General features: G+C 70.9%; 43 protein-coding genes and 2 pseudogenes (2 of these 45 running past the window's edge). 31 read left to right on the plus strand and 14 right to left on the minus strand.

The genetic code is table 11. From position 1 onward, the window contains the following. The 3 genes from ACQEUU_RS14955 to ACQEUU_RS14965 all read left to right on the plus strand — a co-directional run. Nucleotides 1-2,127, plus strand: partial view of a ricin-type beta-trefoil lectin domain protein gene (locus ACQEUU_RS14955; protein ID WP_433065834.1) — the 3' portion only. The gene continues 225 nt to the left of window position 1, outside the view; 2,127 of the gene's 2,352 nt are visible here — the last part of the coding sequence; its start codon lies off the left edge, out of view; the stop codon is at nucleotides 2,125-2,127. Between the two features lie 84 nt (nucleotides 2,128-2,211). Then, complete coding sequence (locus tag ACQEUU_RS14960) at nucleotides 2,212-5,031, plus strand: PQQ-dependent sugar dehydrogenase (RefSeq protein WP_433065837.1); 2,820 nt, start codon at nucleotides 2,212-2,214, stop codon at nucleotides 5,029-5,031. A gap of 11 nt (nucleotides 5,032-5,042) precedes the next feature. Beyond that, entirely contained in the window at nucleotides 5,043-6,794 is a 1,752-nt protein-coding gene (locus ACQEUU_RS14965; RefSeq protein WP_433065839.1) for a ThuA domain-containing protein, read from the plus strand. Between the two features lie 66 nt (nucleotides 6,795-6,860). Here ACQEUU_RS14965 and ACQEUU_RS14970 read toward each other — a convergent pair whose 3' ends face one another. Genes ACQEUU_RS14970 through ACQEUU_RS15000 form a run of 7 tightly spaced genes read right to left on the minus strand, consistent with a single transcriptional unit; the run spans nucleotide 6,861 to nucleotide 13,448 of the window. Continuing rightward, nucleotides 6,861-8,201, minus strand: coding sequence for an alkaline phosphatase family protein (locus ACQEUU_RS14970; protein ID WP_433065842.1), 1,341 nt, complete (start codon nucleotides 8,199-8,201; stop codon nucleotides 6,861-6,863). Further along, on the minus strand, nucleotides 8,201-9,313 hold the full coding sequence (gene eboE / locus ACQEUU_RS14975) for a metabolite traffic protein EboE (protein WP_433065845.1): 1,113 nt from the start codon (nucleotides 9,311-9,313) through the stop codon (nucleotides 8,201-8,203). Before eboE ends, ACQEUU_RS14970 begins: the two co-directional genes overlap by 1 nt. A gap of 2 nt (nucleotides 9,314-9,315) precedes the next feature. Next, nucleotides 9,316-10,161 carry a TatD family hydrolase gene (locus tag ACQEUU_RS14980; RefSeq protein WP_433065848.1) on the minus strand — a complete coding sequence of 282 codons (846 nt, stop codon included), beginning with the start codon at nucleotides 10,159-10,161 and terminating at the stop codon, nucleotides 9,316-9,318. Then, complete coding sequence (locus ACQEUU_RS14985; RefSeq protein ID WP_433065850.1) at nucleotides 10,162-10,668, minus strand: EboA domain-containing protein; 507 nt, start codon at nucleotides 10,666-10,668, stop codon at nucleotides 10,162-10,164. After that, nucleotides 10,613-11,479 carry a sugar phosphate isomerase/epimerase family protein gene (locus ACQEUU_RS14990; protein ID WP_433065853.1) on the minus strand — a complete coding sequence of 289 codons (867 nt, stop codon included), beginning with the start codon at nucleotides 11,477-11,479 and terminating at the stop codon, nucleotides 10,613-10,615. Before ACQEUU_RS14990 ends, ACQEUU_RS14985 begins: the two co-directional genes overlap by 56 nt. Then, nucleotides 11,476-12,321: an SCO3242 family prenyltransferase gene (locus tag ACQEUU_RS14995; protein WP_433065856.1), complete on the minus strand. Its 846-nt coding sequence runs from the start codon at nucleotides 12,319-12,321 to the stop codon at nucleotides 11,476-11,478. Before ACQEUU_RS14995 ends, ACQEUU_RS14990 begins: the two co-directional genes overlap by 4 nt. Further along, entirely contained in the window at nucleotides 12,318-13,448 is a 1,131-nt protein-coding gene (locus ACQEUU_RS15000; RefSeq protein WP_433065859.1) for an inositol-3-phosphate synthase, read from the minus strand. The genes ACQEUU_RS14995 and ACQEUU_RS15000 overlap by 4 nt, the downstream gene beginning before the upstream one ends. 286 nt (nucleotides 13,449-13,734) lie before the next feature. Here ACQEUU_RS15000 and ACQEUU_RS15005 point away from each other — a divergent pair, with 286 nt between their 5' ends. The 7 genes from ACQEUU_RS15005 (at nucleotide 13,735) to ACQEUU_RS15035 (ending at nucleotide 25,817) form a co-directional block, all read left to right on the plus strand. Then, complete coding sequence (locus ACQEUU_RS15005; protein ID WP_433065862.1) at nucleotides 13,735-15,186, plus strand: sugar ABC transporter ATP-binding protein; 1,452 nt, start codon at nucleotides 13,735-13,737, stop codon at nucleotides 15,184-15,186. Beyond that, nucleotides 15,186-16,184 (plus strand): ABC transporter permease, encoded by a 999-nt coding sequence (locus tag ACQEUU_RS15010; RefSeq protein WP_433065864.1) that lies wholly within the window; start codon nucleotides 15,186-15,188, stop codon nucleotides 16,182-16,184. The genes ACQEUU_RS15005 and ACQEUU_RS15010 overlap by 1 nt, the downstream gene beginning before the upstream one ends. Beyond that, on the plus strand, nucleotides 16,181-17,131 hold the full coding sequence (locus tag ACQEUU_RS15015) for an ABC transporter permease (RefSeq protein ID WP_433065867.1): 951 nt from the start codon (nucleotides 16,181-16,183) through the stop codon (nucleotides 17,129-17,131). Before ACQEUU_RS15010 ends, ACQEUU_RS15015 begins: the two co-directional genes overlap by 4 nt. Further along, the gene (locus ACQEUU_RS15020; RefSeq protein WP_433065869.1) at nucleotides 17,118-18,314 is read left to right on the plus strand and encodes a substrate-binding domain-containing protein; all 1,197 of its coding nucleotides are present in this window, start codon (nucleotides 17,118-17,120) and stop codon (nucleotides 18,312-18,314) included. The genes ACQEUU_RS15015 and ACQEUU_RS15020 overlap by 14 nt, the downstream gene beginning before the upstream one ends. An 83-nt stretch (nucleotides 18,315-18,397) precedes the next feature. Next, nucleotides 18,398-19,231, plus strand: a complete 834-nt coding sequence (locus tag ACQEUU_RS15025) for a sugar phosphate isomerase/epimerase family protein (RefSeq protein WP_433065872.1) — start codon at nucleotides 18,398-18,400, stop codon at nucleotides 19,229-19,231. Nucleotides 19,232-19,461: 230 nt separating this feature from the next. After that, nucleotides 19,462-22,938 (plus strand): ThuA domain-containing protein, encoded by a 3,477-nt coding sequence (locus ACQEUU_RS15030; protein ID WP_433065874.1) that lies wholly within the window; start codon nucleotides 19,462-19,464, stop codon nucleotides 22,936-22,938. 32 nt (nucleotides 22,939-22,970) lie between these two features. Next, nucleotides 22,971-25,817: a glycosyl hydrolase family 95 catalytic domain-containing protein gene (locus ACQEUU_RS15035; protein WP_433065877.1), complete on the plus strand. Its 2,847-nt coding sequence runs from the start codon at nucleotides 22,971-22,973 to the stop codon at nucleotides 25,815-25,817. Between the two features lie 90 nt (nucleotides 25,818-25,907). Here ACQEUU_RS15035 and ACQEUU_RS15040 read toward each other — a convergent pair whose 3' ends face one another. From ACQEUU_RS15040 to ACQEUU_RS15055, 4 genes are all read right to left on the minus strand, one after another. Next, nucleotides 25,908-26,744 carry a metallophosphoesterase family protein gene (locus tag ACQEUU_RS15040; protein WP_433065880.1) on the minus strand — a complete coding sequence of 279 codons (837 nt, stop codon included), beginning with the start codon at nucleotides 26,742-26,744 and terminating at the stop codon, nucleotides 25,908-25,910. Nucleotides 26,745-26,812: 68 nt separating this feature from the next. Beyond that, on the minus strand, nucleotides 26,813-27,292 hold the full coding sequence (locus ACQEUU_RS15045) for a hypothetical protein (protein WP_433065883.1): 480 nt from the start codon (nucleotides 27,290-27,292) through the stop codon (nucleotides 26,813-26,815). Nucleotides 27,293-28,306: 1,014 nt separating this feature from the next. Further along, complete coding sequence (locus ACQEUU_RS15050; protein ID WP_433065886.1) at nucleotides 28,307-29,062, minus strand: DinB family protein; 756 nt, start codon at nucleotides 29,060-29,062, stop codon at nucleotides 28,307-28,309. 153 nt (nucleotides 29,063-29,215) lie between these two features. Next, on the minus strand, nucleotides 29,216-29,806 hold the full coding sequence (locus ACQEUU_RS15055; RefSeq protein ID WP_433065889.1) for a TetR/AcrR family transcriptional regulator: 591 nt from the start codon (nucleotides 29,804-29,806) through the stop codon (nucleotides 29,216-29,218). An 80-nt stretch (nucleotides 29,807-29,886) separates the two neighbouring features. On the opposite strand from ACQEUU_RS15055, the gene ACQEUU_RS15060 reads away from it, so the two are divergent. Together ACQEUU_RS15060 and ACQEUU_RS15065 are read left to right on the plus strand one after the other, a co-directional pair. Then, the gene (locus tag ACQEUU_RS15060) at nucleotides 29,887-30,717 is read left to right on the plus strand and encodes an alpha/beta hydrolase family protein (RefSeq protein ID WP_433065892.1); all 831 of its coding nucleotides are present in this window, start codon (nucleotides 29,887-29,889) and stop codon (nucleotides 30,715-30,717) included. Nucleotides 30,718-30,734: 17 nt separating this feature from the next. After that, entirely contained in the window at nucleotides 30,735-31,949 is a 1,215-nt protein-coding gene (locus ACQEUU_RS15065) for a YbfB/YjiJ family MFS transporter (protein WP_433065895.1), read from the plus strand. Here the strand turns inward: ACQEUU_RS15065 and ACQEUU_RS15070 are convergent. The 3 genes from ACQEUU_RS15070 to ACQEUU_RS15080 all read right to left on the minus strand — a co-directional run bounded on the left by ACQEUU_RS15070 (nucleotide 31,903) and on the right by ACQEUU_RS15080 (nucleotide 34,150). Then, nucleotides 31,903-32,724, minus strand: coding sequence for an alpha/beta fold hydrolase (locus tag ACQEUU_RS15070; protein WP_433065898.1), 822 nt, complete (start codon nucleotides 32,722-32,724; stop codon nucleotides 31,903-31,905). The genes ACQEUU_RS15065 and ACQEUU_RS15070 overlap by 47 nt on opposite strands. A gap of 19 nt (nucleotides 32,725-32,743) precedes the next feature. Then, nucleotides 32,744-33,313, minus strand: a complete 570-nt coding sequence (locus ACQEUU_RS15075) for a DJ-1/PfpI family protein (protein ID WP_433065901.1) — start codon at nucleotides 33,311-33,313, stop codon at nucleotides 32,744-32,746. 93 nt (nucleotides 33,314-33,406) lie between these two features. After that, a complete protein-coding gene (locus ACQEUU_RS15080) occupies nucleotides 33,407-34,150 on the minus strand; it encodes a GntR family transcriptional regulator (RefSeq protein ID WP_433065904.1) in 744 nt (247 codons plus the stop codon). Between the two features lie 407 nt (nucleotides 34,151-34,557). Here ACQEUU_RS15080 and ACQEUU_RS15085 point away from each other — a divergent pair, with 407 nt between their 5' ends. From ACQEUU_RS15085 to ACQEUU_RS15175, 19 genes and pseudogenes are all read left to right on the plus strand, one after another. After that, entirely contained in the window at nucleotides 34,558-35,901 is a 1,344-nt protein-coding gene (locus ACQEUU_RS15085; protein ID WP_433065907.1) for an extracellular solute-binding protein, read from the plus strand. A gap of 14 nt (nucleotides 35,902-35,915) precedes the next feature. Next, entirely contained in the window at nucleotides 35,916-36,848 is a 933-nt protein-coding gene (locus ACQEUU_RS15090) for a carbohydrate ABC transporter permease (protein ID WP_433065910.1), read from the plus strand. Further along, nucleotides 36,848-37,759, plus strand: coding sequence for a carbohydrate ABC transporter permease (locus ACQEUU_RS15095; RefSeq protein WP_433065913.1), 912 nt, complete (start codon nucleotides 36,848-36,850; stop codon nucleotides 37,757-37,759). The genes ACQEUU_RS15090 and ACQEUU_RS15095 overlap by 1 nt, the downstream gene beginning before the upstream one ends. Next, nucleotides 37,759-38,826 (plus strand): ABC transporter ATP-binding protein, encoded by a 1,068-nt coding sequence (locus ACQEUU_RS15100; RefSeq protein ID WP_433065916.1) that lies wholly within the window; start codon nucleotides 37,759-37,761, stop codon nucleotides 38,824-38,826. The genes ACQEUU_RS15095 and ACQEUU_RS15100 overlap by 1 nt, the downstream gene beginning before the upstream one ends. Beyond that, nucleotides 38,826-39,902, plus strand: a complete 1,077-nt coding sequence (locus ACQEUU_RS15105; protein WP_433065919.1) for an ABC transporter ATP-binding protein — start codon at nucleotides 38,826-38,828, stop codon at nucleotides 39,900-39,902. The genes ACQEUU_RS15100 and ACQEUU_RS15105 overlap by 1 nt, the downstream gene beginning before the upstream one ends. 41 nt (nucleotides 39,903-39,943) lie before the next feature. Then, nucleotides 39,944-41,404, plus strand: coding sequence for an NAD-dependent succinate-semialdehyde dehydrogenase (locus tag ACQEUU_RS15110; RefSeq protein WP_433065922.1), 1,461 nt, complete (start codon nucleotides 39,944-39,946; stop codon nucleotides 41,402-41,404). A 58-nt stretch (nucleotides 41,405-41,462) separates the two neighbouring features. Further along, nucleotides 41,463-42,698 carry an iron-containing alcohol dehydrogenase gene (locus ACQEUU_RS15115; RefSeq protein ID WP_433065924.1) on the plus strand — a complete coding sequence of 412 codons (1,236 nt, stop codon included), beginning with the start codon at nucleotides 41,463-41,465 and terminating at the stop codon, nucleotides 42,696-42,698. 518 nt (nucleotides 42,699-43,216) lie between these two features. Next, nucleotides 43,217-43,375, plus strand: a pseudogene (locus ACQEUU_RS15120) (hypothetical protein); the annotation flags it as partial. Between the two features lie 233 nt (nucleotides 43,376-43,608). Continuing rightward, complete coding sequence (locus tag ACQEUU_RS15125; RefSeq protein WP_433065927.1) at nucleotides 43,609-44,289, plus strand: ROK family protein; 681 nt, start codon at nucleotides 43,609-43,611, stop codon at nucleotides 44,287-44,289. Nucleotides 44,290-44,501: 212 nt separating this feature from the next. Next, the gene (locus ACQEUU_RS15130; RefSeq protein WP_433065930.1) at nucleotides 44,502-49,409 is read left to right on the plus strand and encodes a ThuA domain-containing protein; all 4,908 of its coding nucleotides are present in this window, start codon (nucleotides 44,502-44,504) and stop codon (nucleotides 49,407-49,409) included. Nucleotides 49,410-49,479: 70 nt separating this feature from the next. Continuing rightward, a complete protein-coding gene (locus tag ACQEUU_RS15135) occupies nucleotides 49,480-50,115 on the plus strand; it encodes a hypothetical protein (RefSeq protein ID WP_433065933.1) in 636 nt (211 codons plus the stop codon). Between the two features lie 110 nt (nucleotides 50,116-50,225). Continuing rightward, nucleotides 50,226-51,251 (plus strand): COG1470 family protein, encoded by a 1,026-nt coding sequence (locus ACQEUU_RS15140; RefSeq protein WP_433065935.1) that lies wholly within the window; start codon nucleotides 50,226-50,228, stop codon nucleotides 51,249-51,251. A gap of 25 nt (nucleotides 51,252-51,276) precedes the next feature. Next, nucleotides 51,277-51,954: a hypothetical protein gene (locus ACQEUU_RS15145; RefSeq protein ID WP_433065937.1), complete on the plus strand. Its 678-nt coding sequence runs from the start codon at nucleotides 51,277-51,279 to the stop codon at nucleotides 51,952-51,954. Next, nucleotides 51,951-52,532, plus strand: coding sequence for a hypothetical protein (locus ACQEUU_RS15150; protein ID WP_433065940.1), 582 nt, complete (start codon nucleotides 51,951-51,953; stop codon nucleotides 52,530-52,532). The genes ACQEUU_RS15145 and ACQEUU_RS15150 overlap by 4 nt, the downstream gene beginning before the upstream one ends. A gap of 234 nt (nucleotides 52,533-52,766) precedes the next feature. After that, nucleotides 52,767-52,997 (plus strand): annotated as a pseudogene (locus ACQEUU_RS15155) (SAM-dependent methyltransferase); the annotation flags it as partial. Nucleotides 52,998-53,150: 153 nt separating this feature from the next. After that, complete coding sequence (locus ACQEUU_RS15160; RefSeq protein ID WP_433065943.1) at nucleotides 53,151-54,014, plus strand: MurR/RpiR family transcriptional regulator; 864 nt, start codon at nucleotides 53,151-53,153, stop codon at nucleotides 54,012-54,014. Nucleotides 54,015-54,289: 275 nt separating this feature from the next. After that, nucleotides 54,290-55,303, plus strand: a complete 1,014-nt coding sequence (locus ACQEUU_RS15165) for a sugar ABC transporter substrate-binding protein (RefSeq protein WP_433065946.1) — start codon at nucleotides 54,290-54,292, stop codon at nucleotides 55,301-55,303. A gap of 9 nt (nucleotides 55,304-55,312) precedes the next feature. Then, complete coding sequence (locus tag ACQEUU_RS15170) at nucleotides 55,313-56,866, plus strand: sugar ABC transporter ATP-binding protein (RefSeq protein ID WP_433065949.1); 1,554 nt, start codon at nucleotides 55,313-55,315, stop codon at nucleotides 56,864-56,866. Next, nucleotides 56,863-57,671, plus strand: partial view of an ABC transporter permease gene (locus ACQEUU_RS15175; RefSeq protein ID WP_433065954.1) — the 5' portion only. It continues 271 nt past the right edge of the window; 809 of the gene's 1,080 nt are visible here — the first part of the coding sequence; its start codon is at nucleotides 56,863-56,865; its stop codon lies off the right edge, out of view. Before ACQEUU_RS15170 ends, ACQEUU_RS15175 begins: the two co-directional genes overlap by 4 nt.

Below are 57,671 nucleotides of genomic sequence, written 5' to 3' on the forward strand. Positions count from 1 at the left end.
GCCGGCGGGGTGTACCGGCTGTCCGCGCCGCTCCGGCTGACCGCTGCCGACTCCGGCAACAACGGCTACACCGTCAGGTGGCAGGCCGCGGCGGGGGCCGTCCCGGTCATCAGCGGAGCCAGGGCCGTCACCGGATGGACCCTGGCCGACCAGGGGCGCAACATCTGGCGCGCCGCCGTCGCGACCGGCGTCGACACCCGGCAGCTGTACGTCGACGGCGCGCTCGCCACCCGGGCGCGCACCGCCGTCAACCGGTCCGACTTCACCGCGAGCAGCACCGGGCTACGGTTCACCAGCGGCGCGCTGAGCTACCTCAACGACCTCGCCGACGCGGGCCGGGTGGAGATGGAGAGCGTCGGCTCCTTCACCGACAGGTACGCGCCGGTGCAGAGCATCAGCGGCAACCTCATCACCATGCGCCAGCCCGCCTGGAACAACAACAACTTCGGGTACGACACCTTCACCAGCCCGCACCGGGCCGGGCCGCTCCACCTGGTCAACGCCTACGAGTTCCTCGACTCGCCGGGGGAGTGGCACCTCAGCCCCGCGACCGGCGCCCTGTCCTACATCCCGCTCGCCGGGCAGAACATGAGCCAGGTCAGCGTGGAACTGCCGGTGCTCCAGTCGCTCGTGCAGGTGGGGGGAACGTACGACGCGCCCGCGCACCACCTCACCTTCAGCGGGATCACCTTCACCGGCACGAGCTGGCTCGGCCCCAGCGGCGACCAGGGCTACGTGGACCAGCAGACCGGCGCCTACATGGCGGGCACCTGGAACTGGCCCGCCTTCACCGCCTGCCACCAGGGCTGCCGGCAGTTCGAGGCGACCCGGCCGAACTGGTACCAGATGCCGGCCGCCGTGCAGGTCTCCGCGGCGAACACGGTCACCTTCACCGACTCGCGCTTCCTCAACCTGGGGCAGACGGCCATCGGCATCGGCAACGACGCCAACGCGCACGCCAGTGGCGTCGGCCTGGGCGCCGCCGGCGTCACCGTCACCCGGTCGGAGATCGCCCGCGGCTCGGCCGGCGGCATCGTGATCGGCGGCGTGCGCGCGGACGCGCACCACCCGGGCGACCAGCGGATGGTCAACCGGAACATCACCGTCAGCCACAACCGGATCCACGACCTCGGGCTCGACCACCGGGGAGTCGTCGCGGTCCTGTCCACCTACGTCACCGGCACCGACGTGTCCCGCAACGAGGTGTACAACATGCCGTACACCGGCCTGTCGATCGGGTACGGCTGGGGCGCCAACGAGCCCGGCGGCAGCACCCACTACGCCAACCGCGGCCTGTACGACTTCCAGCCGCGCTACACCACGCCCACCACCGCCTCCGGCAACCGGCTCGTCGGCAACTACGTGCACGACGTCATGCAGCAGATGACCGACGGCGGCTGCGTCTACACGCTGTCGTGGAACCCGGGCGCGGTGATCAGCGACAACCACTGCCTGCGCACCAACGGCTGGTTCGGCATCTACTTCGACGAGGGCTCGCGGTACTACACCGTCAGGAACAACGTGCTGGCGAACACCGGCACCTGGGCCACCGCCAACTACTGGTACGGCGAGAACATGGGCGACTTCACCGTCACCGGCAACTGGTCGACCAACGGCAGCACCAACGTCACCAACGGCGACCGCGGCAACGTGGTGAACAACAACGTGACCGTCGCCAACGGCGCCTGGCCGGCCGGGGCCCAGGCCGTGATCGCGTCCGCCGGGCCCGGCGGGCAGCCTTCAGGGGACACGGGCCCGTTCCGGGGCGTGGCGTCGAACCGCTGCCTGGACGTCAACGGCGCGTCCCAGGCCAACGGCGCGCAGGTGCTCATCTGGGACTGCAACGGCCAGGCCAACCAGCAGTGGACCGCGACCAGCGCCGGTGAGCTGCGGGTGTACGGCGGCAAGTGCCTGGACGTGAACGGGGCCGGGACCGCCGACGGCACCGCGGTGATCATCTGGGACTGCAACGGCCAGAACAACCAGAAGTGGCGGCACAACGCCGACGGCAGCATCACCGCCGTGGGCGCGAACAAGTGCCTGGACGTCAGCGCTACCGCCAACGGCACCAGGACGCAGATCTGGACCTGCCACGGCGGCGCCAACCAGAAATGGACTCGCACCTGACGGGGGCCGGCTCCCCAGCGGCCCCGAGGGCCGCGGGGTGCCGCCCCGCCCCGACCGGTCTTCCTGTCACAGGAGGGAACACCCATGTCCCGACGTCCGTGGCTCACCTTGCTGACCACGATGGCACTCGTCACCTCCGGGGTACTGGCGCTCGACGCCTCCCCGGCGGACGCTCTCGACATCCCGCCGTCCGACTACCAGCAGGTGCCGCTCGCGTCAGGCGGCGGCGAACTGGGTGAGGCGATGTCGCTGGCCGTGCTGCCGAACCGGTCGGTGGTGCACACGGCGCGCGACGGCACGGTGCGCGTTACCGACGCCGCCGGCGTCACCAAGGTGGCCGGCCGGCTCAACGTCTACACCCACGACGAGGAGGGGCTGCAGGGAGTGGCGGTCGACCCCGGCTTCGCGTCGAACCGGCACCTGTGGCTCTACTACTCCCCGCGCCTCAGCACCCCGACCGGAGACGCGCCGAGCACCGGCACGCAGAGCCAGTTCGACCAGTGGAAGGGCGAGCTGTACCTGTCCCGGTTCACCCTCAAGACGGACGACACCCTCGACCTGACCAGCGAGAAGGTGGTCCTCCGGGTCCAGAACGACCGCGGCCAGTGCTGTCACGTGGGCGGGGACATCGACTTCGACGCGGCCGGCAACCTGTACCTGACCACCGGCGACGACACCAACCCGTTCGAGTCGAGCGGCTACTCCCCGCTGGACGAGCGGACCAACCGCAACCCGCAGTTCGACGCCCAGCGCTCCTCCGCCAACACCAACGACCTGCGCGGGAAGGTCCTGCGCGTCAAACCGCAGCCCGACGGCACGTACACGATCCCGTCCGGCAACCTGTTCCCGCCGGGGACGGCGAGGACCCGGCCGGAGATCTACGCGATGGGCTTCCGCAACCCGTTCCGGATGAGCGTGGACAAGGCGACCGGCATCGTCTACCTCGGCGACTACGGGCCGGACGCCGGGGTGACCAGCTCCACCCGCGGCCCGAGCGGGCAGGTGGAGTTCGACCGCATCACCGGTCCGGGCAACTACGGCTGGCCGTACTGCACGGGCACGAACACCACCGCCGAGACGTACAACGAATGGAACTTCGCCACCAACAGCACCGGCCCCAAGTACGACTGCGCGAACGGCCCGACGAACAACTCCTTCCGCAACACGGGCCTGACCACCCTGCCTCCGGCCAAACCGGCGTGGATCCGGTACGCGGGGGACGCGGGAAGCCCGCCGGAGTTCGGCTCCGGGTCGGAGTCGCCGATGGGCGGCCCGGTCTACCGGTACGATCCCGGCCTGAACTCGGCGGTCAAGTTCCCCCAGGCGCTCGACGGGCGGTACTTCGCGGGCGAGTACGGCCGGCGCTGGATCAAGGCGATCGAGGTGAGGCAGGACGGCTCCTACGGCGAGATCTCGGCGTTCCCGTGGACGGGGACGCAGGTGATGGACCTGGCCTTCGGCCCTGACGGAGCCCTGTACGTCCTCGACTACGGCACCGGGAACAACAACCAGGCGCTGTACCGCATCGAGTACATCGGCGGCGCCAACCGCAACCCGATCGCCAGGGCGTCCGCCGACCGCACGTCGGGACCGGCCCCGCTGGCCGTGAACTTCTCCTCGGCGGGCAGCTCGGACCCGGAGGGCCGCGCCCTGACCTACGCGTGGGACTTCGGCGACGGCACCGCCTCCACTGCGGCGAACCCGGCCAAGACCTACACCGCGAACGGCACCTACCAGGTGACGCTCACGGTCCGGGACCCCGAGGGTCTCACCGGCACGGCGAGCGTGCTCGTGACCGTCGGCAACACCGCGCCGACGGTCACCCTGACCACCCCCGTCCACGGGCAGCCGTTCTCCTTCGGTGACACCGTGCCCTTCCAGGTCGCCGTCAGCGATCCGGAGGACGGCACGATCGACTGCGGCCGGGTCACCGTCGCCTACTTCCTCGGCCATGACAGCCACCGCCACCAGATCACCTCGGCGACCGGCTGCTCGGGCTCCCTCTCGGTGCCGGTCGACGGGGAGCACGACGCCGCGGCCAACATCTACGGCGTCTTCGAGGCCTCCTACACCGACGGGGGCGGTCTGACCTCCACCAGCACCCGCACGCTCCAGCCGCGCCACCGGCAGGCGGAGCACTTCGGCGCCCAGCAGGGCGTCCAGACGGCCGACCACGCCACCGCGGAGGGCGGCAGGACGGTCGGCTTCACCGACGACGGCGACTGGATCTCCTTCCAGCCGTACCACCTGGGCGCCGCGACCAGGATCACCGCCCGGGTGTCCTCAGCCGGCGCGGGCGGCAGGATCGAGGTGCGGGCGGGGTCGGCGACGGGCACGCTGCTGGGAACGGTGAACGTGGCGAGCACCGGCGGCTGGGACACCTTCGCCGACGTCTCGGCGAGCCTCAGCGGCGCGCCGGCCGGCACGACCACGTTGTACCTGGTCTTCCGCGGCCCGACCGGACAGGGCCACCTGTTCGACGTGGACGCCTTCACCCTCGACACCGGCACCCCGTCCCCGGGCGGCACGAGCGCGCTGCGCGGCGTGGCGTCGAACCGGTGCCTGGACGTCAACGGCGCGTCCCAGGCCAACGGGGCGCAGGTGCTCATCTGGGACTGCAACGGCCAGGCCAACCAGCAGTGGACCGTCACCAGCGCCGGGGAACTGCGGGTCTACGGCGGCAAGTGCCTGGACGTGAACGGGGGCGGGACCGCCGACGGCAGCGCGGTGATCATCTGGGACTGCAACGGCCAGAACAACCAGAAGTGGCGGCTCAACGCCGACGGCAGCATCACCGCCGTGGGCGCGAACAAGTGCCTGGAGGTCAACGGCACCGCCAACGGCACCAGGGCACGCATCTGGACCTGCACCGGAGGAACCAGCCAGCGCTGGACTCGCGTCTGAAAGGGACATCCATGTTGCGACATCTGATCCCCGCCGCCCTCGGGCGCACCGCGGGGAGCGGCAGGAAGACCTCGGCGCCGCGGCGCCTGCCGGCGGTGGCGGTGGCGGCGGTCACCGCGGCCGCGACGTTGATCCCCGCCATCCCCGCCCAGGCCGCCGCCTTCAAGGTCCTGGTGTTCTCCGAGACGGCCGGGTTCCGGCACGACTCGATCCCCACCGGCATCCAGGCGATCCGCGACCTGGGGGCGGCCAACGACTTCGCCGTCGACGCCACCGAGGACTCCAGCGCCTTCACCACGGGCAACCTGGCCCAGTACGGGGCGGTGGTGTTCCTCAACACGACCGGTGACGTGCTCGACGACAACCAGCAGGCCGCCTTCCAGGCGTACGTGGACGGCGGGGGCGGCGCCGTAGGAGTGCACTCGGCCGCGGACACCGAGTACAACTGGCCGTATTACGGGCAGCTGATGGGCGCCTGGTTCGCCAGCCACCCGGCGATCCAGCAGGCCACCGTACGGAACGAGGACCGGGCGCACGCCGCGACCGCCCACCTGGGGCCGACCTGGTCACGCACCGACGAGTGGTACAACTACCGCGCCAACCCCCGCCCGAACGTCCGGGTGCTGCAGAGCCTGGACGAGAGCAGCTACAGCGGCGGCAGCATGGGCGACCACCCGATCACCTGGTGCCGCCCGCAGGCCGCCGGCCGCGCGTTCTACACCGGCCTGGGGCACACCCGCGAGTCGTACGCCGACCCGAACTTCCGCGCGCTGCTGCTCGGCGGCATCCGGTACGCGGCCAAGGCCACCAACGCCGACTGCCGCCCGGAGACCGGGTACACGACGTTGTACAACGGCTCGACGACGGGCTGGTCGCAGGCGGGGCCGGGGTCGTTCGCCAACAGCGACGCCACGCTGAGCTCCCAGGGCGGCATGGGGATGCTGTGGTACAACGCCAAGGAGTTCGGCTCGTACTCCCTCAAGCTCGACTGGAGGGTGACCGGTGACTCCAACTCAGGCGTGATCGTCGGGTTCCCGGCCACCGGCGACCCCGCCACGGCGCTCGCCACCGGATACGAGGTGCAGATCGACGCGACCGACTCCCCGGACAGGACGACCGGCGCGATCTACGGGGTCAAGTCCGCCGACCTCGCCGCCCGCGACGCGGCGCTGAACCCGCCGGGGCAGTGGAACACCTACGAGCTGCTGGTGGAGGACGAGCGGCTGCAGGTGTTCCTGAACGGCAGCAGGATCAACGACTTCACCAACGCGGACCCGGCCCGCTCACTGCGGCAGGGCCATATCGGCATCCAGAACCACGGGTCAGGCGACGTGGTGTCCTTCCGCAACGTCCGCGTCAAGGAACTGACCGGCACGCCGGGCGGTACGGGCGCGCTCAGGGGGGCCGGGTCGAACCGGTGCCTGGACGTCAGCGGCGCCTCCCAGGCCAATGGCGCGCAGGTGCAGCTCTGGGACTGCCACGGGCAGGCCAACCAGCAGTGGACCGCGACCAGCGCCGGTGAGCTGCGGGTGTACGGCGGCAAGTGCCTGGACGTGAACGGGGGCGGCACCGCCGACGGCACCACGGTGATCATCTGGAACTGCAACGGCCAGAACAACCAGAAGTGGCGGCACAACGCCGACGGCACGATCACGGCCGTCGGCGCCGGCAAGTGCCTGGACGTCAACGGCACCGCCAACGGCACCAGGGCACGCATCTGGACCTGCACCGGAGGAACCAACCAGCGCTGGACCCGCGGCTAGACCGGTCATGCGACCGGCGCGGCGATCCAGGCCGCCGCGCCGGTCACCTCCGGCGCCGGGGCGCGCTCAGCGGCCGGTCCGGGCCAGGGCGGTCAGGAGCCCTTTCACCTCGGTCGCCTCGTAGGAGTCACGGTCGAAGGGACCGATGATCAGCGGCCCGTCGTCGGGGAGATCGGGCAGCCGGCCGTGACTGCCCCGCACCGGCGCCGGGTCGAGCGGCACCACCCGCATCGTGTACCGGAAGCCCAGCTTCTTCCTGGCGAGCGCCGCCGCCGCGCGCAGCTTGACGAACGGATCGCCCGGGTCCATGAACAGCTCGGCGGGGTCGTAGCCGGGTTTGCGGTGGATGTCGACGAGCCTGGCGAAGTCCGGGGCGCGGTCGTCGGAGAGCCAGTAGTAATAGGTGAACCAGGCGTCCGGCTCCGCCACCGCGACGAGCTCGCCCGCGCGTTCGTGGTCGAGCCCGTACTTCGCCTTCCCCGCCTGGTCGAGCACCTCGTCCACGCCGGGCAGCCCGGCGAGGACGGCGCGGGTGCGGCCGAGGTCGCCGGGGTCGCGCACGTACACGTGGGCCACCTGGTGGTCGGCCACGGCGAAGGCCCGGGACGCCCACGGGTCCAGATACTCCATCCCGGCCTGGACGTAGACCTCCAGGAGCCCCGCGGCGCGCAGCGCCCGGTTGACGTCCACCGGGCGCGACACCGGGGTGATCCCGTACTCGGAGAGGACGACGATCTCGGCGTCCTCGGCCAGGAGCGGGGCCAGCGCGGCGTCGACGGCGCGGGCGGCCGCGATCGCCTCTGGACCTGCGGGGCCGTACCGCTGGAGGTCGTAGTCGAGGTGGGGCACGTAGACCAGCAGCAGATCCGGCCGTTCGCGGGCCAGGATGCGGCGGGCGGCGGCGATGATCCACGCGGAGGAGGCGATCCCCGCGTTCGGCCCCCAGTAAGTGAACAGGGGGAACGGCCCGAGCGCGGCCTCCAGGTCGTCGTGGAGCGAGGGCGGGCGGGTATAGCAGTCGGGCGACTTGCGGCCGTCGGCGTGGTAGACGGGACGCGGGGTGACGAGCAGGTCGGCCGGCGCGCCCATCGCGTACCACCAGCAGACGTTGGCGGTGCGCAGGCCGGGCTCGGCGGTCCAGAGCTGGTCGCCCTGGATGAGCGCGTTGTGCTGGCGCCACAGCAGCACCTCGCCGAGATCCCGGAAGTACCACCCGTTTCCCACGATGCCGTGGTCGCGGGGCGGCGCACCGGTCAGCAGGGTGGCCTGCATCGAGCAGGTGACGGCGGGCAGCACGGGCCGCAGCGCGGCCGCCGAGCCGGCTTTCGCCAGGCTCGCCACGTTCGGCATGTGCGCGAGCAGCCGCGGGGTGAGCCCGACCACGTTGACCACGATCAGCGGTGCCATCACGTCTCCTTCAGCCCGAGGGCGGCCAGCTGCCCCCGCATCCAGTCGAGCTCGGCGGTGATGCCCCGCGCGATGTCGGCCGGCGCGCCGGGGAGCACGTGCCAGGTGTAGGTCTCCACCTCGACGTGCCTGGTCAGCGGGTGCTCCCCGCCGAGCGTCGTCTCCAGCAGATCCCGCAGGTACGGGGCGCTGGTGGTGAGCGGAGGGGGCGGCGCGTCGTGCAGCGGGACGTGGAAGTGCACGCGCCAGCTCTCGTCCGCGGGCAGGCCGCCGGCCAGCGCCTCGCCCAGGTCGTCGGCGTACCCGGTGGCGGAGCGCGTCTGGTGGAGGAACCGCGGCTCGGCGAACGCGGCCAGTGCCCGCTGCGCCCCCGGCGGCGCCACGAGGGCGCACGACGCCTGGATCTTCACGATCGGCAACCCGGTGGCGGCGGCCGCGCCGGGCTCCTCGAACCCCACGGCCATGTGGCAGGCGTCCAGGCACAGGCCGAGGTGGTCGTGGTCCACGTCGCCCAGCAGGGCGCGCGCCTGTGCCGTGGTCTCCACGACGCAGCCGGGCTCCGGCTCGAAGCCCAGCCGGATCACCTTGCCGGTACGGCCGGCCAGCGTGCGCAGCCCTTCGGCGGCCGCGTCGAGGTTGGCCGTCACCGCCGCCGCCTTCTCGCTGGTCCACCCGGTCCGCCAGGCGAGGGGAAGGGTCGAGATCGTGCCCTCGGCGACGTCGTCCGGCAGCAGCGAGGCGAGGATCCGGGCGAGCCCGAGCGTGTGGCGCAGCCGCTCCGCGTCGGCCCAGTCGGGGGTGTAGACCCGGTGCTTGACGACCTCGTCCTGGAAGCCGCGGTAGGGGAAGCCGTTGAGGGTGACGACCTCCAGCCCGAGCGCGTCCAGCCGCTCGCGCAGCGCCGCGAGCTCCTCCGGCCGGGCGGTGAGGCCGGCGGCGGCGTGCCGGGACAGCCACAGCCCCAGCCCGAGCCGGTCCACGCCGAGCAGGCGCCTGACCCGCGCCGCGACGCCGGACAGCTGGCCGTGGATGCCGGGCAGGTCCTCGGCGGCGTGCACGTTGGTGCAGTAGGCCAGATGCACCGTCGAGCCGTCCGGATGGCGCAGCCGCATGGTCAGCCCCGCTTGATCGTGTTGCCGGCGTAGTCGGATCCGGCCTCGGACCCAGAGCTGAGATCGAGCCGGCCGCTCTGACCGTAGAAGGCGGCGGGATTGCGCCACAGGACCTGGTCGACGTCGTCCTCGCCGAAGCCGGCCGCGAGCATGGCGTCGGCCACCTCGCGTGTCTTGAGCGGATCGCTCCGTCCCCAGTCGGCGGCCGAGTTCACCAGCATCCTGTCCGTGCCGTACTCCTTGAGCAGGGTCACCATCCGGCCCGGGTCCATCTTGGTGTCCGGGTAGATCGAGAACCCCATCCAGCAGCCCGAGTCCGCGACCATGCCGACGGTCAGCTCGTTGAGGTGGTCGACGAGCACCCGCCCGGCGGGCGTCCCGGCGGCCCGCACCACGTCGAGCGTCCGGCGGGTGCCCGCGGCCTTGTCCCGATGCGGGGTGTGCACCAGCACCGGGAGATCGTTCTCCTGGGCCAGGGCCAGCTGGACCTCGAACGCCCGTTCCTCCTCAGGCGTCATCGCGTCGTAGCCGACCTCGCCGACCGCGACGACGGAGTCCTTCAGCAGGTATCGCGGCAGCTCGGCCAGCACCGGGGCGCATCGGGGATCGTTCGCCTCCTTCGGGTTGAGCGCGAGCGCGCAGTGGTGGCGGATGCCGTGCTGCGCGGCTCGGTAGGGCTCCCAGCCGAGCAGCGCGTCGAAGTAGTCGAGGAAGCTGCCGACGTTGGTGCGGGGCTGCCCCAGCCAGAAGGCGGGTTCGACGACGGCCCGGACCCCCGCGTCGTACATGCGCCGGTAGTCGTCGGTGGTCCGGGAGGTCATGTGGACGTGGGGGTCGAAGATGCGCATTCAGATCCTCTCCAGGACGTCGGCCGGGACGGGCCGGCCCGCCGCCCGCAGCTCGGCCGCGTAGTCCGCCAGCATCCGGGCCAGCTCGGCGTCGAAGCGGCGGTCCAGCCCGGCGACCGCCGTCAGGGGGATCGACATGAAGACGCACTTGAGCACCCCCTGCCGGAAGGCGTGGTCGCTCAGCCACGCGGAGCCGTAAGGGCCGAGGGCCGCGGCGACCAGCCGCGCGTCGTTGGTGCGCAGCGCGTCCTCCACCAGCGCGACCGCCGTGCCGTCCAGGTCGAGCTCGTGCAGGCTGGTCAGGATCGCCAGCCGTTCGCCGCTGTCGCCGGCCTCGTACAGGCTCCGGATCACCGCGTGGTCGCCGCGCAGCGCGCGGAGCAGCGCGCGCCGCGTGCCGGGACCGCCCCGCCGTTCGGCCTGCGGGAAGAGGCGGTGGATCGCGTGCGGGTCAGCCTCGACCTGCCGGACGGCCGATGCCGGCCACTCCTGCGCCGGCTCGTTCATGTGCCCTCCTCAGGAACGCGATCGATCGGTGGGCGACCTGCGGGGCCGCGTGGCTGTGCCGGGCCAGTTCCACGGCCACCAGACCGGTGTAGCCGCGCAGGGCGGCGAGCACCGGCACGAAGTCGATCTCACCCTCGCCGAACTCCAGGTGCTCGTGAACTCCCCGGCGCATGTCCTCGATCTGCACGTGCACGGTGTACGGCAGCGCCCGCCGCAGGCAGGTGACCAGGTCGTCCCCCTCCACGCAGTGACAGTGCCCGACGTCGAGGGTGAGACCGAAGCGGGGATGGGCGTCGAGCATCGCCCGCAGCCGCTCATAACCGTCCAGGTCGGCGACCAGCATCCCGGGTTCGGGCTCGAACCCCAGCGTGACACCCACCCGGTCGGCCTCGTCGAGCAGCCGGGCGCACCGGCGGGCCAGCCGCGGGTACGCCTGCGCCTCCGGCAGTCCGCCGGGCCTGGCGCCGCTCCACAGGTGCACCACGGGCGCGCCCAGGTCCGCGGCGACGCGCATCGCCGTGATCAGGAAGTCCACCCGGGGTCCGGCGTCCTCGCTGACGAGGGTCGGATGGTGCTTGCGCACGGGATCGAGGGTGTAGCGACCGCCCGTCTCGACCACGACGTCCATGCCGAGCCGGTCGAGCAGCCCGGCGATCCTGGAGACCTCCCCGGCCAGGGCGGGGGAGTGGGGGTCGAGATGACCGTGGTCGAGCGTGACGGCCACCCCCGTGTACCCCAGATCGGCGAGGACCGCGAGCGCCTCGGGGAGCCGGTGACCGGCGAAGCCGTTGGTGCAGTAGGCCCACTTCACGACGTCGCCACCCGGGAGGAGAGCCACCGGCCCATGGGCAGCGAGCACAGCAGCGCGCCCGCCGTCCCGAACCGGCCGCCGCCCGCGACCGCCGCCGCCTGGAGCGGGATCAGGCCGAGGATGCTCAGCCGGACGGCCCGCCGCACGTTCTCGGGGTCGGGCAGGGTCCGTAACCCGGCCTGGACCGGGAGGGTGGAGGCGAGGTAACCGGCGATGAGGACGCCCGCCCCGGCCCGCGCGGCGGCTCCGCCCCGCGCGCAGGAGGCGGCCGCGAGCCCGGCCGCCACGGTGCTGGCCGCGACCGCGCGGCCGGCGGTCCCCGGCGCCGCCCCCGTCACCTCGGCGCGGCCCAGGACGCTGATGCCGTACGTGTGCGCGCCTATCGCCAGCGCGACCGGCAGGGCGGCCCTGGTCTGCTCGCCCGCCCCGAGCAGCACGTCGAGCACCCGGCAGGCCGCCATCGACGCCGGTCCTGCCGCCGTCCTCTTGAGACGCAGGTCGTAGGCCCACACCGCGCCGGCCAGCAGGCCCGCGACGGTGACAGCGCGACGGCCGCCGGCCAGGGCGGCGGCGGCCAGGCCCGCGCCGGTCAGGGTGGCCGCGAGCCCGAGCGCGGCGCCCGGGCGGACCCGGCCCGACGGGATCGGGCGCTCGGGACGCTCGACGGCGTCCGTTTCGCGGTCCGCCCAGTCGTTGAGCGCCATCCCCGCCCAGTACACGAGCACCGACGCCAGGGCCAGGCCCGCCGCCGGGCGCCGTCCCGCGGCGGCGGCCCCCGCCATGGTGTCCCCCGGCACCGACAGCGCGGCCGGCGCGCGGATCAGTTCCAGCAGCGCTCTCATGCCAGCTCCTCGGCGAAGGCGCGCAGCCGGGCGTACTGGGTGGCCAGGGCGTGCTCGCCCGTCCCCATCGGGCTTTTGAAGAAGTACCCGAGCTCGGGCAGGACGCCGTGCCGCCCCTTCTCGTGCGCGCGGCCGACCAGCCGGGCCAGATCCAGGACGAGCGGAGCGGCCAGCGCCGAGTCGCAGCCCTGCCAGGTGAACTGCAGCGTCATCCGGACGCCGAGGAAGCCTTCGAAGCTCACGTGGTCCCAGGAGGTCTTCCACTCCCCGAGATCCGGGACGTAGTCGATGTGCGTCTCGCCCTCCACGGGTTCTCCCAGGACCTTCGCGACGACCTGGTCCTTGGAGAGCCGCTTGCTGGACCTGGCGGCCGGATCGGCGAGCGTCGCCCCGTCGCCGCCGCCGAGCAGGTTGAGCCCGGACCAGGAGCGGACCCGCAGGGCCCGGTCGGCGAACATGGGCGCCAGAGCGCTCCTGACCAGGGTCTGGCCGGTCTTGCCGTCACGTCCCGCGTACGGCACGCCTCGCCGGGCGGCGAGCTCCGCCAGGGCGGGCAGGGTGGGCCCGGTGGAGGGGGTGAACTCCACATAGCCGCATCCCGCCTGGAACGCCGCGTAGGCGTACAGCGAACTCGGCGGCAGGACGTCGTCCCCCGCCGCGAGCCGCTCCTCGAGATCGGCCAGCCGCTCGAACTCCGGGCGTGGGTCCACCGGAGGCTCGGTCGACGACACGTTGACGACGACCACCCGGGCCAGCCCGTGCCGGGCGCGGAAGCCGGTGATGTCATCGATCAGGCGGGTCGCCGCCGGTCCGCCGCCGGGGACGTAGCCCGGCCGGATCTCGGCGTCGGCGGCCTCCAGGTCGGACGCGAGCAGCTCCGGGAGGTCCGCTGAGACGACCTCCGCTCTGCCCAGCTGCTCGGCACGCTTGCGCAAGGAGGTCTCTGCGATGTCATGGCCGCCGAAGACCAGGTCGGTCAGCGGAACCAGTCGTCCGGGAAAGCCGGGGGACTCGCTCACGCAGCCACGGGGGGACGCCGCTCCCGCCCTGACGGCCGCGGCGCCCACGATGGCGGTCGTCGCCACGGACCCTCGTGCCCCGATGAGCCACACACCGAGCTTGTCCATGAAAGCTCCATCGTGTCGGGACCACCCCGCATGCGAAGGCATCCGATAAGTGAGTCTTCGCGATGGTAAGAGCTAGTAATGTCGATGGTCAAGTATAAGTAGGCTCATCGCTGTCTTATGTTCACCCGCTTCCCGGCCGTCACTGCCGGTTCGTCCTGTGATCATCTGGACGCTTACGCCGTTTTACGGCCGGCTTTTGCTTGACCACCGATATAAGCCCGCTTAGCATCCGGCTCCATGAGAGATGAGCCTGAAACTTTCCGACGGCCTCTGAGCAGGGGACGGGGTGGCTGACCGGATGCTGAGCATGCGGGGCATCGGCAAGAGCTTCCTGGGCGTGCGGGTGCTGTCAGGGGTGGACCTGGCCGTGACGGCCGGCGAGGTCCACGCCGTCGTCGGGGAGAACGGCGCCGGCAAGTCCACCCTCATGAAAATCATCTGCGGGGTCCACCCGCCGGACGAGGGCACGATCGAGCTCGACGGCCGGCCCGTCCGTTTCGGCCATCCGCTGGAGGCGCGGCGCTCCGGCATCGCGATCATCTACCAGGAGTTCAACCTCCTGCCCGAGCGCACCGTCGCCGAGAACGTGTTCCTCGGGCGCGAGCCCGTCAGGCGCGGCCTGGTCGACCGGGCCGCCATGGAGAAGGCGACCGCGCGGCTCCTCGGCGAGCTGGGCGAGGACGCCTTCGGCCCGCGCGACGTCGTCAAACGCCTGCCGGTGGCCCAGCAGCAGATCGTCGAGATCGTCAAGGCGCTGTCGGTGAACGCCAGGCTCGTCGTCATGGACGAGCCCACGGCGGCGCTCGCCGGGCACGAGGTCGAGTCGCTCTACCGGCTGATCGGGCGGCTCAGGGAACGCGGCGTGGCCGTCCTGTACATCTCCCACCGATTACGCGAGGTGTTCGACCTCGCCGACCGGGTCACCGTGCTCAAGGACGGCTCGCGCGTCACCACGCTCCCGATCAGCGAGGTGACCCCTGGACAGCTGATCCGACTGATGGTGGGCCGCGATCTCGGCGCCTACTTCCCGCCCCGCTCGGCCGGAGCCGGCGAGGTACGCCTCAGCCTGCGCGCGGCCGGCAACCGCAAACTGCGCGACATCGACCTCGAACTGCGGGCCGGGGAGATCGTCGGCATCGCGGGCCTGCAGGGATCCGGCAGGTCGGAGCTCGCCAGAGCGATCTTCGGCGCGGAGCCCTTCACCACGGGCGAGATGACCCCGGCGCGCCCGCGCTCGGTCCGGGAAGGCGTGGCCCTGGGCATCGGCCTCGTGACCGAGGACCGCAAGGCCGAAGGGCTCGCCCTGCGCCAGTCCGTGCGCGACAACGTCCTGCTCGTCGCCCGCGCGGTGGGCGCCGGGAACCGCGCCGCCGTCCGCGGCCTGCTCGACCGGGTACGCCTCGCGCCCGTGCGCCGGGACCAGGAGGTCCGTTACCTGTCCGGCGGCAACCAGCAGAAGGTCGTGCTCGTCAAGTGGCTGACGATGGCGCCGCGGGTGCTGCTGTTCGACGAGCCGACCCGGGGGATCGACGTCGGGGCCAAGGCCGCCGTCCACGACCTGATGCGCGAACTGGCGGACGACGGCATGGCCATCATGATGATCTCCTCCGAGCTGCCCGAGCTCATCGGCATGAGCGATCGCGTCGTCGTCCTGCGCGACGGCCGCATCGCGGGCACGCTGCCCGCCGGCGCCTCCGAGGAGGCCGTCATGCGGCTGGCCGCGGGAGAGGCGGCCTGATGGACCTGCTCACGCGCGCCCGCGGCCCGGCGCGCGGCGGCCTGGCGGCGCACCTGCGCGAACCCACGCAGGTGCTGTTCCTCGCGCTGCTCGGCCTGGTCGCGGCCGGCTGGGTCCTCGTCGCGCTCGACGGCGGCCAGTTCCTCACCCTGGAGAGCGTCGTCGGGATCCAGCAGCGCTCCGCGGCCCTCGGCATCGTGGCCGTCGGGCAGACGCTGGCGATCCTGGCCGGGTCGCTCGACCTGTCGGTGGCGTACCTGATCAGTCTGGCCTCGCTGGTCGCGGCGGAGATCATGGCGGGCCAGGACGGGAACATCGGGCCGGCGGTCGCCGCGGTGCTGGCCGTCAGCGCTCTGGTGGGGCTGGTCAACGGGCTGGTCATCACCAGGCTCCAGGTCCACGCCTTCATCGCCACGCTCGGGGTCGCCCTGATCATCAGAGGCGCCCTCGACCACCTGTACGACGGGCCCGCGGGCCGGGTGCCCGAGTCGTTCCAGGTCCTCGGCTACTCCCGGATCGGGCCCATCCCGGTCTCCGCGTTGCTCTGGGCGGGCGTGGCCGTGCTGGCCTGGCTCCTGCTGAGCAGGACCCGGCTCGGATACCGCATCTACGCGGTCGGCGGCGACGAGGAGGTCGCCCGCCTGTCGGGGATCCGCACCGGACGGGTCGTCGTGCTCGCCCACGTGCTGTGCTCGGTCTGCGCCGGCGTCGCGGGCCTGCTGCTGGCCGCCAGGCTCGGCGCCGGGGCCCCCACGGTGGGCACCGACGGCGGCTACGACCTGGAGTCCATCGCCGCGGTCGTGCTCGGCGGGACCGCGCTGGCCGGCGGCAAGGGCGGCGTGGCGGGAACCGTGGGCGGAGTCCTGCTGCTGGCCGTCCTGGACTCCATCTTCAACCAGCTCGAGATCAACTCCTTCGTCAAGGACGTGGTCCGCGGCGTGGTCATCGTCGTCGCGGTCGCCGTCTACGCCCGGCGCACCCGGGGACGGCGCGCATGAGGAGGGCGCTTCCCATCCTCGCGGTCCTCGTGGCGCTGCTCACCGCGATCGCCCTGGTCAACCCCCACTTCCTGGAGCCCGCCGGATTCCTGGCGTTCCTCAAACGGGCCGCGCCGCTGGTGATCCTCGCCGCTGGACAGTACTTCGTCATCGTCTCCGGCGAGTTCGACCTGTCGGTCGGCTCGCTGGTGACGGCCGAGGTGGTGATCGCCGCGCGCCTCATCGACGGCGACGAGTCCGCCACCTGGCCGGTCCTCGCCCTGCTGGTCGTCACCGGGCTGCTCGTCGGGCTGGTCAACGGCGTCGTCACCACCAGGCTGCGGGTGCCGTCGTTCATCGTGACGCTCGGCATGCTGCTCGTCCTGTCCGGGGCGGTGTTCCTGTGGACCGGCGGCGCGCCGCGCGGCGCGCTGTCGGAGGGCTTCCGCGTCTTCGGCCGCGGCGGCCTCGGCCCGGTGCCGTGGTCGGTGCTGATCCTCCTGGTCCTGGGCGCGGCGGCGATCCTGCTCATGCGCGCCGACTTCGGCAGGACGCTGATGGCCGCCGGCGACAACGAGCGCGCCGCGGCGCTGTCCGGGGTCCGGGTGCACCGGGTCAAGGTCTTCGCTTTCATGCTCTCCGGCCTGGCGGCCGCCGTCGCGGCGATCCTGCTCGGCGGTTTCGCCGGCGTCTCGGCCCAGGTCGGTCAGGGCCTGGAGTTCTCGGCCATCACCGCCGTCGTCCTCGGCGGCGTGGCGCTCGGCGGGGGCCGCGGCTCCGTGCCGGCCGCCATGGCCGGGGCCGTCACGCTGGAGGCGCTGTTCACCCTGCTCAACCTGTACGGAATCTCGGGGGCGCTGGAGTTCACCGTGCAGGGCGTCATCATCATCGCCGCGGTATCGGCGGCAGCCGTCCGGCTTCCCCGGAAGTCCACCCCCCGAACAGGAGACGCACATGCCGCGTCCTAAGGCCGCGATCGCCGTACTGGCCGCGCTCGTCATCGCCGGCTGCACCACCGACAAGCCGGCGGCCACCACCCCGTCCGCGGCGCCCGCCACGAGCGGTCAGGATTCCGGTACGGGCGCGCAGTCCAGGTTCTTCGTCCAGGCGGACTTCGACGCCCAGCTGGCCATGCGCGCCAAGACACCGCAGGGCCCCGCGGACAGGCCCTGGGAGCAGGCCATCGACCCGGAGATGATCGACACGGCGCGGTACAAGAAGGACGGGCCGTACCACCTGTGCTTCTCCAACGCGGCGGTCGACAACCCCTGGCGCCAGGTCGGATGGAAGACGATGCAGGCCGAGGTGGGCCTGCACGAGGAGATCGGGAAGTTCACCGCGCTGGACGCCGAAGGCAAGGACGACAAGCAGATCTCCGACATCGCCGAGCTGCAGGCCAAGGGGTGCGACGCGCTGATCGTCTCGCCGAACACCACGGCGACGCTCACTCCCGCCGTGACGGCCGCCTGCGCGAAGGTGCCCGTCATCGTGTTCGACCGGGGCGTGGAGACGGACTGCCCGGTGACGTTCATCAAGCCGATCGGCGGCTACGCCTTCGGCGCCGACGCCGCCGAGTTCCTGACCGAGAAGGTGCCGGCGGGCGGGAAGGTGCTGGCGCTGCGCATCCTGCCCGGCGTCGACGTGCTGGAGACCCGCTGGTCGGCGGCGAAGGCGGTCTTCGACGAGAGCCGCCTCCAGGTGGTGGGGGTGGAGTTCACCGACGGCGACGCCGCCAGGACCAAGAGCATCGTCAGCGACTACATCCAGCGGCACGGCACGATCGACGGCGTCTGGATGGACGCGGGCGCCACGGCGGTGGCCGCGATCGAGGCGTTCGAGGACGCCGGGCTGCCGGTGCCGCCGATCAACGGCGAGGACCAGCAGGACTTCCTGCAGAAGTGGAAGGACGCCGGGCTCACGGCCGTCGCGCCCACGTACCCGACCTATCAGTGGCGTACCCCGATCATCGCCGCGCTGAGGATCCTGCGGGGCGAGGAGGTGCCGGAGCGGTGGAACCTGCCGCAGCCCAAGGTCACCGGCGAGAACCTTCAGGCCTACCTCAAGCCCGACATGCCGCCGCTGCACTACGCGCTGTGCGGGTGTGAGGACCTCCCCGGGTTCCCGGAGGACTGGGGCGGGAAGAAGGGCTGACCGGCTCCTTCCCGCGAACCGACTTCCCGCGAACCGACTTCCCGCGAGCCGACTTCCGCGAGCCGACGACGAAGAGGGACGCCATGTTCTCGATCGGAGTGAACACCTGGGTCTGGGTCTCCCCGCTGACCGACGACGAACTGGCGCGCCTCGCGCCCCGCGTCGCCGGGTGGGGCTTCGACGTCATCGAGCTGCCCGTCGAGCGGCCCGGCGACTGGGACCCGGACCGGGCCGCGGCGCTCCTGGCCGAGCACGGGCTGGCCGCGTCCGTGGTGCTGGTCATGCCGCCGGGCCGCGAGCTCGTGGCCGCCTCCCCGGACACCGTCCGTGAGACCCAGGACTATCTGCGGCACTGCGTCGACGTGGCGGTGACCGTCGGCTCCCCGGTGATCGGGGGGCCGGCGTACGCCTCCGTCGGCCGTACGTGGCGGCTGTCACCGGAGGAACGCCGGGAGGTCTACGCCGAACTGCGCGAGCAGCTGCGGCCCGTCCTGGACCACGCGGCCGAGCGCGGGGTGAGGCTCGCCGTCGAACCGCTCAACCGGTACGAGACCAGCCTCGTCAACACCGTCGAGCAGGCGCTCGACGCGCTGCCTGAGGACTGCCACCTGGCACTCGACGTCTACCACCTGAACATCGAGGAGAAGGACCCCGCCGAGGCGGTGCGGCTGGCGGGGGATCGCGTCGCGCACGTGCAGGTGTGCGGCACCGATCGCGGCACGCCGGGAGCCGACCGCTTCGACTGGCCGGGCTTCACCCGGGCCCTGCGCGACGTCGGCTATGCGGGGCCGCTCGTCATCGAGTCGTTCACCGCGCACAACCGGACCATCGCCACCGCGGCCTCCATCTGGCGACCCCTCGCCAGGACCCAGGACGGGCTGGCCGTGGACGGCCTCTCCTACCTGCGGACCCTGTGACACGTACCTGAAAGTTTCATACTTATCTGGCTGAATGGCGACCTTCGAAGAAGTCTGCGTCGCTCTGACCTCTGGCTTTTGGTCAATGCTTCCCGGATGAGCGGGTGGGGTCGGTTTTCAAGCGCTTGATAAGCATGCTTAATGAGGTCTGTGGCGAGGCGGGCACGCCTCACGCCCTCCCTCGCCATCCCCCGACTCCGACCCTTGCCGGCACCCCCAGGAGATCCTTCATGCGAAGATCACGCCTGTTCCCCGCCCTGGTCGCAGCCTTGGCAGGACTGTTGCTGCCCTTGTCGCCGCCGGTGGCCCACGCGTCCGCGGCGCAGTTCAGGGTGCTGCTGTTCACCGAGACGGCGAGCGGCGCCTACCGGCACGACTCCATCTCCGCGGGTGTCGCGATGTTCCAGCAGCTGGCGGCCGCCAACGACTTCCAGCTCGACCACAGCGAGAACTCCGCCGTCTTCACGACCGCGACGCTGAACGCCTACGACGCGGTGATCATGTTCCAGACCAGCGGCATGGTGTGGGACAACGACGCCCAGCGTCAGGCCTTCCAGGCGTACGTGCGCGGCGGCAAGGGCGTCGTCGCCGTTCACAACGCCACCGACATGAACGTCGAGGCGCAGTTCCCCTGGTGGGACCAGGTCGTCCTGGCGGGCGCCCACATGACCGCCCACTCGTCGGTCCTGCAGGGCACCGCCAAGGTGGCCGACAGGACCCACCCCTCCACGGCGGGGCTGCCGGACCGGTGGGTGCGGACGGAGGAGTGGTACAACTTCGACAAGAACCTGCGGGGCTCGGTGCACGTGCTGGTGACCGCGGACGAGACCACCTACGACGCGGGCCCGAGCCGGATGGGCGTCGATCACCCGATCTCCTGGTGTCACAACCCGGAGGGCGGCCGGGTGTGGGCCACCGCGATGGGCCACCAGGCGTCCTCCTACTCCGAGCCCCTGTTCCAGCAGCACCTGCTGGGCGGCGTGCGGTGGGCGGCGGGCGCGGCGGCGGGCGACTGCGGCGGCACGGTCGCGGCCCGGTTCCAGAAGGTGACCCTCGACGGCGCGCCGGACCAGCCGATGGAGCTGGACGTGGCCGCCGACGGCAGGGTCTTCTACATCTCGCGCTCCGGCAAGGTGAACCTGATCCCGGCCAACGGCGGGGGCACGCGCGTCATCGGCACCCTGCCGGTGTACGACGGCGGCGAGGACGGCGGCATCGGGCTGGCGCTCGATCCGGGCTTCGCCACCAACGGCTGGATCTACCTCAACTACTCGCCCTCCGGCGGCGGTGAGGTGAACCGGGTGTCGAGGTTCACCTTCAACGGGACCAGCCTCGACCTGTCGAGCGAGAAGAAGATCATCGAGGTTCCCGCGTACCGCAACGTCGACGAGCCCGGCCACACGGGCGGCTACCTCGCGTTCGGGCCCGGCGGGAACCTGTACATCGGCCCGGGCGACGACACCAACCCCCACGCGTCCAGCGGGTACGCCCCGATCGACGAGCGGTCCGGCCGGGAGCACTACGACGCTCAGCGGTCCTCGGCCAACACCAACGACCTGCGCGGCAAGATCCTGCGCATCCACCCCGAGTCCGACGGCACCTACACGATCCCGTCCGGCAACCTGTTCGCGCCCGGCACCGCCAAGACCCGGCCGGAGATCTACGCGATGGGCTTCCGCAACCCGTTCCGCTTCTCGGTCGACAAGGTGACGGGCTGGATCTCGGTGGGCGACTACGGCCCGGACGCGGGCGCCGCGAACGCCAACCGCGGCCCCGAGGGCACCGTCGAGTGGAACCTGATCAAGCAACCCGGCTTCTACGGCTGGCCGTACTGCGTCGGCAACAACCTCCCGTACAACGACTACAACTTCGCCACCAGCACCTCCGGCGCCAAGTTCAACTGCTCGGCCCCGGTCAACGACTCGCCCAACAACACCGGCCTGACCAACCTGCCGGCGGCCAGGGCCGCGACCGTGTGGTACGACTACCACGCCTCGGCCGCGTTCCCCGAGATCGACTGCTGCGGCGGCGCCGCCCCGATGGGCGGCCCGTTCTACCGCTACGACGCGGCCGCCGGCTCGGACCGGAAGTTCCCCGCGTACTTCGACGGCACGCCGTTCTTCTACGAATGGAGCCGCAACTTCGTCAAGGAGTTCCGCCTGGACTCCTCGGGCAACCTCCTGAAGATCAACCCGTTCGTGGCGCAGCTCGCCCCGCGCGCGCCGATCGACATGAAGTTCGGGCCGGACGGCGCCCTGTACATGGCCGACTGGGGCAACGGCTTCGGCCACGCCAACACCGACGACAGCATCTACCGCGTCGACTACGTGGCCGGGAACCGCGCGCCCCTGGCCAGGGCGAGCGCCAGCCCCGACTCGGGCGTGGCGCCGCTGACGGTGGCGTTCTCCTCGGCCGGTTCGGCCGACCCCGACGGCGACGCGATCACCTACGCGTGGGACTTCGGCGACGGCGGGACCTCCACCAGCGCCAACCCCTCGCACACCTACCGGGCCAACGGCACCTACACGGCCAGGCTGACCGTACGGGACTCCGGCGGGAAGACGGGCAGCGTCACGGTGCCCGTCGTCGTCGGCAACACGCGTCCCGAGGTGGCCTTCTCGGCCCCGCCCGACGGCGGGTTCATCGACTTCGGCGACCGGGTGGACTACCGGGTGACCGCAGCCGACGCCGAGGACGGCGCCGCCGACTGCGGCAGGGTCACCGTGATCACGGCGCTCGGCCATGACCAGCACGCCCACGACACCGGCCAGTACACCGGCTGCTCCGGCACGGTCACGACCAGCGCCTCCGGCCATGACGAGGCCGCCAACGTCTACTACGTCCTGTCCGCCGACTACACCGACAGCGGCGGACTGAAGGGCTCCACCGGCGTCACCCTGCAGCCGAAGCACAAGCAGGCCGAGCACTTCACCGGCTCGTCCGGAATCCGCGTCATCGACGAGTCCGGAGCCGAAGGCGGCAGGCGCGTCGGCGACATCTCCGCCAACGACTGGATCTCCTTCAGGCCGGTCAACCTGTCCGGGATCGACACGGTGTCCTTCCGCGTCTCGGCGCCGACCAGCACTGGGGCGGTCATCGAACTGCGCGCCGACTCGCCGACCGGGGCCCTCATCGCCTCCAGCCCCGTGCCGGCGACCGGGGGATGGAACACCTACGTGTCGCTGCCCCCGGTGGCGGTCACCGATCCCGGCGGCACCCGCAACGTCCACGTCGTGTTCAAGGCGCCGTCCGCGAACGCGTTCGACCTGGACTCCGTCACGTTCAACGGCACAGGCGTCGGGCAAGGTGACGGCCCGTCCCCGGGCGGCACGAGCGCGCTGCGCGGTGTGGCGTCGAACCGGTGCCTGGACGTCAACGGCGCCTCCCAGGCCAACGGGGCGCAGGTGCTCATCTGGGACTGCAACGGCCAGGCCAACCAGCAGTGGACCGTCACCAGCGCCGGGGAACTGCGGGTCTACGGCGGCAAGTGCCTGGACGTGAACGGCGCCGGGACCGCCGACGGCAGCGCGGTGATCATCTGGGACTGCAACGGCCAGAACAACCAGAAGTGGCGGCTCAACGCCGACGGCAGCATCACCGCCATCGGAGCGAACAAGTGCCTGGACGTCAGCGCCACCGCCAACGGCACCAGGGCACGCATCTGGACCTGCACCGGCGGCGCCAACCAGAAGTGGACCCGCGTCTGACCGACCACCACTCCGGACGAACGGGATGCGAGATGTCTGACCTGTCACGAAGGCAAGTCCTCAGGTTCGGCGCGGCCGGAGCCGGGGCCGCCATGCTGCCCCTGGTGTGGACCGCCGCCGCCCGGGCCGCCTCGGCGCCCCCGCCGGAGGTGACCGCCGCGAACGACCTGGCCCTGTGGTACGACGAGAGCGCCGGCACCGACTGGCTGCGGGCGCTCCCCATCGGCAACGGACGCCTGGGCGCCATGGTGTTCGGCAACGTCGACACCGAGCGGCTGCAGCTCAACGAGGACACCATCTGGGCCGGCGGACCGTACGACCAGAGCAACCCCCGAGGCGCGGCGGCACTGGGCCAGATCCGGCAACTGGTCTTCCAGAACCAGTGGAGCCAGGCCCAGACGATGATCGACCAGAACATGCGGGGCAACCCGGTGGGGCAGCTGGCCTACCAGACCGCCGGTGATCTGCGGCTCGGCTTCGGCAGCACCGCCGGGGTCTCGGAGTACAGCCGGCATCTGGATCTCACCACCGCCACCACGGCCGTGTCCTACCTGCAGAACGGCGTCCGTTACCGGCGCGAGGCGTTCGCGAGCGCCCCCGACCAGGTGATCGCCCTGCGGCTGACCGCCGACAGGCCGGGGTCGATCACGTTCTCCGCGACCTTCGGCAGCCCGCAGCGGGCGACGCGCTCCAGCCCGGACGGCACCACGATCGCCCTCGACGGCGTCTCGGGCGACATGGAAGGGGTGGCCGGCTCTGTCCGATTCCTGGCGCTGGCGCGGGCCGTCGCCGAGGGCGGCAGCGTCAGCGGCTCCGGCGGCACCCTGCAGGTCAGGTCGGCCGACAGCGTGACGGTGCTGATCTCCATCGGCTCCAGCTACCGCGACTTCCGCGACACCGGCGGCGACCACCAGGGCATCGCGCGGCGCCACCTCGACGCGGCCACCGGCAGGACCTACGGAGACCTGCGCGGCCGGCACGTCGCCGACTACCAGCGGCTGTTCGCGCGTACGACACTCGACCTCGGCCGGACCGCGGCGGCCGACCAGCCCACCGACGTGCGGATCGCCCAGCACGCGAACACCGACGACCCGCAGTTCTCCGCGCTGCTGTTCCAGTACGGCCGATACCTGCTGATCTCCTCCTCCCGGCCGGGCACGCAGCCGGCCAACCTCCAGGGCATCTGGAACGACTCGCTCACCCCGGCCTGGGACTCGAAGTACACCATCAACGCGAACCTGCCGATGAACTACTGGCCGGCCGACACCACGAACCTGTCCGAGTGCTACGAGCCGGTGTTCGCCATGCTCGGCGAACTCGCGGTCAGCGGCGCCCGGACGGCACGCGCCCAGTACGGCGCCGGCGGCTGGGTGACCCATCACAACACCGACGCGTGGCGGGGCACGTCGGTCGTGGACGGCGCGTTCTGGGGCATGTGGCAGACCGGCGGGGCCTGGCTGGCCACCCTCGTCTGGGACCACTACGGCTTCACCGGCGACCTGGAGTTCCTCCAGCGGTACTACCCCGTGATGAAAGGCGCCGCGCAGTTCTTCCTGGAGACCCTCGTACAGGAACCTCAGCTCGGGTATCTGGTCACCAACCCGTCGAACTCTCCCGAACTGGCCCACCACGCGGGTGTCAGCGTCTGCGCCGGCCCCACCATGGACAACCAGATCCTGCGCGACCTGTTCAACGGCTGCGCCCAGGCCTCCCAGGCGCTCGGCGTCGACGCCGACTTCCGGACCCGGGTCCTGGCCGCCCGGGACCGGCTCCCGCCCATGAAGATCGGCTCACGCGGCAACATCCAGGAGTGGCTGTACGACTGGGTCGAGACCGAGCCCGCCCACCGGCACATCTCCCACCTCTACGGCCTGCACCCCGGCAACCAGATCAGCAAGCGCGGCACCCCGGCGCTGTACACCGCTGCCCGGCGCACCCTCGAACTCCGCGGGGACGACGGGACCGGCTGGTCCCTGGCCTGGAAGATCAACTACTGGGCGCGGATGGAGGAGGGCGGCCGCGCGCACACGCTGCTCCGCCTCCTGGTGACGACGGCCCGGCTCGCGCCGAACATGTTCGACCTGCACCCGCCGTTCCAGATCGACGGCAACTTCGGCGCCACGTCCGGCATCGCCGAGATGCTGCTGCAGAGCCACAACGGCGAACTGCACGTCCTGCCGGCCCTGCCGCCGGCCTGGCCCAACGGCACCGTACGGGGCCTGCGAGGACGGGGCGGCCACACCGTGGACGCTACCTGGAGCGCCGGCGGGGCCACCGAGATCCTCCTGAGGTTCGACCGCGACGGGACGGTCGACGTCCGCGCCCGGATCTTCGCCGGCACCCACCAGGTGGTCGACACCACGACCGGCGATCCCGTCAGCGTCGCCAAGCCCGAGAACGACGTCATCCGACTGACCGGTCAAGCCGGTCGCACGTACCGCATGACCGGATCCGGCCCCGCGCCCGCGAGCCACGTGCGGATCACCAACGCGGCCACCGGCCTGGTACTGGACAGCGGCGGGAACGTCGCCTCCGGATCGAACCTCAAACAGTGGAACTGGGACGGCAGCACCAACCTGCAGTGGCAGCTCGTCGACCTGGGCGGCGGCTGGCACCGCATCGTCAACCGCACCAACGGCATGGTCATCGACAGCTGGGGCAACACCGCCAACGGCGCCACCGCCCGGCAGGCGGCCTGGAACGGCGGCGCCAACCAGCAATGGCGGCTCAACAGCACCGGCAACGGCCGCCACCAGATCATCAACCGGGGCACCGGCACCGCCCTGGACGGCATGGGCAACGCCACCGCCGGCTCCACCGTCGGCCTGTGGACCCCGAACACCAGCGCCAACAACCAGTGGACGATCACGAACGCGTGACCACCGACGGAAGCTCGGCAAGGGCACGGCAGACGCGCGGTGGCGATTCCCTCCGGACCGACCCCGGACCGACCCCGGATCGGCCTCCTGTCAGCCGACCAGGGCGAGCTGAGGGAGGATCGTGGTCAGGCCGGGCGCCGACCCGCGCGGCTGCCACTCGCGCGGATAGCCGAGCGAGACCTCGTAGTGCGGCACGCCGTCCTGCGTGAGCAGGCGCGGGATGTGCAGATGCCCGTAGACGGCCGCGACCACGCGGTAGCGCCGCAGCCAGTCGGCGGTGGCCTCCGTGCCGCACCACAGGGCGAACTCCGGGTGGCGCAGGACCTCGGTGGGCCGCCGGATCAGCGGGAAGTGGTTCACCAGGACGATCGGCCTGCCCGCGGGCAGCTCCGCGAGCCGCGCCTCGGTGAGGTCCAGCCGGCTCCGGCACCACGCGTCCAGGCTGGGGTGGGGGTCGGGGTGCAGCAGGAACTCGTCGGTGCAGACCACGCCCGCCTCGTAGCTCGCCTCCAGCGCGGCCTCCTGGGTGAGGTGCCCCGCCCTGAAGGTGTAGTCGTACAGCACGAACAGGGGTGCGACGGTCACCTCGACCCCGCCCGTCCGCCAGGTCGGGTAGGGGTCCTCCGGAGTCAGGACGCCCAGCCCCCGGCAGGCCTCCACCAGGGCCCGGTAACGTTCCTCCCCGCGCAGCCCCAGGGGGTCACGCGGATGGGTCCACAGCTCATGGTTGCCCGGCGCCCACACCACCGTGGAGAACCTTTCGGCGAGCAGCCGCAGCGCCCAGTCGACGTCGGCGAAGATCTCCCCGACGTCGCCGGGGACGAGCAGCCAGTCGTCGTCCGACTCCGGCCGCAGTCCTTCGACGAAGCGCCTGTTGTCCTCGTAGCGAACGTGCAGATCACTGATGGCCAGCAGCTTTCCCGCCATAGATCACTGAGTCTCGCAAGTCCTCCCGGCTTCGGCAACCCCGCGGTCAGCCCGGCGGCAGGAGGGACCTACAGCCCGGTCAGCTTGAGCCTGACGTGGTAGGAGTAGAAGGTCTCATCGGTCCCGTCGAGGAAGGTCTCCTCGATGGCCACCTCGCCCCTGGCCAGCGCGAAGCACGTGGTGCCGTTCGCGATGGCCACGCCCAGGCTGTCGCCCGTCCCGGCGGCCGGGGGTGTGACCTCGCGCAGGTCGAAGCCCACGCTGCCGATGGTGACGATCGAGGTCGGGAACTCGAAGTCGGCGGGGTCCCCGTCGCCTCCGGTCACCATCGGGAAGTAGTCGTCGTTGAACCTGGGGAACAGGTTCCCGCCGACCAGGAAGCGGAGCTCGTCCCGCCCGTCCCGTTCCGCGGCGTTGAGCGAGTCGATGTCGTACAGCTCCACGCGGCACGACGTCGCCATGGCGGCGGCCGGGGCCGCGGTCACAGCCGGCGGTACCACCAGGCCCACGGCCAGGGCCAGTCCGGCGATCAGCTGGTGAGATCTCATGATGCCCTTTTCTGAGTAGAGGGCGCGTGGGGGCCTCCCCGATCCGCGGGGAGCACGGGTCCCTGTCCCCGCAGCATCGCCCCGCCGCCTCACACAAGCTGCGTACAAATACCGGCTGTGCCGGTGTCCTTCGGCGTTGCGGGTTCCTGACCCTCCATGCGGCCGGGCCGCGCCTGCGGGGCACGGGGCGACGGCGCGTCGTACGCGTCCATCAGGTCCCGTGCCCCGCGGCACGTCCCCGGCCGGTCTCCCGCCTCGGGCGGATCCGGCCGAGCGGGGTGCCGATCTTGTCCGCGGGGGTCGGCCCGTGCGGCCAGATGTCAGCGTCCCACGGCAGGATGTAGTACCGCGCGTAGCCGTACGCCGGGGCCGCACCGGGGTCATCGGCCTCTACTTCCCCGGGCGCACGATCGGTCTCGAGTACTACATGGACCTCGCGATCGGCGCCGCAGAGGAGGCACTCTCCCACGATCTGGCGCTCACGCTCATCCCCGCGACCAGGGACCCGGGACGCGTTCCGTCCCTCCATCTCGACGGCGTGGTCGTCTCCGACCCGGTGCTCGGCGACCCGACGCTGGAGACGCTCATCAACCTCCGGGTGCCGATCGCCGCTGGGGACACCCGGACTCGTGGCGCACGCCGTGTACCTCACCGCGTACATGCCGGCGTCAGACGTGTCCGCGGCGGCGTACACGCGGCTTCCCGAGGCCGCCGACGACCGGGTCGCGCCGTTGTTACAGGGCGACCCGGTCGAGGACGCCGCCACCGGCCTGCTGACACCCGACGGCCCGATCGGCATCATGCTGGGCACCACCACCCTGACCCGCGACGGCCGACGCGGCGTACCCGGACACCCCGACCTCCGTCGTCACGCTCGACGCCTCCCACTCGCCTTTCCTCTCCAGGCCCGGCGAACTGGCCGGCATCCTCATCCCGCTCGGCTGACCGACCAAGGAGCCGAGACGAGCGGCACGCCATGCGGCCGGAGGGCATCTCCGGCCGGTCGGCGCCGGGTCAAGCGCCGGCCTCGAGCACGGCGAGATCGCGCACCGCATAGCGGTGATGCTCGGCCTCCTCCTTCAGCACCACCTTGAGGCAGCGGCGCACGACGTACTCCTGGTCGGGATACGGATCGGCCGGCTTGCGACCGCAGACCCGATCGAGTTCGGCCTCGGTGAGCCCGTCGACGACCCGCCGCATCGTGGCCATGCGGGCGAGCCGCGGCGCGAGCACCTCTTCGAGCGTCGGGGTGGCGTCGAGGGCGAGACCGAGCTTCGCCGCCGCCTCGGGCGGCATCCCGCCGGCAGGCAGGCCACACGGGTGGTACGGCGTTTCCTCCTCCAGCACCGCATTGCCGAGCCAGGCGTCGCCGGCGAACAGCAGGTGCCGCTGGGTCTCGACCAGCGACCACTCGCCGTCGACCTGCTCGTGCAGCTTGGCCTCGGGCAACAGCCTGGCGCGGTCGAGCGTCGCCGCCCACAGCGTCTCGAGAGCATCCCAAGCAGCCCGATAGTCGCCGGGGGACACGGCGTCACGCGCCAGCACCCGTGCGGGGTTCCGGCGATCGAGCTCGGCCTCGACGTAGGCGGTCACGTCGACGTCGTTGACGACGAGCCGCTCGAAGTTGCCACCGAGGTAGACGTCGCTCCCATAGCAGTCGACGATCTTCAGGCCGCTGACCTCACAATCGCGGACCTCCAGACCGGAAAGATCGCACAGGTGGATGCGGGCACCGCGGAACCGGTCGCTCTGGGCGTATTCAGCAGTCATCCAGGCAGTATCCCGCATCCGTCCCGGGTGCCACGTGGTTATCCCGGTGCCCCCCGCTGACCTGCGCGATCAGGTGGGAAGAGCCTCATTCGGACCCGGGGTTCGGTGAGGGCGCAGACAGGAACGCGCGTGAGGCGCCCGAACACCTACAGATCAAACGCCCTCAGAGGCCGCGGACAGCAGGGTGAGCGCGGCCTGGCGGGCCTGCTCGCCCGCGTCGGCCGCACCCTGGTGTGCGGCGACGACAGTGGCGCCCTCGACCAGCATGAGGAACTGCCGGCCCAGCAGGCGCGGGTGGGCGGCTCCAGCGCGCTCGGCGATGCCGGTAAAGACCTCCAGGTAGCGGTCGAGGTGGCGGGCGGTGATGGCGCGCACGGAGTCGATGTGGTGCTGGGCGGCCGCGTTGAGCATCGCGCAGCCGCGGAAGACCGGATCGTCGTACCACTGCTGCAGGGCGTCGAACACCGCGGCGAGCTGGGCGCGAGGATCGTTCCCCGCGTCCTCGGCGACCCCGGCCAGCCACTGCGTCACACGTTCGCTGCGCTCTTGGAGCACGGCTTCTATCAGCCCTTCCTTGGTGCCGAAGTGCCGGTAGAGGGTCTCCTTGGACACCCCGAGGCGGGTGCACAGCTCGGCGACACCGATGCCGTCCAGTCCGCGCTCGTACAGGACCGGGATGGCCGCGTCGACGATGGTGGCGCGGGTGCGGACCGGGTCGATCGTCGAGCCCTTGGCGACTGGCATGGATGAGATAGTACCGGCCGGTTCGATCGACTGCTAAGGTCATAGATCGTACCGATCGGTTCGATCTATGGAGGCTTCTGATGACGGACCCGTTCGCCGCGGATCCGCCGCGCGACCCGGACTTCCCGGCCGCCACGCGTGCGGTGACCTTTCCCAGCGGCGGCGCGAGCCTGCTGGGCGTGCTGCACGTACCGGCCGGCCGGGGACCGCATCCGATAGTCGTGCTCCTGCACGGATTCCCGGGCGACGAACGCAATTTCGATCTCGCGCAGGTGCTGCGCAGGGCGGGCTATGCGTCCCTGGTGTTCCACTATCGCGGCTCGTGGGGCGTCGGCGGCACGTGGTCGTGGGGCCACGTGCTGGAGGACGCGGCGGCGGTCGTGGCCGGGCTGCGCGACCGGAACCTCGCGATCGCCCACCGGCTGGATCCGCGGCAGGTGGTGCTGATCGGCCACAGCCTCGGCGGCTTCGCCGCGCTGATGACCGCGGCGGCGGATCCGTCCATCGCTGCGGTCGCCTCAGCGGCGGCGTTCGATTTCGGTACGGTGTCAGCACTGTGCCGCGCGGACCCGGGCCGCCGCGCGCTCTACACCGAGGCGTTCGACGGCGAACTCGGCCCTCTACGAGGCACCAGCGGGAAGGCGCTCGTCGCCGAGATGGAGGCGGCCGGCGAGGCCTGGCGACTGGCGCGGCTCGCGCCACTGCTGGCCGACCGCCCGGTGCTGCTCATCGGCACCAGCTCCGACACCGTCACCCCGTACGACCTGCATCACGAACCGGTGGTCGCGGCGTATCAGGCGCACCCCATCAAGAGCCTCGAACACCACGTTTTCGCCACCGACCACGCGCTGTCGGACCACCGCGTGACACTGGCACGGACGATCTTGGATTTCCTGGCGCGGCACCTATGAGGGCGACATACCGGCAGGTGCTGCGGCTGGCCCTGGGCACCGCTTCGGCACTGGGGCTCGCGCGGTTCGCGTACGGTCTCCTCCTGCCCGCCATGCGGGAGGATCTCCACTGGTCCTTGGCCGAAGCCGGGGCGATGAACACCGCCAACGGCCTCGGCTACCTGCTCGGCGCTGTGGCAACCGCCGCCATCGCCCGCCGCTGGGGCACCGCTGTCATCTTCCGTTCGGGCATGGTCCTGGTCGCGGTGGCGCTGGCAGGCACCGCGAGCACCGATGACTACCTGGCGCTGCTGGCCGCACGAGCCATGGCAGGCGCGGCGGGAGCAGCCGTGTTCATCGCCGGTGGCGTGATCGCGTCAAGCCTGGCCACCCGTGCTGCCTCCGGCGCGCCCATCGCCGTGTACTTCGCCGGCACCGGGCTGGGCATCGCCTGCAGTGGCGCCACCCTCCCGGCACTGGCCGGTCATTGGCGCCTGGCCTGGGTCGGCTTGGGCCTTGCCGCCGCCCTGGCCGCACTGGTCAGCTGGACCGCCGCGGATATCGGCCAGAAAGAGCCGACCGTCGTCGCCGGCCGGGCACGTCTGCGCCTGCTGTGGCCGATCGCCCTGGCCTACCTGCTGTTCGCCGCGGGCTACATCGCCTACATCACCTTCCTGTCCGCCTACCTCGCCGATCGGCACGCCCCGCTCGTGCAGGTGATGCTCACGTGGACGGCGCTGGGTCTGGCCGTCGTGGCGGCACCCGCGCTGTGGAGCCGCCCAACCCTCCACTGGCCCGGCACTCGGGCCCTGACCTCCCTGCTCGCTGTCCTGGCCGGCAGCGCGGCAGTGGCGCTGATCGCGTCCGCACCGCCGGTCATCCTTGCCTCCGCAATCGTCTACGGGGCGACGTTCATGGGCGTCCCCGCCGCCGTCACCGCACTCATCAAGGCCCACGTCGCACCCGCGGATCGGACCGCCACGCTGTCGGCCTTCACCGCGCTGTTCGCGGCCGGCCAGACCGCCGGCCCCTGGCTGGCCGGGCTTCTGGCCGATCGCACCTCGACCGACGCCACCCTGTTCTGGACCACGATCCTGTGCGCCGCGGCGGCGCTGATCGCTGCGATCGCGGGCCGTTTCACGCCTGTCCGCGGCACCCGGGCCGACTGTGATCACGGCGGGCGCCTGGCAGGGGAGCGCCTGGCGATCAGGGACGTCGCTCCCGGCCGAGGAAGCACGACAGGAGCTGCCTGAAGTCCTGCGGGTGTTCGAGCGCCGGCACGTGCCCGCACCGGCCGAGCACGTGCAGACGGACATCGGCCAGGTGTTCGAGCAGGGGCAGGGCCGCCGTCCCGAGCGGGGTGACCCGGTCCTCGGCGCCGTGGACGAGCAGCACGGGCGCGCGGATCCCCGCCAGCGTTCGCGCCGAGAGGGCGAGGTCGCCGGCCCAGCGTGCCCTGGGTGGAGGGAACAACGACGCGAAGGCGGCCGCCCCCGCTCGCATCGCGGCTGCGCGGACGGCGACGGCCGGCTCGGTCACGAGCGCTTGGTCGAAGACGAGGCGGCTCAACATGTCCCGTGCCCCGAGCGGGCCGGCGGGGGCGGCCCAGACCGCGTCGAGCTCGGCGGACAGCGGCGCCCCTGGGGCGCCCATCGTCGAGACCGCCACGACACGGGTGACCTGCTGGGGACGCGCGGCCGCCAGCGCCAGCGCCACGGCGCCGCCCATGGAGTGGCCCACCACGGCGTAGCGCTCGACGCCGAGAGCGTCCATCAGACCCGCGGCCCGCTCCGTCCACAGCCGGAGCCCGCCCCTGCAGCCCGCCGGGATCGGCGTACGGCCGAACCCTGCCTGGTCAGGCGCCACCAGACGCCAGGACGTGCCCAGCGCCTGTGCCGTTGACGCCCAGGCTCCGGATCCGGTCGTACCGGGTCCGGAGCCGTGCAGCATCAGCACCGCGGGCCCGGTGCCGCACTCCAGGACGTGGACGGGGGAGCCGTCGACGGTGACGGTCCGAAGTGCCGTCACCGGGACAGGCCGGGTGCGCTCATGCCGATGCGGAGCTGACGGACTTCGAGAAGAGCTCCATCATCGCCTTGCCGAACTGCGGCATGTCGGGCCACCCCCGGCAGGAGACGAGGTTGCCGTCCACGACGTCGGGAGCGTCGATGACCGTCGCGCCCGCGTTCTCCATGTCACCGGTGATGGGCGGGAAGCACGCCGTCTTCCGCCCCTTGAGCAGCCCGTACACAGCCGGCACCTGCGCGCCGTGGCACACCAGCGCGATCGGGAGGTCGCGCGCGAAGAAGTGCTCGGTGATGCGCCTGACGTCTGCGTCGACCCGGATCCACTCGGGGGCACGTCCCCCAGGGATGATGAGGGCGTCGTAGCGCTCGACGTCGACCTCGGCCCAGGGCACGTCTACCGGCAGCTTCCGGCCGTTCTTCTCCACGTAGGCGTCGGAGTCGGGGTCGAACTCGTGGATGACCAGCTGAACGTCACGCATCGTCCGTGACGAGACATCAACGTCCCAGCCGCCCTCCTGCACGCGATAGTAGGGATACATGGTGTCGAGCTCCTCGGCGGCGTCGCCGGTCAGGAGCAGCGCTCTGGGCACCTGCTTCTCCTCGCATCCGGTGCGGGTGAGGTGGGATCCGATCCGATCCGATCGGATGGGATTGAGTTAGCATTCCCCGGCCCCGTCCGCCCGTCAAGCCTTTTCCGCTATTCCTTCCGCGGCCTCCGCCTCGTCGAACAGCCGCCGGAACCGCTCGCCGGACCGCAGGATGTGCCGGCGCATGGCGTAGGCGGCGGCGTCGGGGTCACGCGCGGCGATCGCGGCCAGGACCTCTTCGTGCTCGGCCATGGCCAAGTGAGTGACCTGGGCGTCGCGGTGCAGCCGGAACAGGTGCACGTGCGTGTGCAGGCGGGCGAGCGCTTCGCGGATGACCTGGTTCTCCGCGCTCAAGGCGACGAGGTCGTGAAAAGCGGCGTCGCGCAGCCCGAAGGCGCCATAGGCCATGGGCCCCTTGCCCCCCTCCAGCTCCGCCATGTCCTCCAGCATGCGTCGCATGCCGGCCACCTGCTTCGGCGACGCGCGTTCGGCGGATCTGCGCGCCGCCGCCGGCTCGAGGAGCAGGCGGACCTCGAGCATGTCCTCGAATCGGTGACGGGTGATCTGGGGAGGAATGCGATAGCCGGCATGGGGCACCCGCACGACCAGGCCCTCGGCCTCCATGCGGTTCAGAGCGTCTCGGATCGGCGTCTGTGAGACCCCCAGCTCTCGTGCCAGGGCGTCGATCGTGACGCGGGAGCCAGGCTCTATGCGCAGCGACATCATCTGTCCGAGCAGCGCGTCGTACACCTCGTCGGCAAGCCGGCCGCGAGATCTCCCCGGCGGCGTTCCGCCCGTCATGGCCTCAGGGGGCCGCGCGGTCACCGCTTCGTCGTCCATCGTGACGTGAGGTCCTTTCTTGCGTCTTCGGGAACCTGTCGACATCGGTCGCCATACTGCGGGATGTTGACGCTCCCCATCGGATCGTATAGGAAAGGTGACGGATGCCAGCCATCCCTCACTCATCGGGGAACCGTCCGCCATCGCTCCGCTTCGATCAGTTGGAGCTTCATGAGCATGCTCGAAGTCCCATCACGTCGCGGCGTACTCATGACGCCGGTCTGCGGGTCAGCCCCTGCGACAGCCGGCGACACGCCTGAACAACCCGCCAACCGCTCGGCGAAGCACGCAGCAAGGCTCCAGAAGTCCCCGCGCAGAAAGCAGGCAGGAAGATGCGGTATCCCAAGCGAAGAGGACGACTGTCCGTTCCCGGTCGGAAGGCGGGGCTGGCGGCGGCGGCCCTATTAGTGGCCACGACCGCGGTGGCCTGCGGCGGCGGCCAGAACGACAGCGCCCCCAAGGCGCCGGCGACCATCCCGGAGCTCACCAAGGATCCGCTGACCCTCAGCTTCATCTGGTTCGACTGGCCCCCCGCCCACGCGCTGGAAGCCTTCGCGAACGCGGAGTACGCCAAGGAACGGCCGAACGTGACCGTCAAGGTCAAGACCGTGCCGAACGCGAACTGGCACGACGCGATGTTCACCCAGTTCGCCGCGCACAAGACCGACTTCGACATCCCGATCCTGGACTCACAGCACATCGGCGAGGCCGTGACGAACGGCAACATCTTGGACATCACCGACTTCGTCAAGAAGAACATCGACGTCAAGGCGTACAACCCGTATCTCCTGGCGGCCTACGGCCAGTTCCCCCAGGCGGAGACCGGGAAGCGCGACGAGAACGCCAGCCTGTACGGACTGCCGCTGCTCGGCGACACCTGGACGATGATCTACCGTAAGGACCTGATCGGTGACAAGCCACCGCAGACCTGGGACGAGATGATCTCAGTCGCCGAGAAGTGCCAGGCGGACAACCCCGGCGTCAGCGGGCTGGCTTTCCACCAGGCCAACGGCTCCGACGCCGCGGCCGTCACCTACAACACGGTCAACGGCGTCTACGGCGGCAACCTGTGGGACCCCAAGACGCGCAAGATCGACGGCGTACTCAACGACGCCGCGGGCCAGGAGGCGATGGACGTCCTGGTCAACAAGATGAAGCCGCTGACCGCCAAGGGCTCCGGCAACTGGTTCATCGACGAGGTGAACGCGGCGGTCGCCCAGGGCAAGGCGTGCATCGCGTTCAACTGGATCGCCGCGAGCGGCGGCCTGCTCGACCCGAAGCAGTCGACGCTCGGCGCCTCGCGGGAGGAGATTCTCGGCAAGCTGGGTTTCGCCGCCCTGCCGAGTCAGAAGACGAACCTGGTGCCTCTCGGCGGCATGGGGATGCACGTGTCGGCCTATTCCCCCGAGGCGAACCAGGCGGAGGCCCTGAACTTCATGAAGTGGTTCGAGCAGGCCGACATCCAGAAGAAGTGGGCCGCGGCGGGTGGCGTGCCCTCGCGTACGGACGCCCTGGAGTCGCCCGAGTTCCTCAACGCCGCGCCGTTCAACCAGGTGTACACCGACTCGGTGCCGCGGATGCGGGACATGTGGAATGTGCCCGAGTACGCGCGCCTCGTCGACATTGAGAACACCAACGTGAACGCGGCTCTCAACGGCGCGAAGACGCCGAAGGAGGCGCTCGACGACATCGCCAAGGAGCAGCAGAGCGTCCTCGACTCCAGCGCCGGAAAGGGCGGCGGCGGACTGTGAGCGACTCCGCCCCCTTGACGACCGACCACCCCGGGCAGGTGGCGTCCGCGACGCCGCCCGCACCGGGCCGGTCCCGCCGCCTGAGCGACCGCGGGCTCGCTGTGGCCTTCACCTCTCCCGCGCTGCTGCTGTTGCTCGCCATGTCGGTGTTCCCGTTGCTGTGGGCGTTGTACCTGTCCTTCACCGACTACTCGGCCACCCGCGGGGGGCCCGCCCAGTTCCTCTGGTTCGAGAACTACACCGCCATCCTGACGTCGCCGCAGGTCCACCAGAGGGCCCTGACGACGTTGGTCTACGTGGTCGGCGCGGTCACCCTGCAGACCGTGCTCGGCTTCGCCATCGCCTACCTGATCTCACGGCGCACGCACGGGCGCGGACTGCTGACCACCCTGTTCCTGGTCCCGATGATGCTGTCGCCGGTCGTGGTCGGGCTGTTCTGGCGATTCATGCTCGACGCGCAGTTCGGCGTGATCAACAGCATGCTCGGCTCGCTCGGCCTGGGGCAGGTGGAGTGGCTCACCGGGCAGCGAACGGCACTGATCTCCCTGATCCTGGTCGACACCTGGCAATGGACGCCGTTCATCATGCTCATCGCGCTCGCGGGCCTCACCGCGGTTCCCAGGTACTTGTACGAGGCCGCCTCGATCGATCGGGCGTCCGAGTGGTTCCGGTTCCGCACCATCACTCTTCCGCTGGTGTGGCCGCTGCTCCTCATCGCCGTGCTGTTCAGGGCCATCGAGGCCTTCCGGCTGTTCGACCTCGTCTACATCCTCACCAGCGGAGGTCCGGGGGTCTCCACCGAGACGTTGTCGTTCCACGTCTACAAGGTCGCGTTCCTGGGCTTCAACACCGGAACCGCCTCGGCGTACGGGATCCTGATGGTCCTCGTCGTCATCGTCCTCACGCAGCTCTACCTGCGCTACTTGAACAAGCTCAAGGAGGACTGATGGCAGTCTCCGTCGACGAGGCCGTGGGCACACGTCCTGCCCGGGATCGCACGCCGCTCGCGCGCCGCTTCGGCGGCCGGGGCCGCGCCGTGCTGGAGGTCGCGCTGCTGGCCGTGCTGGCCGTCGTGATGCTCTTTCCGGTGCTGTGGATGATCGAGACGTCCATCAAGGAGAACCGGGACGTCTACGCCATCCCGGCCAAGTTCTTCGACTTCAAGGTCACCATGGACCATTTCAAGGACGTGTTCGTCGCCTCCGGCGGCGGTCGCTCGACCTTGTCCGTCTCGTTCCTCAACTCCGTCGTGGTCGCCGGGGCCTCCACGGCGCTGGCCACCGTGCTGGGGGTTCCGGCGGCCTGGGCCTACTCACGCTTCGCCGTGAAGGCCAAGAAGGACCAGCTGTTCTTCATCCTGTCCACCCGCTTCATGCCGCCCGTGGTGGTCGTGATCCCGATCTTTCTCATGTACCGCCAGGTCGGGCTCATCGACACCAAGCTCGGCCTGATCCTCATCTACGCCGCGTTCAACGTCCCGTTCACGATCTGGATGATGAAGGGGTTCGTCGACGAGGTGCCCGCGGAGTACGAGGATGCCGCCATGCTCGACGGCTACACCCGCCTGCAGGCGTTCTGGCGATTCACCCTTCCCCTGCTCCTGCCCGGCATCGCCGCGACGGCGGTCTTCGCCCTCATCTTCTCGTGGAACGAGTTCGTGTTCGCCATCTTCCTCACCTCCAGCGACAGCGTGCGGACGGCCCCGCCCGCCATAGCCGGCCTCATCGGCGGAACCACCGTGGACTGGGGTCTGGTGGCCGCCGCCTCCGTGGTGTTCGCCCTGCCGGTGCTCGTCTTCGCCTACCTGGTGCGCAAGCACCTCGTCGCCGGTGTGACGCTCGGGGCGGTGCGACGCTGATGGCGGGCATCGAGGTGAGCGCCCTGCACAAGCGCTACCCGGACGGGACGGTGGCGGTCGATCACGTGGACCTGTCCATCCGCGACGGCGAGCTGTTCGTGATGCTCGGCCCTTCGGGCTGCGGCAAGACGACCACGCTGCGGGCCATAGCCGGCCTGGAGAGGCAGACGACGGGCGACATCCGCATCGGCGACACGCTGGTCAACGACCTGCCGCCCGCCGAGCGCGACATCGCCATGGTGTTCCAGTTCTACGCTCTCTACCCGCACCTGAGAACCCGCGACAACCTGGCGTTCCCCCTGCGGGCCGAAGGACTGCCCAAGGCGGAGGTGCGCGAGCGCGTCGACGAGGCCGCCCGGCTGATGCGGCTCGGTCCGCTCCTGGACCGCCGGCCGCGCCGGCTGTCCGGCGGGGAGCAGCAGCGCGTCGCGCTCGCCCGCGCTCTGGTACGACGACCGCGCGCATTCCTCATGGACGAACCTCTCACCAATCTGGACGCGGAGCTGAGGGCGGACATGCGCACGGAGATCAAGCACCTGCAGGGGGAGCTGGGGACGACGATGGTCTACGTCACCCACGACCAGGTCGAGGCCATGTCGCTCGGTCACAGGATCGCCATACTCAACAAGGGCCGCGTCGAGCAGATCGGCACGCCGCTGGAAGTCTACGACCGTCCGGCGAGTCTCTTCTGCGCCGCGTTCATCGGCTCCCCGCCGATGAACCTGATCGAGGTGGAGGTGGCCGACGGGAAGCTGCGCAGCAAGGACGGACTGGTCTTCACGCCACCGCCAGGCCTGCCGCGCGACCGCCGTCTGGTCGCGGGCGTCCGGCCGGAGGCGCTGGAAGTCACAGAACCAGGGGCGGAACGTTCGGTTCCGGCCCGCCTGATCTCGGCGGAGTGGCTCGGCGACGAGATCATCTACGTGGTCGACCACGGCGGCCGGCGGGACGTACGGGTTCGGATGCCACCGACCGTCCGTTTCGCCGCTGACGCACCGGTCGGGCTGCGGCACCTCGGCGGGACCCCGGCGGTCTACGACGTGAGCACGGAAGAGCTGGTGGCCTGATGGGAACCGTGGCAGCGCACGGGCTGCGCAAGTCCTTCGGCAAAGTCCAGGCCCTGGACGGGGTGACGCTGGACGTGCCGGACGGATCGTTCTTCGTCGTGCTCGGGCCCTCCGGGGCGGGCAAGACGACGACCCTGCGAGCGATCGCCGGCCTGGAGAAGCTCGACGCCGGGTCGGTGCGTCTGGACGGGAGGGACGCGACCGGTGACGCCCCGGCCGCGCGCGACCTGGCCATGGTCTTCCAGAACTACGCCCTCTACCCGCGGCACACGGCGTACGAGAACATCGCGTCGCCGCTGCGGGCACGCCGCCGTTCCGCGAGCGAGATCGCCGCCGCCGTCGAGCGGATCTCGAGCCTGCTGCACATCGAACGTCTGCTGCAGCGTCGTCCGGCGCAGTTGTCCGGCGGTGAGATGCAGCGTGTCGCCCTGGCCCGGGCGCTGGTACGTACCCCACGCGCGTTTCTCATGGACGAGCCGCTGACCAACCTCGATCTCAAGCTCCGCGTCGAGATGCGCACCGAGCTCGCCCGCATCCACCGGAGCCTCGGAGCGACCTTCGTCTACGTGACCAACGACCAGGTCGAGGCCCTGTCCATGGCCGACCAGGTCGCGGTACTCAAGGAGGGGAAGGTGCAACAGGCCGGAACGCCGACCGAGGTGTACGAGCGTCCGGCCAATCAGTGGGTCGCGGGATTCGTGGGGAGCCCGCCGATCAGCCTGCTTCCCTGCCACGCCGAGGGAGACCGTCTGATCGGGGCGGAAGGCTGGACGCTGCCGCGGCCCCGCTGGACCACGGCTGAGGACGGTCGTCCGCTGCTGCTGGGCCTGCGCGCGGAGGACCTGTCCGTCGAGCGGCGTGGGGACGCGTCGTTGTCAGGTGAGCTCTACGGCCTTGAGCCGCTCGGTGACCGGACGGTGGTCGACGTCCGAGTGGGGACGGAGATCCTCAAGGTCAAGGCACGAGCCACTGTCACCGGTACGCCGGGCGAGCGGCTGCTTGTCACGGTCGACCTGGACCGTGCGCACCTGTTCGACGCGGGCACCGGGCTGGCGCTGTCCGAGGCCGGGCGGTAGTCACGCCGGACAGCACCAGGAACATCACAGGAGGCGACGCAATGAGTGACCCGATGAACGTCCTGGCCCCCGAGCACCGGCGGCTCCGGATCGGCGACGCCTGGCGCGACGCCGCAGGCGGAGCCACCTTCGCCGTCGAGGACCCGGCCACGGGCAAGACCATCGCCGAGGTGGCGGACGCCGGCGTCGCCGACGGGCTCGCCGCTCTGGACGCGGCCGACGAGGCGATGGCGGAGTGGGCGGCGACCCCGCCGCGAGAACGGTCGGAACTGTTGACCGCGACGTACCGGGCACTGACCGAGCGATCCGAGGAGGTCGCCCGCCTGATAACGCTCGAAATGGGCAAGCCGCTCGCCGAGGCCAGGGGAGAGGTGGCCTACGGCGCCGGGTTCTTCCGCTGGTTCGCCGAGGAGGCGGTGCGCGTCGAGGGACGCTACAGCACCGCTCCCGCTGGGGGATATCGCATCCTCACCGTGCCGAAGCCGGTCGGACCGTGCGTCTTCGTGACACCCTGGAATTTCCCGTTGGCCATGGGCGCCCGCAAGATCGCTCCTGCGCTGGCGGCGGGCTGCACGACGATCACCAAGCCGGCGGCCCAGACGCCGCTCACCATGCTGTTGCTGGCCCGCATCATGGAAGAGGCCGGAGTCCCCCCGGGCGTCGTCAACGTCGTGACGACCAAGCGTGCCGGCGAGGTGGTCTCAGCACTGCTGGCCGACCGCCGGACCCGCAAGCTCTCGTTCACCGGGTCGACCGAGGTCGGGCGCGTGCTCCTCCGGCAGGCGGCGGACAACGTGCTGCGCACCTCCATGGAGCTGGGCGGCAACGCCGCCTTGATCGTGTGCGCCGACGCGGACCTGGACGCCGCGCTCGACGGTGCCATGGTGGCCAAGATGCGCAACATCGGGGAATCCTGCATCGCGGCCAATCGCATCTACGTCGAGGAGCCGGTACGCGAGGAGTTCACGGCGCGCTTCGCCGAGCGGATGGGCGCGCTCTCGGTGGGCCATGGTCTCGACGACGGCGTGGACGTCGGGGCGTTGATCGACGAGGCGTCGGTCACCAAGATCGACAAGCTCGTCGCCGACGCGGTCGATCGCGGCGCCCGGGTCCTGGTGGGCGGCGAGCGTCCGGATGGGCCGGGGTACTTCTACCCGCCTACGGTCCTCGCCGACGTGCCCGAGGACGCGCGGATGCTGCAGACGGAGATCTTCGGCCCGGTGGCGCCGATCATCTCGTTCACGTCCGACGACGAGGTGATGGCGAAGGCCAACGACACCGATCACGGCCTCGTCGGATACGTCTTCACCCGTGACCTCCAGCGGGCGCTCCGGTTCACCGAGGGGCTGGAGACGGGGATGGTCGGCGTCAACCGTGGCCTGATCTCGGACCCGTCAGCTCCGTTCGGAGGCGTGAAGCAGTCCGGGATCGGCAAGGAGGGGTCGCACGAGGGCATCCATGAGTACCTCGACCTCACCTACGCGGCGATCGACCTGCCGTGAGCGGCCCGCTGCTCCAGGCGCCAGCACATCACCGCCGACGTTCCAGAGAGGCACTGACATGCTTGAGACCGTCCGCGGGCCACGCCAGCTGATCGTGGGCGAAGGGGTCGCGCAGAACATCCCACGAGTGGTGGCCGAGTGTGGCTCGCGCGTCCTCGTCGTGACCGACCGGGTTCTTCTGGGGCAGCCGGGCGTGGCCGAGATCGTGGCCACCGTGCGGGAGAAGGTCGAAGCCGTCGAGGTGTTCGCCGACGCGACCCCTGACGTGCCACTCGCCGATGTCGCCCTGGCCGTCTCGGCCGCCGCGGACGTGGACGCCGACGTCATTCTCGCCATCGGCGGTGGCACGGTGATCGACCTCGCCAAGATCGTCGGCGTCATCCGGTGCCATGGCGGGACGCCGCGCGACTTCTACGGCGAGTCGAAGGTGCCGGGGCCGACGATTCCTCTCGTCGCGGTCCCGACGACGTCGGGCACCGGCTCCGAGCTCACGCCCGTCTCGGTGTTGACCGACCCTGACCGCGAGCTGAAGGTGGGGGTCTCCAGCGTCCACATCGTGCCCGACTTCGCCATCGTCGACCCCGAGCTCACCTACACCTGCCCCGCGACCGTCACCGCCCACTCCGGCATCGACGCGTTCTGTCACGCGGTGGAGAGCTACACCGCGCGGCCCCGGGCCCACGGACCGCGCGACCCGGTGGAGCAGGTCTTCCTCGGCCGCAACTCGATCACCGATCACTACGCGCTCCTGGCAGCGGAGCGGATCGCCCGCAGCCTGCCCCATGTCGTCAGGGACGGAGGCGACAAGGACGCGCGCGCGGACATGTCCTATGGGTCCATGCTGGCCGGGCTCGCGTTCTCCCACGCGGGCAACGCGGCTCCGCACGCCCTCCAGTACCCCATCGGCGCGGCCACCCACACACCGCACGGCCTGGGCGTCGGGCTGCTGCTGCCCTACGCGCTGGACGCGGCCAGGGAGGCCATCGGCGACCGGCTGGCCATCCTCGCCGAGGTGTGCGGGCTCGATGTGACCGGCGCCTCGGACGCCGAGGCCGCGGATATGTTCCTCACCTGGCTCGACGGGCTCCTGGCCGACATCGGCATCCCTGCGACCTTGGCGGACATCGGCGTGGCACGCGCCGACCTCCCGCGCTTCGCGGAGATGGCCGGTGGTGTCACCCGCTTGATCCAGAACCATCCGGGCCCGACCGACACCGCCAGCCTGACCGCGATCCTCGAAGCGGCCTGGCTCGGGGACCGAACCCGACACGTCCTGATTTCGGAGCAGAAATAGTGACGGGCCTTTAATAGACGACGAGTTCGCTGCCATCCCTGGGTATCGGAAATTATCGGCTACGCCGTAATAGGAGCCGCCCATTCCCCGGGCGGCAGGCGCCCGGGGCCTCCTCGGGCCGGTGGGCCGTGCCCCACCCGCCTGATGGCACTGGTTGGCACCGCCGCGGTGGCACCGAGGTCGGCGTCAACGGTGCCGCCGCGGCTCGGACGGCCGAGCAGACGGGCGGGACGTTCTGGGGGAGAAGGGCACGGCGGTGGCCTGGTTCGCGGTGGCTCCCGCGGGCCGCCGCGACTCGCCTGGCAAGCCGAATTAAAGGGGCCGGCCTCTGAGGGCACAAGGGGAAACCGGTGGCAATTTATGTAACTTTCAGATAGCTGGCGCCGGAATGTCCGCTGAAATGCGGGGATTTCGGCGATGCCAACTCGTTACGAATGTGTGGGGTGCGCATGCGTAACTCGCGTGTTACAAACTCAATTAATTGATCTCAAAGATAAACAAAGGGGCGGGTGGTACTCATGACGTACAGGCCGCCCAGCCGTGCTTCGGGCGGCGCTCCGCCGGCGGGTTCCGCCGCGCTGCGCCGGGCGAACCTCTCGCTGGTGCTGCGCGAGCTGCGCGACCACAAGTCGCTGTCCCGCGCCCACATCGCCGAGGCGACCGGGCTGCACCGGGCCACCGTGTCCAACCTCATGGCCGAGCTCCTCGAACGGCGTCTGGTACGCGAGGTCGGCGTCGAGCACGTCGGCGCGGTCGGCCGCCCCAGACGGGCGGTCGCGCTGCACGGCGCGCACGTCGGCGCCCTCGGCATGGAGATCAACGTCGACTACATCGCGGTCCACGGCACCGACCTCAGCGGCCGGATCCTGGTCGAGCGCCGGGTCGTCTACGACTGCTGGGCCCGCTGCGCGTGCCCGTGCGGGTGGACAACGACGCGAACCTCGCCGCGCTGGCCGAATACACCTCCGGCGTCGCCGCCGGCACGCCGTACCTGGTCTACCTCACCGGCGAGGTCGGGGTCGGCGGCGGCATCATCCTGGGCGGCGAGCTCCTGCGCGGCGCGGACGGATTCTCCGGCGAGGTCGGGCATCTGCAGGTGGACCCGAACGGCGCCCAGTGCGGCTGCGGCCGCATCGGGTGCTGGGAGACCAAGGTCGGCCTGGCCGCGCTCGTCGGCGCGGCCATGCCCGAGCAGGCCTACGGGCTGCCCGGCATGCCGGTGCCCGACCCCGGCGAACGGGTCGCCGACCTCGCCAGGGGCCTGGCCTCCGGCGACCGGCGCATGACGACCGCGGTGGCGCAGGTCGGCAAGTGGCTCGGGCTCGGCGGCTCGATCCTGGCCAACCTGTTCAACCCGCGCGTGATCGTCATCGGCGGCTACTTCGCCTCGCTGGCGCAGTGGCTGCTGCCGCACGCGCAGGATCAGCTGCAACGGCTCGTGGTGGCCGCTCCCGCCGCCCAGTGCCGGTTCGTCGCCTCCACTCTCGGCTTCGGCGCCGCCTCCCGCGGCGCCGCCAGCATGGTGGTCAGCGACACCATCGACGACCCGGCGACGATCATGGATACATCGCCCCGGCCGGTACCTCACTGACGGCCCTCCCATGCCTGGAGACGGCACCCTCCAGCACCCCGCACCATCCGTTACCACCAAGTGGCAACAGCGCGGCGGCGCGCGCCTTTGCCTGACGTCCCCCCGGTCAGGAAGGGTTTTCCATGTCACCACGTCATCGAACGTGGGCCAGGCTGCTCAACGCGGTCCTGCCAGCACGCGGACGGCGCCCGAGGCGCCGGACCGCGACGACGATGGCCCTGGCCCTCGTCGTCCCCTTCGTCACCCTCCTCGCGACGCCCGTGAGCGCCGAGGCCGCCATGGCGGCCGAGCCCGCGTTCAAGGTGCTCGTCTTCTCGAAGACGACAGGCTTCCGGCACGACTCGATCCCCGAGGGCATCGCGGCCGTGCAGAAGCTCGGCCAGGAGAACAACTTCGCGGTCGACACCACCGAGGACAGCGCGCTGTTCACGGACCAGAACCTGGCCCAGTACCAGGCCGTGGTCTTCATGTCCACGACCGGTGACCCGCTGGGCACGCAGGACCAGAAGGACGCCTTCCAGCGCTACATCCAGAACGGCGGCGGTTTCGTCGGCGTCCACGCCGCCGCCGACACCGGCTACGACTGGGCCTGGTACGGCAAGCTGGTCGGGGCGTACTTCAAGTCGCACCCGGCGATCCAGCAGGCCACGGTCAAGGTCGAGGATCCGGCGCACCCGTCCACGAAGGACCTGCCGGCGACCTGGACCCGTACCGACGAGTGGTACGACTACCAGGCCAACCCGCGCGGCGCGGTCCACGTGCTGACGTCGATGGACGAGAAGTCCTACACCGGCGCCACGATGGGCGCCGACCACCCGAACACCTGGTGCCACGACTACGACGGCGGCCGTTCCTGGTACACCGGGCTCGGCCACCTCAAGGAGAACTTCAGCGAGCCCAACTTCCTGAAGCTGCTCCTCGGCGGCATCCAGACCGCCGCCGGGGCTGTCGGGGCCGACTGCTCGGCCTCGCAGAGCAGCAGCTTCGAGAAGGTCACGCTCGACGACAACACCTCGAACCCGATGATGGTGGACGTCGCCAAGGACGGCCGGGTCTTCTACATCGACCGGCTCGGCGATGTCAAGATCATCAAGCCGTCCGGCGGCACGGTGACGGCGGCGAAGCTGAACGTCTTCACCGCCAACGAGAGCGGCCTGCTCGGGCTCACGCTCGACCCCGGCTTCGACACCAACCACTGGGCGTACCTGTACTACTCGCCCGCCGGGACGAACGTCGACCGGCTGAGCAGGTTCACCGTCACCGGCGACACCCTGGACCTGGCGAGCGAGACGCGGATCCTCGACGTCCCGGTCCAGCGGGCCGAGTGCTGCCATCACGGCGGCGGCATGGTGATGGACCCCAGGACCGGCGATCTGTGGCTGGGCACGGGCGACAACACCAACCCGTTCGCCTCCGACGGCTACACGCCGATCGACGAGCGGTCCGGCCGCGCCGGCTGGGACGCCCAGCGCACCTCGGGCAACACCAACAGCCTCAGCGGCAAGCTGCTGCGGATCCACCCCGAACCCGACGGCACCTACACCATCCCGTCCGGCAACCTCTTCCCGCCGGGCACGGAGAAGACCAGGCCGGAGATCTACGGCATGGGCTTCCGCAATCCGTTCCGCATCGGCCTCGACCCGAAGACGGGCCACATCATGCTCGGCGAGTACGGCCCCGACGCCAACTCGGCGAGCGCCACCCGGGGCCCGCAGAACACCGTCGAGTGGAACCTCGTCTCCGAGCCCGGCAACTACGGCTGGCCCTACTGCGTCGGCGACAACACCCCGTACATCGACTACGACTTCGCCACCCAGCAGTCGGGGGCGCCGTTCGACTGCGCCGCGCCGGTCAACGAGTCCCCGAACAACGACGGCCTCACCGGCCTGCCCACGATGGTGCCCGCGACGGTCTGGTACCACTACGCGGCCGACCCGCAGAACTTCCCGGAGCTGAGGGGCGGCGCGCCGATGGGCGGCCCGGTCTACCGCGCCGACCCGGACCTGCAGTCGGACGTGAAGTGGCCGGAGTACTGGGACGGCAAGGCCGTGTTCGGCGAGTGGAACAACGACCAGGTGTGGTCGTTCCAGCTCGACGAGAGCGGCGCCGAGCTCGTGGAGATGAACCGCATCCTCGGCTCCCTGTCGTTCAAGAAGCCGATGGACATGAAGTTCGGCCCCGACGGCGCGCTGTACATGATCGAGTGGGGCTCCGGCTTCGGCGGCGACAACGCCGACTCCGGCATCTACCGGATCGATTACATCAAGGGCACCCGCCCGCCGATCGCCCGCGCCACGGCGGACAAGACGGACGGGCCGCTGCCACTGGCCGTCACGTTCTCCAGCGAGGGCAGCCGGGACCCGGACGGCGAGCCGCTCACGTTCGCGTGGGACCTCGACGGCGACGGCGACACCGACTCCACCGACCCCAACCCCTCCTACACCTACGAGGAGGGCGGCGACTACAACGTGGTCCTGACCGTCACGACCCCCGGCGGCAAGACCGCCACCGCCGGCGTCGAGATCAACGCGGGCAACACCCGTCCCACCGTCACGGTGGACCTCCCGCCGAACGGCGCCTTCTTCGAGTTCGGCGACCAGGTGAAGTTCAAGGTGACCGCCACCGACCCCGAGGACGGCACGATCGACTGCGACAAGGTGCGCATCCAGGCGATCCTCGGTCACGAGAGCCACGGCCACCCGCTCGACCAGCACACGGGCTGTGAGGGCACCCTGCAGACCCAGCAGGCCGGCCACGGCGAGTACGACAACCTCTTCTACGTGGTCGAGGCCAGCTACACCGACGAGGGAGCCAACGGCGCCAAGCCCCTGACCGGGCGGGGCGAGACCCTCCTGCAGCCCAAGCGCAAGCAGGCCGAGCACTTCACGCAGACCGGCCGGGTGGCCGACGGCGTGGGCACCGACGCCGCGGGTGTCCAGGCCGAGGCGACGAGCGACCCGCAGGGCGGCAATCAGCACATCGGGTTCGTCCAGGACGGCGACTGGTGGTCGTTCGACCCGGTGAACCTGTCGAACGTCACCGCGATCCGGCTCCGTGCCTCCTCGGGCGGCGCCGGCGGCACCGTCCAGGTCAGGGCGGGTCACCCCGAGACCGGCACGCCGGTCGGCTCGGCCGAGGTGACGCCCACCGGCGGCTGGCAGACGTTCACCGACGTCACGCTCGACGTGACCGGCGCGCCGTCGGAGAGCGGACCGCTGTACTTCGTCGTACGCAAGCCGGCGAGCGCGGCGAACGACGCCTACCTGGCGAACGTCAACTGGGTCGACTTCGTCGGCAAGGGCGCCACGGACAACCAGCGTCCGGTCGTGACCGCGACGGCGACGCCGGCGGCGGGCGTCGCCCCGCTGACGGTCGACTTCAAGGCGACGGCCACCGACCCGGAAGGCGACCCGATCACCTACACGTGGAACTTCGGCGTGAACGGCGCGCCGGAGCCCACCACGGCCGAGGCGAGCCACACCTACACCGCGCCGGGCACCTACACGGCCGTGGTGACCGTGTCCGACGACAAGGGCGCGTCGGCCACCGCGCAGGTCCAGGTCAAGGTGGACGCGCCGGCCGCGGTGTGCTTCTCCGGCCGTTCCGACGACTTCCCGGGCGACCGGCTCGACCGGGACCGCTGGTCGGTCGTCAGGGAGAACCAGGACCTCAGGGTCGCCGACGGCAAGCTGGTGATCCCGACCTCGACCACCGACATCTACAGCGCGGGCGGCAACACGCCGAACATCGTGGTGCAGCCGGCGCCGTCGGGCGCCTGGACCGCCACCGCCAAGCTCACGCTGGACGCGCGGGACGCGTACCAGCAGGCAGGTTTGATCATCTACGGCGACGACGACAACTACGCCAAGATGGTGCTCCAGGCGCGCTCCACCTCGGGTCCGAACCACGCCGACCGCATCTTCCAGTTCATCCGGGAGGAGAACGGCAGCCCCAACGAGGTGGCGCAGAGCAACACGGCCACTCTCGGGGACGCCTACCCCGACACCGTGTACGTGCGGTTCGTCAGCGACGGAACGAACATCACCGCCCACTACTCCGCCGACGGCACCACGTTCACCGCGATGCCGCAGACCAAGCCGCTCGCCGGGATCACCGACCCGAAGATCGGCATGATCTCGCTGGCGGGGGCCGACCACCCGGTGGTGGACGCGTCCTTCGACTGGTTCCACATCACGCCGGACGACAGCGCGACCGGGCCGGACCCGGACGACGAGTTCGACGGCACCGCGCTCGACGCCTGCCGCTGGACCGCGATCGTGCGCCCCGACGCCACGGCGGTGCGCGTGAGCGACGGCAAGCTGGAGCTCGACACCACGACCGGTGACATCTACGGGACCGACAACACCGGCCCGAAGAACCTCATCCTGCAGCCGACCCCGAGCGGCGACTGGACGCTGGAGACCAAGGTGGACGCCTCGGCACTCAACGAGCGGTACCAGCAGGGCGGCCTCATGGTGTACACCGGCGACGACGACTACGTGAAGCTCGACTTCCTCACCACCAACGCGGCCGGGTCGACAGTGACGCGGAGCATCGAGCTGCGCAGCGAGGTCGGCGGCACCGTGCAGAACCCGCAGCCGCAGGTGAACAACCTCACCACCGGCATCTGGTGGCTGCGGCTCAAGAAGGAGGGCGACGCCTACTCCGGGTCCTACTCCGCCGACGGCGAGACCTGGACGGAGCTGTCCGCCGCGGTGCGGAACAGCGCCGTGGCGACCGACGCCAAGGTCGGCGTCTACACGATCGGCACCGACCAGTCGGCGTCGAAGAAGGTCACGTTCGACTACTTCCGCCTCGCCAGGGCGGCGGCCGTCGACCTGACGGTCTCCGCCTCGTCCCGCTGCATCGGCACCTCGGCGTACGTGGCGGTCACGGCCGTCAACGGCTCCGACGTGCCGGTGACGGTGACGCTGACCACCCCGTTCGGCTTGAAGACCGTGGCCGACGTGGCACCGGGCAAGCAGGCGTACCAGTCCTTCAACAGCCGGGCCGGGCAGATCGACGCCGGCGCGGTGACCGTGAAGGGAGTCGCGACGATCGGCGGCGAGCAGGTCACCTCGTCGTACGACGCCGGCTACCCGGCGCTCAGCTGCCGCTGATCGCGTCCCGGCAGAACCGGGGCCGGCCGATCGGCCGGCCGGCCCCGCCCCCCAGCAAGGGAGCGAAGACATGAGAATCAACAGGACCACGCGACTGCTCGCCGCGGCGGTGCTCGGCGTCGCGCTCGCGGGCGTCGGCGTGGCCGGTCCCGCGGTGGCGGACGACGACCCCGAGCAGGGCATCGACGTCACGGTGACGATCGAGCCCGGCACCACTACGGGCCAGGTGTCCATGACCGTCGCCGACAACGGCGGCGTGTCCCTTCAGGAGGACGGCTCCAACGCCGCCGCCCGCCAGTTCGTCGGCACCCTGCCGACGGTCACGGTGACCGACACCCGCCGGCCCGAGGAGATCCCTGCCGGCGACTTCTGGGCGGTTGTCGGCCAGGCCGGCGAGTTCACCGCGACGAGCGGCTCCACGCCGCCCATCGGCTCGCAGTACCTGGGCTGGCGGCCGCGCCTGCTGACCGACTCCTCCTCCGGGGCGGTGGAGGCCGGTGAGCCCGTCTCCAGCGTCATCTCCGACGGCTCGGGAGCGCCGGCCGTCGGTCTGCAGGGCCAGGAACTGCTGGTGTCGACGGCGAACTCCGCCGACGAGATCGGCACCTGGCAGGTCAACGCCGACCTCGCGCTGCGCACCCCCGCCGGCGTCGCCGCCGGCGAGTACCACTCGACCCTCACGCTTTCGCTGTTCAACCAGTCCTGAACCTTCACCTGGTCCTGAACCGGAGGCAGGACGCCATCGTCCGCTCCGGCCGTCCGGGGCCCGCGCCCGGCGCGGGCCCCGGACGGCCACGACGCGACTGGAGACCTCTGTTGACCGCAAGCCGCCCGCGAGGCGTCCTCGCCCGCCTCGCCGTCCTCCCCGCTCTCGGCGTCGCGCTGCTGGCCGCCATGGTGGCGTTCGCCACCCCGTCCGGCGCCGACACCACCTGGTCGGTCGTGCCCGCCGACGCCGGCGGTCCCGACGGCCGCAGCGTCATCGACCTCGAACTCGCCGGCGGCCAGCAGGTCGTCGAGCACGTGGCGGTCATCAACCGCTCCACCGAACCGGTGGACTTCACGATCGACGCCAACGACGGCTACCTGACCTCCAAGGGCTATTTCGACATGCGGCCCTCCGACGCCGAGCCCACCGACGGCGGTGCCTGGATCACGGTCCCCGAGAAGGTGACCATCGCCGCCGGGGCCACGTCCGTCGTTCCCGTGGCGGTGTCGATCCCCCGGAACGCGACGCCGGGGGACCACCCCGCGGGCGTGACCGCGTCCCTGGAGACCGTCTCCGGCCAGGTACGGGTCCAGAACCGGGTGGGCGTCCGCCTGAACATCCGCGTCACCGGCGACTACGTGGCCAAGGTGGCCGTGACCGGCGTGCGGGCCGAGTACGTGGGCTCGTGGAACCCGTTCGCCGCCGGATCCGTCGAAGTGACCTACACCGTGGCCAACGAGGGCAACGTCCGGCTGGTCACGGACAACCAGGTGCTGACGTCCACGCTCGTGGGGGAGAGCGGCTGGAACGACCCGTCCGCGGCCAGGGCCAGGGAGCTCATGCCGGGCGGCAGCCGCACGTTCGCCGCCCGGGTGCCCGGCGCGTGGCCGCTGGGACCCATCGGCACGACCGTCATGGCGCTCCCCTCGCCCGCGGGCGAGCCGCTTCCCGGCGTCGCCGCCCAGCGGTCAGCGGTCGGCACCACGGTGTGGGCGCTGCCCTGGCCGCAGCTCGGCTCCGTCGCCCTCCTCGTCCTCGCCTTCTTCGCCATCCGGCTGAACGCCGCCAGGCGCCGCAGGCGCATCGACAAACTGATCATGCTGGCCCGCCAGGGCGCGTCCCAGGAGGCGTGAGCGCCCTCGGCAACCGCCCCAGGAGGTGGCCACCATCAACCGACCCAGGCAACCGGCCCCGGACCGGCCCGCGACCCGGGGCCGCGTGCTCGCCCTCGCGTCCGCGTTCGCGCTCGGCGCGCTCGTCGCCGGCGGCGTGGTGTTCGGCGTGACCCGGCCGAGCTCGATCGAGCAGGCGGCCGACGGCCTCCGCGCCGAGTCCGCGCTGCGCGACCGGACACAGATCAGGACCCTGACGGAGCTGGCCCGCGGCACGCGGACCCGGCTGATCCCCGTGCTCGACGGGCTCGCCCTGGCCCTGCCCGGCGACGGCGCCGCGGGACCTGTCGCGGTGACCGCCGCCGACGACGAGAAGTGGCGGCAGGCCGCCGCCACGGCCGTCCAGGGCTTCGCCGACCCGCCGTCCGGCGAGACCGCCACCAACGTGGCGCGGTCGTGCCTCGCCTCCGCCGTGCGGCAGTTCGCCACGGCCGTCGACACCTACACGATGGCGCGGGACCTCACAGGTCCGGCCCGCGCCGCCGCACTCGACCTGGCCGCACGGCAACGCGCCGACGCGCTCTTCACCTGGTCGATCGGGGCCACCGCCCTCGACGCCGTGAACGTCGACGCCGGCCACGGCCACCAGCACGTGTTCCTGCCCATATCACCCGGCGAAGGGGCGCTCACCCCCGACACCGAACCCGAGGGGAGCCACCAGTGAAAAAGGCACCGGCATACGTCCTCACCGTCCTGCTCGCCGGGCTTGCGCTGGTGCTCGGCGCACCGGCCGCCGCGGCCCACGGCGGGCCGATCAAGCTGGAGGTGACAGGAGACGGCGCCGACAACGTCAACGTGCTGGTGACGTACAAGAAGGACGGCCACCCCGTCACGGAGATCGTCGCGGCGACGCTGAAGGCGACCTCGGCCGACGGCCGGTCCTTCGGGCCGGTGCCGCTCAGATCGGCGCCCGAGGGCCAGAACCTCTACCACTCCGCCGAGCCGCTGCCGAGCGGGGAGTGGCGGGTCACCGTGACCGCGACCGAACCGTCCAAGGCGAAGGCGACGGTGCGGGTGAAAGCGGGCGTGGTCGCCGCCACGCCCGCCGTTGTGGCCCTGCCCGAACCGGACCAGCCGACGGCCCCCGCCCGGAACGGGGCCGCCGCGGCGACGACCGCGGGGGACGACGGCGCGACGGGGACGCCCCTCAAGATCGGCGTCATCGTCCTCGCGGCGCTGGCCGCCGTCGCGGCCTGGATCCTCTTCGCCCGGCGCCACACCCGCGCGGGCGCTGGACACTGACGCCGACTTCGGTGTGTCCCAGGTGGGGTGGAGGCCGGGGCGGGCTGTCGACGTAGGGGATCTTCTTCTCGCCGACTCGTACGAGATCTCACTGTGATCTTGACGGGCCCGATGTCAGAGAAACTCACCCTGTGACGCGAGGAGTGGCGTGCGCACGCAGCAGCCCGACCAGATCGACGGGGACACCGCCGAACGCGGACTGGCCTACGCGCCGGAGATCAGAACCATCGCCACAAGATCGCCCAGGCGGTCACCCCGTCCGCGCGGACCGTCTACGTCGACAACGACCCCAGCGTGCTGCCGCAGGCCCAGGCGTTGATCACCGGTGATGACCGGACCCGGTACATCCAGGCCGGCGTCCGCGCCCGGACGGAGGAGGAGATCGCCCGCTTCTTCGACCAGCCGGACTGGGAACTGCTGCCGCCGGGCATGGTCGATGTTGGCGGTGTGGCCCGTAAACGCTGAAGGCCGCTTTCTCGGACTGATCCGACTCTGGACGAAGATCAAATCTGTGTGGCACCCGGCCTGAGTGCCCATCTGGTGCGATGCGCCTCTTCTCAATCGGCCCAGGGTGTGCAACTATCCTTCCAATCACTCGCAATTGGAAGGATAGTTGCGATGCAAGATCGGGCGATCCCAGCCTGGCTCGCGGGCGGTGACTCGCATCAGGGCATATCCCCGACCATGCAGCGCGTCGCTCAGGCGCTCGCCGCCAACCCACAGCGATGCTCCTACGCGCCGGTCGCGGAGGTGGCCGAGCTGGCGGGCACCACGTCCAGCACCGTGGTGCGCTACGCGCAGGCACTGGGCTACCGAGGGTGGCCGGCGCTGCAACAGGAGTTGCGGGCGCATTACCTGGCCAGTCTCAGCACCGACCAGACCAAGGCCGAGCACGCCGACGGCGGTGCGATGGGCCCGGTGCACGAGGCCGTGCGGCGCGACATCAGCAACCTCACGCTGGCGCTGGAGCTGGTAGACCCCGAGGTGGTGAACGCGGTGACGCTCGCCATGGCGGGAGCCCGCAGCACCCTCGTCGTGGCTTCCGGCTCGTTCACCGCCCCGGCGCACGTGCTGACCCATCTGGCGAGCACCATGGGCCTGCCGTTCACGCTGGAGGGCCGCGGTGGCGTGCACCTGGCCTCGGCGGCCGGGAGGCTCGGTCCAGAAGACTGCCTGGTCGCGATCAGCTTCTGGAAGCAGTTCCGCGAGATCGCCGTACTGACCGAGGCGGTGCGTGAAGCAGGCGTGCCGGTCGTGGTCATCACCGACGCCGCCAACACCCGGCTGGCATCCGCGGCCACGTACCTGATCACGGTTCCCAGCGAGGGGGTGTCGTTCTTCCAGTCCGTCACCGCGGCCACCTCGGTGGTCTACGGGCTGCTCGCCGGGATCGAATCGCACGTCGCCGCCGACGCGCGGAACGCCCACCAGCGCACCCAGGCGCTGTGGAACGTGCTCGACGTGTTCGACCAGCGGAGGTGAGCATGCTCGGAGTGCGCAGCCTGGTCCTCCGCTCGCAGGGCTTATAGTCCGCCTGCGACGCGCTACCACTGACGCCGTCTCGTCGTCACCCGAATTCCCCCCTTTCCGCGCCGAGCCCCTACCGGCGCATGCCCAGGTGCCTCTGGCCGTCGGCGTCCGCGGTGAAGAGCCCATTCCTGAGGCCGGCCGACCTCGGCCCGCGAAGCCGTGTACGCCGCCTCGCCCCCGAACCCCCGTCCCCAGGGCACCCCCCTGACCCAGCTCAAGGAGATCTGATGACTGGCCAGTCTCGCCGTTCCTTCCTCCGGTACGCCACGACCGTCGCCGCACTCGGCGCCGCCGCTCCGCTGTTGTCCGCCTGCGGCTCAGAAGCGGAAAGCGCGTCGCCCTCGGCGGGCGGTGGCAAGAACGTGACGAAGGTCGGCTTCGACCACCCGTTCAACACGGTTCCGCTCTGGTCGACGATCATGAAGTTCGCCGAGCAGTCCGCCAAGGCCGCCGGTGCCGAGTTGCTCACCGCCGTCGACGACGCGCAGCTCGACAAGCAGCTCGCCAACCTCCAGGGCTGGATCGCGCAGAAGGTCCCGGCGTTCACCGTGCTGCCGATGGAGGTCACCAGCCTCGAACCGGTCGCCAAGTCCGCCCTGGACGCCGGACTCGTGTGGGTCACCTACGCCGGTGAGATGCAGAACCAGAGCGGCTCGGTCCTGCTGAACAACAAGGAGTCGGGAGTGCAGCTCGGCCGGCAGGCAGGCCGGTGGGTCACCGAGAATCACGGCGGCCGCGCCAACGTGGTCCTGCTGGAGTACCGCGAGTCCGGCACGATCGGCATCGAGCGGTGCGACGGCATGATCGAGGGCCTCAAGCAGAGCGCACCCGACGCGGAGATCGTCGCGACCCAGGCCGCCAGCGACCCCGCGACCGGGCTGCAGGTGATGCAGTCCATCCTGAGCAACCGCAAGGACATCAACGTGGTGCTCTGCTACAACGACGACGGCGCGACCGGCGCCTACCGGGCCTTCGTCAACGCGGGCTTCGACAAGAACGACCCCAGCGTCTTCATCGGCGGGCAGGACGGCGCCAAGGAGGCGCTGGAACTCGTCCAGCAGGGCACGATGCTGCGCTGCAGCTCCGCGCTGCGGATCTCCGAGCTGGCCAAGGTCTGCGTGGAGCACCCGATCGCCATCGCCGCCGGCACCTCGAGCTCGCCCACCGTCCAGATGGAGATCGAGGCGCTGACCACGGCGGACACCGACAAGCTGGCCACCTACCTGTCTGACCTGGCGTAGCGGGACGTCATGAGCTTCGTCATCGACGGCGTACGGAAGAGCTACGGCGCCAACGAGGTGCTCAAGGGCGTGTCGTTGCGCTGTGAGCCCGGGCAGGTGCACGCCCTGCTGGGCGCCAACGGCGCGGGCAAGAGCACGCTGATCAAATGCCTCAGCGGAGCCCACATGCCCGACGCTGGAACGATCCAGCTCGACGACGAGGTGTGGACGGGCCTGACCCCGCAGCGGGCGGCCGAAGCCGGAATCGCGGTGATCTACCAGCACCTGAGCCTGGTCGCTTCCCTGTCGATCACCGACAACGTCTTCCTCGGCAGAGAGCTGCGCCGTGGCCCGCTGCTCGCGCGAGCCGAGCAGCGGCGCCGTACCACGCAGGCGCTCAGCAGCGTCCTCGGCCCGGACCACGGCCTGAGCCAGGACATGATCGTCGGCGATCTGCCGATCGCGAGCCAGCAGTTGGTCGAGATCGTCAAGGCCATCTCGCGCCCCGGCATCCGCGTGCTCATCCTGGACGAGCCGACCGCCGCCCTGTCCGACCGCGAGGCCGGAAAGCTCAAGGACGTGGTACGGCGCATCGCCGCGAGCGGGGTGCACGTCCTGTTCATCACCCACATCCTCGGCGACGTGTTCGACCTCTGCGACCGGATCACGGTGCTGCGCGACGGCGTGGTCGCACTGGATGAGCCGGTCGCCTCGGTGCGGACCGAGCAGCTCACCGAGGCCATCACCGGCCGCCTTCCGGCTCCGCGCCGCGCCGCCGGGCCCGCGTCGTCGCAGCGGCGTGCCCCCATGCTGACCGTGTCCGGGCTGTCCGGCGAGCGTTTCGACGACGTCACCTTCACCACGCACGAGGGCGAGGTGGTCGGGATCTTCGGTCTCGTCGGCTCGGGCCGCAGCGAACTGCTGGAGACGCTGTACGGGGCCCGCCGCGCCGATGCGGGCACCGTCCAAGTGCGCGGCCGTACGGTGCCACGCCGGTCGAGTCCCAGGGCCGCACTACGCGCCGGGATCGCGCTGGTGCCCGGCGACCGGGCCCGGCAGGCCGTCTTCACCGACCTCGACGCGGCGGACAACGTGCTGCAACCGGCGTTCGGACAGCTCGGCCCGCCGCTGCTGCGGCACCGGGCGGCCGAGCGGCGGCGGTTCGCCGCCGGAGCCGACCAGGTGCGACTGCACCCCGCCGACCCTGCGCTGCCGGCGCGGGCCTTCTCCGGCGGCAACCAGCAGAAGCTCGTGCTCAGCCGGTGGCTCGCCGCCTACCAGGGAGTACGCGTCCTGCTGCTGGACGAACCGACTCAGGGCATCGACGTCGGCGCCCGCGCTGACATCTACCAGACGCTGCGCTCGGAAGAGGTTCTCACCGGCCGCACGATCGTGTTCACCACCTCGGATCCGGACGAGGTCGCGCTGCTCGCCGACCGGGTTCTGGTCCTGGTCCGGGGGCGCATCGTGGCAGAACTCCCGGCTGAGCCGCTCGACCGCAACCGCATGCTGCACCTGTCCCACCTCGGCGTTCTGGACCCGGTGCCCACCGCACCTCAGACGGAAGGAGCCTCCCGACCATGAGCCAGGCCAAGGCGGCGGACCTGCCCACCGCCCCGCACGGCGAGCCGGGGCAGCGGTGGACCGCGCAGCGCGTCGGGGCGCTTCTCGTCCGCAACAGCCTCGTCATCGGCATCGCCGTGTTGCTGATCGTGTTCACCTCCGCCGACTCCACCTTCCTCACCGTCGACGTACTCAAGAACATCGCCCTTCAGAGCACCGTGCTGGCCATCGTCGCGGTCACCAGCACGCTGCTGGTGATCTCCGGAGAGGTGGACCTGTCGGTCGGCTCGCTGGAGGCCGTCTCCGCGGTGACCGCCGGGTACCTGATGGCCGCCAGCGGCTGGGGCGCGCCCACCTCGGTGCTCGTCGGCCTGGCGGCCGGGGCCGCCGCCGGAGCGGTCAACGGCTTCCTGGTCACCGTGGTCGGCATCAACTCGATCGTGGTAACGCTCGGCATGGGCAACATCACCAGGGGCCTGACCTACCTGATCACCACGGCGCCGGTGTTCGGCTTCACCGAGGGCTTCCTGCGCCTGGGCAACGGCACGTTCCTCGGCATAGCCATCCCGATCTGGATCGCCATACTGGTGTTCGCGCTCGGCGGGGCGTTCCTGGTGCTGACCCCCACCGGGCGGCACATCTACGCGGTCGGGATGAACCGTGAAGCCGCCTACCTCGCCGGACTCAACCTGCGGCGCATCCGGTTCGTGCTGTTCACCCTGAACGGCCTCGCGGCCGGCCTGGCCGGGGTCATCCTCGCCTCCCGGCTCAACAGCGCGCCTCCCGGCACGCTCGGCGTCGGCTTCGAGCTGCAGGTGCTCACCGC

It is taken from the genome of Nonomuraea sp. CA-218870, assembly GCF_050936535.1.
Lineage (GTDB): Bacteria > Actinomycetota > Actinomycetes > Streptosporangiales > Streptosporangiaceae > Nonomuraea > Nonomuraea corallina.

Bases quoted from the DNA above. Each gene is read 5' to 3' on its own strand.
- ACQEUU_RS14985 (WP_433065850.1), bottom strand. From the start codon at position 10,668: ATGAACGAGCCGGCGCAGGAGTGGCCGGCATCGGCCGTCCGGCAGGTC.
- ACQEUU_RS15165 (WP_433065946.1), top strand. From the start codon at position 54,290: ATGACTGGCCAGTCTCGCCGTTCCTTCCTCCGGTACGCCACGACCGTC.
- ACQEUU_RS15060 (WP_433065892.1), top strand. From the start codon at position 29,887: ATGACGGACCCGTTCGCCGCGGATCCGCCGCGCGACCCGGACTTCCCG.
- ACQEUU_RS15105 (WP_433065919.1), top strand. From the start codon at position 38,826: ATGGGAACCGTGGCAGCGCACGGGCTGCGCAAGTCCTTCGGCAAAGTC.
- ACQEUU_RS15040 (WP_433065880.1), bottom strand. From the start codon at position 26,744: ATGGCGGGAAAGCTGCTGGCCATCAGTGATCTGCACGTTCGCTACGAG.
- ACQEUU_RS15020 (WP_433065869.1), top strand. From the start codon at position 17,118: ATGCCGCGTCCTAAGGCCGCGATCGCCGTACTGGCCGCGCTCGTCATC.
- ACQEUU_RS14995 (WP_433065856.1), bottom strand. From the start codon at position 12,321: ATGAGAGCGCTGCTGGAACTGATCCGCGCGCCGGCCGCGCTGTCGGTG.
- eboE (WP_433065845.1), bottom strand. From the start codon at position 9,313: ATGCGGCTGCGCCATCCGGACGGCTCGACGGTGCATCTGGCCTACTGC.
- ACQEUU_RS15035 (WP_433065877.1), top strand. From the start codon at position 22,971: ATGTCTGACCTGTCACGAAGGCAAGTCCTCAGGTTCGGCGCGGCCGGA.
- ACQEUU_RS15030 (WP_433065874.1), top strand. From the start codon at position 19,462: ATGCGAAGATCACGCCTGTTCCCCGCCCTGGTCGCAGCCTTGGCAGGA.
- ACQEUU_RS14960 (WP_433065837.1), top strand. From the start codon at position 2,212: ATGTCCCGACGTCCGTGGCTCACCTTGCTGACCACGATGGCACTCGTC.
- ACQEUU_RS14965 (WP_433065839.1), top strand. From the start codon at position 5,043: ATGTTGCGACATCTGATCCCCGCCGCCCTCGGGCGCACCGCGGGGAGC.
- ACQEUU_RS15050 (WP_433065886.1), bottom strand. From the start codon at position 29,062: ATGACTGCTGAATACGCCCAGAGCGACCGGTTCCGCGGTGCCCGCATC.
- ACQEUU_RS15010 (WP_433065864.1), top strand. From the start codon at position 15,186: ATGGACCTGCTCACGCGCGCCCGCGGCCCGGCGCGCGGCGGCCTGGCG.
- ACQEUU_RS14980 (WP_433065848.1), bottom strand. From the start codon at position 10,161: ATGCGCATCTTCGACCCCCACGTCCACATGACCTCCCGGACCACCGAC.
- ACQEUU_RS15080 (WP_433065904.1), bottom strand. From the start codon at position 34,150: ATGGACGACGAAGCGGTGACCGCGCGGCCCCCTGAGGCCATGACGGGC.
- ACQEUU_RS15115 (WP_433065924.1), top strand. From the start codon at position 41,463: ATGCTTGAGACCGTCCGCGGGCCACGCCAGCTGATCGTGGGCGAAGGG.
- ACQEUU_RS15100 (WP_433065916.1), top strand. From the start codon at position 37,759: ATGGCGGGCATCGAGGTGAGCGCCCTGCACAAGCGCTACCCGGACGGG.
- ACQEUU_RS15055 (WP_433065889.1), bottom strand. From the start codon at position 29,806: ATGCCAGTCGCCAAGGGCTCGACGATCGACCCGGTCCGCACCCGCGCC.
- ACQEUU_RS15000 (WP_433065859.1), bottom strand. From the start codon at position 13,448: ATGGACAAGCTCGGTGTGTGGCTCATCGGGGCACGAGGGTCCGTGGCG.
- ACQEUU_RS15160 (WP_433065943.1), top strand. From the start codon at position 53,151: ATGCAAGATCGGGCGATCCCAGCCTGGCTCGCGGGCGGTGACTCGCAT.
- ACQEUU_RS15095 (WP_433065913.1), top strand. From the start codon at position 36,848: ATGGCAGTCTCCGTCGACGAGGCCGTGGGCACACGTCCTGCCCGGGAT.
- ACQEUU_RS15110 (WP_433065922.1), top strand. From the start codon at position 39,944: ATGAGTGACCCGATGAACGTCCTGGCCCCCGAGCACCGGCGGCTCCGG.
- ACQEUU_RS15130 (WP_433065930.1), top strand. From the start codon at position 44,502: ATGGCCCTGGCCCTCGTCGTCCCCTTCGTCACCCTCCTCGCGACGCCC.
- ACQEUU_RS14970 (WP_433065842.1), bottom strand. From the start codon at position 8,201: ATGGCACCGCTGATCGTGGTCAACGTGGTCGGGCTCACCCCGCGGCTG.
- ACQEUU_RS15045 (WP_433065883.1), bottom strand. From the start codon at position 27,292: ATGAGATCTCACCAGCTGATCGCCGGACTGGCCCTGGCCGTGGGCCTG.
- ACQEUU_RS15025 (WP_433065872.1), top strand. From the start codon at position 18,398: ATGTTCTCGATCGGAGTGAACACCTGGGTCTGGGTCTCCCCGCTGACC.
- ACQEUU_RS15135 (WP_433065933.1), top strand. From the start codon at position 49,480: ATGAGAATCAACAGGACCACGCGACTGCTCGCCGCGGCGGTGCTCGGC.
- ACQEUU_RS15015 (WP_433065867.1), top strand. From the start codon at position 16,181: ATGAGGAGGGCGCTTCCCATCCTCGCGGTCCTCGTGGCGCTGCTCACC.
- ACQEUU_RS15170 (WP_433065949.1), top strand. From the start codon at position 55,313: ATGAGCTTCGTCATCGACGGCGTACGGAAGAGCTACGGCGCCAACGAG.